Source organism: Amycolatopsis sp. NPDC052450 (genome assembly GCF_044547565.1).
Classification (GTDB): domain Bacteria; phylum Actinomycetota; class Actinomycetes; order Mycobacteriales; family Pseudonocardiaceae; genus Amycolatopsis.
Map to the genome: position 1 here is coordinate 56,324 of NZ_JBIUAQ010000011.1, position 55,859 is coordinate 112,182.

Here is a 55,859-nt window from a genome sequence, read left to right on the forward strand (position 1 = left end):
GCGAGGAGCACCCTTTCGAGCAGGGCCTGGGCGCGGACGAGGTCCCCGTTAGTCATCCGACGATGTTACGTACCCGTGCTTTGCTCTCCCCCGCCACCGTTGAGCCACCCCGCGGCCGCTACCAAACCGTTGCCGGTGACCTGATGCCCGCCGGGATGGCGGTGGGCGACGACGTCCGCGGAGCGCTCGCGCAGGTCGCGGACCAGCGCGTCGGCCGAAGCCAGCGGCGCCATCGGATCGTGCTCGCCGTTGGACAGGAACACCCGCGTGCCGGACAGGTCGTGAGGTGGCGGCGAAGGAAGCGGAGACATCGCCGCGAACAGCGCGGCCTCCCGGACGGCGTCCGAGCGGAGCAGGGTCACCGCGGCGGCGATGTTGGCGCCGTTGGAGAACCCGATCGCGACCAGCCGCCGATCACCGAGGCCGTACTCTTCGCGCGAGGCGAGCACGAAGTCGGCCAGCTGATTCGCGCGGAAGACGACGTCCTCGTGGTCGAAAACGCCCTCCGCCAGCCTGCGGAACCACCGGGCCGCGCCGTGTTCCGACACCGGCCCGGCCGGCGCGAGCAGCGCCGACGCAGGGCTCAGCTGCCGGGCGATCGGCACGAGGTCGTCCGGTCCGCCGCCGGTGCCGTGCAGGAGCAGCAGCACCGGCTCGTCGGGCGACCCTTCGACGTACTTGTGCGCCAAGTCCGTCATCGCGGGTTGTTCTCGCTCGGGAGGTCCAGCTTCGGGAGCATCGCCTCGATGTCTTCGCGCTTGGGCTCCAGCCACGGCGGCAGTTTCAGCGCGCGGCCGAGTTCGAGCAGCGGCTCGTCGATCGCGAAACCGGGTTCGTCGGTCGCGACCTCGAGCAGGGTGCCGCCCGGCTCGCGGAAGTAGATCGAGCGGAAGTACTGACGGTCCAAAATGGACGTCACGTTCACACCGTCGTCGATCAGCTCGTCACGCCAGGCGGCTTGGGTGGTCTCGTCCGGCGCGCGCCAGGCGACGTGGTGCACGGTGCCCGCCGCCACCAGCCCACGCGGGGCGTCCGGCGTCACGAGGACGTCGACGAGCGCGCCGGGGCCGCCTTCGCCGGCGGAGAACCGCAGGCGGTTGCCCTCCTGGTGTTCGAAGGTCAGGCCGAGCCCGTCGGTCAGCATCCCGGCGGTCGCGTCCTCTTTGGACACCGAAAGCGTGACGGAGTGCAGCCCGCGGATCGCGTGTTCGGCGGGCACGAGCTTCGTGTCCCACGGGTCACGCGGGTCGCCCTGCGGATGCGCGACGAGCGCGAGCTTCAGGCCGTCCGGGTCGGCGAAGGTGAGCGTCTCCTCGCCGTCGGAGTTGCGGATCTGGCTGGTCTCGACCCGGTTTTCGGCGAGGTGCCGCTTCCACCAGCCGAGCGACGACTCCGGCACGGAGAACGACGTCGTGGTCGCCTGGCCCGTGCCGTGACGGCCCTTCGGCGCGTCCCTCCACGGGAAGAACGTCATCAGCGAGCCGGGCTTGCCCGCGCCGTCGCCGTAGTAAAGGTGGAAGGTGCCGGGGTCATCGAAGTTGACCGTGGTCTTCACCAGCCGCAGGCCGAGGGCCCGGGTGTAGAAATCCACGTTGCGCTGGGGATCGCCACCGATGGCGGTGACGTGGTGCAGGCCCGAGGTCTTGATCGACATGGTGGCCCCTTCCTCCGGTAGCCGGTGAAATCAAGCTAACCCGATAACCTCTCGCGCGCAAGATATATTCCGGGAAGACTTCTTGGTGTACCCTCGCCCGCGTGACAGTGGTGAAACCGGAGGAACCGAACGACGACGAAGTGGTCACCTGGTGGGGCCTGGTGATCGAGGGCTACCTGGCCACGCAGAACAAGCTGATGGGCGAGATCGCCGAACGGTTCGGCCTGGCGCCGGCGTCGTTCGACATCCTGCTGCGGCTCGTCCGGTCACCCGAGCACCGGATGCCGATGACGCGGCTGGCCGTCGAGGCGGCGTTGTCCAGCGGCGGGTTCACCAAGGTCGCGGACAGGCTGGTGGCCGCGGACCTGATCTGCCGTGTGCCCAGCCCGGACGACCGCCGCGTCACCTTCGCGGTCCTCACCGAGCACGGCCTCGACGTCGCGGAGAAGGCGCGGAAGGCGTGCGCGGAAATCCTGCGGCGCATCGTCCTGACCCCGCTGGGTGACGACGCGCACGACCTGGCCGAGGCCATGCGAACCCTGCGCACCGTCAACGGCGCCTGACACCCCCGCAATTCGGCACCTGCTTGCGATGCTTGCACGCGCAAGTACCGCAAGCAGGTGCCGAATTGCGGGGGTCAGCCGGGCAGGGGCGACGTGGGGTCGGGCTGGTAGGCCCGGACCTCGTCCATGTCCCGCACCAGTTCCCGGATGACGTCGCGCCGGATCTTCCCGGTCGCCGTCTTGGGCAGTTCGCCCAGCTCGACGACGCTGCGCGGCCGTTTGAACGAAGCGAGCCCGGCCCGGCAGAACTCGATCAGCTCGTCCGCGTCCAGCCGGTGCCCCGGCACGCCGACCACACACGCGACCGGTTTCTCGATGCCGTCGGCGTCGAAGGCGGCCACGACCGCGACCTCGGCGACCGCCGGATGTTTCAGCAGCCTGTCCTCGACCTCGGCGGGCGACACCCAGATCCCGCCCGGTTTCAGCATGTCGTTGAACCGCCCGAGACAGGTGTAGCTGCCGTCGGCGTCGCGCACGAAACTGTCGCCCGTCCGCAGCCATTCGCCCTGGAAGACCTGCTTCGTCGTCTCGTACCGCGCCCAGTACCCGGTCGCGATCGACGGTCCGGCGACGAACAGCTCGCCCGGCTCCCCGTCCGGCACGGGCCGGCCGTGCTCGTCGCGCAGCGCGATCTCGTAGCCGGGCACGGGAATCCCGGTGCTGCCGGGGCGGACCTGACGCGGCCGGTTGGACAGGAAGATGTGCAACGCCTCCGTCGAGCCGATGCCGTCGAGGATTTCGACGCCGAACCGGTCACGGAATCGTTCGTACAGCACGGCGGGCAACGGTTCCCCCGCCGAAACCGCTTGGCGCACCGAGGAGAACGTGTCGTCGGGGATGTCGCTGGCGAGCAGCGCGGCGTAGAAGGTCGGGACGGCGAAGAACAACGTCGGCCGCTCCTTGCGGGCCCTGGCGGCGATCAGCCCCGGGGTCGGCCTCGCCGGTTCGAGCAGCGCCGTCCCGCCCGCCGCGAGCGGGAAAAACGCCGAATTCCCCAGGCCGTAGGCGAAGAACAGCTTCGGGACGGAGAGGAACCGGTCGTTCGGCCCGATGTCCAGCACGCCGCGCGCATACGTCTCACACACCGCGCGGATACCCGCGTGCCGGTGCATCGCGCCCTTCGGCTTGCCGGTCGTCCCCGAGGTGTACAACCAGAGCGCGGGCGAATCCTCCCAGGTCGGAGACGGCAGGAAACCGGCATCATCCACTGTGGACAGATCGTTCCACTGATGCGCGCGGACCCCGGACGGCAGTTCGGCCGCCTTCGCCCTGTCCAGCACGACGTCGGTGACCTCCGGCGCCAGCCCCAGCGCGATCGTCGCCTGCGCGGCGAACTCGCCGGAAACACACAGGACCCTCGCTCGCGAATCGACGAGCATCTTGCCGAGGTCGAGCCCGGTGACCATGGTGGACACCGGCACCGCGACCGCTCCGGCCAGCATCGCGCCGAGAATCCCGGTGAGCAGCTCGACGTCGTCGACCATGCAGAACAGGACCCGCTCCTCCGGGCGGACGCCGATCGCCTTCAGCCCGGCGGCGACCCGGCGGGTTTCCGCCGCGAGCTCCGCGTACGTGAGACTTCGCCGCGGGGAAACGACCGCTTGCTTGGCCGGTGGCCCTTCCGCCAGGTGCCGGTCGAGCAGGTAGCTCACCGCGTTGAACCCGGTAGCAGCAGCGGTCACGGGCGCACCTTCTATCGCTCAGCTCAGGTGAACGTATTCATAGTCGAACGGTTTCCCGTTGATGCCCTGGCGTGGCGGTGCCACCCAGCTCGCGATCTTTCCTCGCTCGTACACCGGGTGCATCAGCGATCGGACGAAAGTCAGGTCTTCGGGAGTGGGCAGCCACTTGCGTTTGCCGGCCAGCCAGGTCCGCTCGTCGACAACGGTGCCGTCGGGCGTCACATGGTGGCCGGAGTTTATGCCGACTTCGCGATTGAATCCAGGGTGCGGGAGGACGAATCGAAAGTCGATCCCGGCCTCGTCGAGGATCTTGTTCCAGCGGTTGACCCCGGTCTGGCAGTCGGCGCGGTACTCCTCCCGCAGGTCGAGGTTCAGCAGCAGGATGGCCGGGTGTTCGTCGGTCCCCCAGGTGCCGTCGGCCCGCGGCTTGGACAGCGTTCCGGCGTCGTCGGTGAGCTTGTGGTCGTCCTTGCGGCGAGCCTCCTGCCAGCGGCCCTTCAGCCCGGCGGTGTAATAGTTCGCCGCGTTGGTCGAGGTCTCGCCACCGAACAGGTCGAGCGACACGGTGTAGTGGAAGTTGAGGTAACGCTGGATGACTTCCAGCGGGATCCCGCCATGCCCGGCGATGTCGAAGGTGTCGTGCTCGCGGATCAGTTCGGCACTGCGGGTGACCACCCGGTCGACCCCGGTGGTGCCGACGAACATGTGGTGCGCCTCTTCCTTGAGCATGAATTCACATGTGCGGGAAAGCGGGTCGAAGCCGCTTTCCTTGAGGGTGCCGAGCTGGTATTTGCCATCGCGGTCGGTGAAATAGGTGAACATGTAGAACGCGAGCCAATCCGCGGTCTCCTCATTGAAGGCGCCGAGGATCCGCGGGGCGTCCGGACTTCCGGAATTCCGGAGCAGCAACCCTTCCGCCTCATCCCGGCCTTCGCGGCCGAAGTAGGCGTGCAGCAGATACACCATCGCCCACAGATGACGGCCTTCTTCGACATTGACCTGGAAGAGGTTCCGCAGGTCGTAGAGGCTCGGCGCGGTGAGCCCCAGCAGTTTCTGCTGCTCGACCGACGCGGGTTCGGTGTCCCCCTGGATGACGATCAGCCGCTGAAGGTCGGCGCGATACTCGCCGGGCACCTGCTGCCACGCTCGTTCACCCTGGTGCTCGCCGAAGGTGATGACGCGCTCCGGATCCGGCTCCGCGAGGAAGATCCCCCATCGGTAGTCGGGCACGTTGACGTGGTCGAAATGCGCCCAGCCGTCCCGGCCGACGCTGATCGCGGTGCGCAGGTACACGCCCTGTGTCCGCAGCGTGGGGCCCATTTCGCCCCACCAGTCCAGGAATTTCGGCTGCCAGCCCTCCAGCGCCCGCTGGAGCCGCCGATCACCGGAGAGGTCGACGTTGTTGGGGATCTTGGCGTCGTAATCGATCTTGGTGGGCATGAGCTGTTCAAACCCGCTTCCTGTCGAAGACGGCCTTCTGACCAGTACCGTAGCGACGCAACGCGCCCTCGGGACCGGATGCGTTCGGACGAGTGAAGATCCAGTTCTGCCAAGCGGCCAGGCGGCCGAAGATCTTGCTTTCCAGCGTCTCGGGGCCGACGAACCGGTGGTTCGCCTCCATTCCGGTCAAGGCGTCCGGGCTGAGCGAAGCCCGTCCTTCCAGCGCGATCCGGATCTCGTCCTCCCAATCGAGGTCGTCCGGGGCGTCGGTGACCAGGCCGAGTTCGTTCGCTTCTTCCGGGCTCAGCTGCTTTTCGCGTTCCTCCGCGAGCCTCTTGACGTGGTCCGGGTCGCCGAAGAACCGGGACTCCAAGCGGGTCAAGCCGTTGCCCATCGGCAGGCGGCCGAAGTTGGCTTCGGACAACGTGATCGACGCACGTTCTTCACTGTCTTCGTCGTCGATCGGCGGACCGTCCAAGATGTACTGGCGGTCCGCGGCGAGCGCGAGTTCCGTGAGAATCCCGGCGAAGCAGCTACCAGGCTCGATGAGCGCGATCAGGCTGCGGCTGGTGACGTCGAGGCGCTTCAGCGTCCGCTTGAAGTAGTGGACGATTTCGTTGCTCAGACAGTCTTTCGCGTCGAACACGGCCCGCTCGTGTTCGAGAACCTTCGCAGGATCGCCTTCGGTGCGGAGTATCCAGGTGCCGAGTTCGGGTTCGTTGGTACGCAAGCGAAGGATCGCGTCGTCCAGCTCGCGGGTGACGTCCAGTAGCCAGCCGTCATCGTCCTCGGGCCCCTTGACGGTGATCGTCGCTTCAGTCTTACTGCGGGCTATGTCGACGTAGCGATGCTTGAGTGGCTTCAGTTCGACGCCTTCGCCGTCGAGCCGTTCGCTCGTCCGCGCGAAGTCCTTCGCCCTGGCCAGCACGGCTTCGCGGAAACCCTGTCGCGGCACGAGTTCGTCGACCAGCCGCCAGTCGACGGCCGTCCGCCCCTTCACCCCGTCGGGGCGAGTGGCGAAGACGTCGGCGAGATCCCGCCGCACGCCGCGTTTGTCGACCACCCTGGTGAGCCCGCCGGTGCCGGGAAGAACGCCGAGAAGGGGCACTTCCGGCAGCGCCACGGTCGAGGAGTTGTCGTCGACCAGCAGGATCTTCTCGCAGGCGAGCGCGATTTCGTAGCCACCGCCGGCGCAGGTGCCGTTGACCGCCGCGACGTAGAGCTGCCCGGAGTGCGCGGCGGCGTCCTCCATCGCGTTGCGGGTCTCATTGGTGAACTTGCAGAAGTTCACCTTCCACTCGTGCGACGACGACGCCAGCATGCGGATGTTCGCGCCGGCACAGAAGACGTTGTCCTTCGCGCTGGTCACGATGACCACGCGGACCTCGGAATGTTCGAACCGCAGCCGCTGCGTCGCGTCGTACAACTCGATGTCGACGCCGAGGTCGTACGAGTTGAGTTTGAGCTCGTAACCCGGTACGAGACCCCCGTCGGCGTCGACATCGAGTTCGAGCCACGCGACGTCGCCGTCGGTGGACAGTTTCCAGTGCCGGTAGCCGCTGGGATGACGTTCGAACGTCACCGATGTGGTCCGCGTCACCCTTCTGATTGTCTACATGGCACTGACTACCGTCAACGTTATGTAGAAAGTTGGTCACGGAGCAGGTCGAGGAAACGAGCCCAGTCGCCACCCTTGCGGATGACCGACGACAGGGCGCCGACCAGCAGATAGACGTCGACGACCGTGCAATCCGAACGAAGGAGGCCGGCGGCCTGATCGTGGGCGATGACTTCGGCGACCACGGTTTCGAGGCGCTCGCGAGCGGTACCGCGCGGCTCACTCCCTGGCCGCCCGCGGGCCGAATCGATGGCGGCGGTGAGCCCGCGATCGCGGGACAACAGCTCGCCGACGTACCGGAAATAGCGCTGCAGGCCGGAATCCTCGCCGAAGCAGTGCGCCCGGGCGTACTGCTCGATCTCCGCGAACCGGTGCTCCGCCGCCGCCTCGACCAGCGCCTGACGATCCGGGAAATGCCGGTACACCGTCCCTACGCCCACGCCTGCCGCGCGCGCGATCTCCGGCATCTGCACGTCGTCCCCGCGTTCGGCGAACAACGCTCGCGCGGCGTCGACCACCCGAGCCCGATTGCGCTCCGCGTCCGCTCGCGGCTTGGTTGACAACCCGCCCTCCCTCACGATTAAGTGGAAACGGAATCCGCTTCCGAATGAAGGAGAGCATAACATGTCGAAGGACCGCTTCATCCTGCTCAAACCCGGCGAGGCTCGGTCCGGCCGCGTGCCGCTGCCACGCGCGTTCAGCGTCAAGGCGATGACCGAGGACACCGAGACGAGGTTTTCACTGCTCGAGGTCAGCCTCGCCATCGACATCCCGCGGCACGTGCATCACGAGGCCGACGAGTGCATCTACGTCCTCGAAGGCGAACTCGGCATCGATTTCGACGACGAGAGCCACATCGCGACCAAGGGCACGTTCGTCCTGCTGCCGCGCGGTGTCCCGCACGCCCTGCGACGCGTTTCCGAACCGCCTCGGGTGCTCCAGATCTCATCTCCCGGCGGCTGGGAGCACTACCTGGAGGACCTGTTCGAGGCGGGACCCGCCGTCTTTACCGACGGGGCGATCGATCCGGCGAAGATCAACCGGGTCGCCGCACCCCACCACATCACTTATGGCGACTAGGCCGTGCGCGCGGGCACCCGGTTGAGTTTCGTCGCCGCCCAGGTCACGAAGGCCCACAGCAGCAGCGCGGCCGCCGTGTCGGTGTAGATCGTGGCGAACCAGAAGGCCGGGATTTGCGGCACGGCGACCAGGAAGTGGCCGAGACTCGCCAGCCCGGACAGCGAAAAGACCATCAGGAACGCCAGTGCCCGCCAGTAACGCCCGCGCAGGTAGTCGCGGTAGCCGAGCACGCCGAACGTCGTGAGGAGAACGTAGGCGACGACGACCAAGGTGGCGGCGACGCCCACCGAGATCCCCTCGACCTGCGGATAGTCCGCGGCCCTGATCACGTTGTGCGCGTAGTGCAACGTGGTGGACAGCAGCGTGAAGGCCAGGATCAGCCGCAACGCGGTGAGTCCCTGGTTCCGAAGAGCTTCCATGTTCGCCCCCTTGCGATTTGATAGATCGCTCTAGCGAGAGCGTAACGCACGGTCCGGGGCGGGTGAAGGGGACTTTCGTCCCGTGCGATGGGGGACGCGAAGCGACCGTGTGGATTTTGGTGCGTTGGATGACCCGAAATCCATCCAGTCACCACCGCCGTCCAGCTACGCAGTGGGAGCAAGGGACCTTTGCTACCGCAGGCGACCACCGTGGCATGACCGGACCGGCATCGGGAAGGTGTGTGGGAATAGGGACATCGAGCGTCCCTATTCCCACACACCCCTCACCCCGCGTAGCGCCCCTTACCGACCGTGTGGATTTTGGGACGTCAGATGTCCCAAAATCCACACGGTCACCTGAGGGAGCAAGGGACCTTTGCTACCGCGAGCGACCGTCGACGGCCTCTCGGCGGTCGGAATTGTCGGTGGGTGCGCGTAGACAAGGACGAGTGCCCGAACCGACCGTGCCCCTGATCGGGGTCGAGAACCTGAAGATGCCCGAATGGGCCACGGTCGACGAGACCGTGGCCGAAGCGGGGATGGTCAAGGCCATCCGCACGCTCCCGTCCGCGGTGGCCATCGTGCTGCGGCTGGCCTGGCGGACGTCGCCGCGGCTGACCCTGCTCGCCGGCGTCGTCCACCTGCTTTCGGGCTGTGTCACGGCGTTCGGCCTGCTCGCCACCGCGAACGTGTTCATCGCGCTGCTGGAGAACGGGCCGACGCCGGACAGGGTGCTGGAATCGCTGCCCGCGCTGCTGGTCGTCGTCGGCACGTACGCCTTGCGTGCCCTGCTCGACACCGCGGTGGCCGCGGTCGAGGGGGCACTCCGGCCGCGGGTCGTGACTTCGGCGGGCGACGAGGTCACCGCCGCGATGGTCCGGGTCCGGCTGCTGGCCTTCGAGGACGCCGATTTCCGGGAGCTGGCCAGGCAGGGCGCGCGGTACGGGGTCCGGTCGATCGAGATGAGCCTGCGCTGGGTCGCGGATCTGACCTCGGCGCTGATCTCGCTGGTCGCCGCGCTGGTGGCGGCGGGTCTGCTCAATCCGTGGCTCGCGCCGGTGCTGCTGCTCGCCGCGGTGGCCGACGGCTGGGCGGCGGCGAAGGTCGCGCGGCTGAACTACCGGCATTATCTCGACACCGTCGGCCGGAACATCCGGAAGGACATCGTCGAGGAGGTGGCCACTTGGCGCACCTTCGCCCTCGAACGGCACGCCCTCACCTTGCAGGAGCCGTTGCTCCACGAGTACCGGCGGATCACCGAAAGCCTGATGCGCGAAGAGGTCCGGCTCGCGCATCGCAGCAACCTGGTCCGGCTGACCGGGCGCGCGGCGGCCGGAGTGGGCACCGCCATCGCGTATCTGGTGCTCGGCATCCTGCTCTACACCGGGCAGATGGAGCTCGCCCTCGCCGGGACGGCCGCGCTCGCCATGCGGTCGGCGTCGAATTCGCTGTCCATCACGATGCACGCGGTGAATTCCCTGTACGAGGAGTCGTTCTACATCGCCTTCTTCCAGCGGCTGCTCGTGGAATCCGAGAAACGCGGCCCGGTGAAGGACGGGGTCGCCGCTCCACCCGATCCGGCGGAGATCCGGCTGGAGAACGTCGGTTTCACCTATCCGGGCCAGGAAAATCCCGCGCTGCGCGAGGTTTCGCTGACCATCCGGCGCGGCGAGGTGATCGCCCTCGTCGGCGAGAACGGTTCCGGCAAGACCACCTTGGGCAAACTGCTCACCGGGCTGTATCCACCCTCGGAAGGGAAGGTGTTCTGGGACGACGTCGATCTCGCGGACGCCGATCACGAGTCGGTGCACGCCAACATCGCCGTGATCGCCCAGGATCCCGCCGAATGGCCGATGACGGCGGAGCACAACGTGACCGTCGGCAGGCTCGGCCGGGAGGACCCGGAACGCGCCGCGTGGCACGACGCGATCATCTCCTCCGGCGCCGACGAAGTGATCGAATCCCTGCCCGCCAAGGAGAGAACGGTGCTGTCCAAGAAGTTCAACGACGGGCAGGACCTCTCGGGCGGGCAGTGGCAGCGGATGGGCATCGCCCGCGGGATCTACCGCGACGCCGCCGTCCTGGTCGCCGACGAGCCGACGGCCGCGCTCGACGCGAAGGCCGAGGCGCGGGTCTTCGCCGGTCTGCGGCACGCGAGCGTGTCCGGGGCGGGCAGGCGCACGACCATCCTGGTCACCCACCGGCTGGCCAACATCCGCTCCGCCGACCGGATCCTGGTGCTGGAGAAAGGACGGCTGATCGAACAGGGCACGCACGCCGAACTCATCGAAGAAGGAGGCGTCTACCACGAGCTTTACGAAATCCAGGCCCGTGCGTATCGCGGCGAGTGAGCGGGTAACCGGTCGGCGAGAAAGCCCCGATCCAGCGGAGGAACCATGTCCGACCAGGAAGACCGCGAAGCAGCCGACGGCCCCAGCCCCGCCGACGCGTCCGAAGAGGCCGTCCAGCTCAGCAGGCCTGACGGCGGCGAGCCGGGCGACACCGAGCCGGAAGAGATCGCCCAAGACGAAGGCACGCAGCGAGCAGCCGGCCCGGAGAGTCAGGCTGTTCACATCGAAGACGCGTAGCCGTTTTCGCCGTCGCCGGTCACACTGTGTTGATGCCGGAGATGATCGCCGACGTGAACGGCGTCGAGCTGTGCCACGAGACGTTCGGTTCGCCGGACGGCAGGCCGTTGCTGATGATCATGGGCCTGGCCTCGCAGATGATCTGGTGGGACGACGAGCTCTGTGAGGGCCTCGCGGCCGAGGGGTTCTTCGTCATCCGCTACGACAACCGGGACGCCGGCCGGTCCAGCCGGATGACCGGGCGGGTGAGCCTGCCGCTCGCGTACGCCCTGCGCACGGCGCCGTACTCCCTGGCGGACATGGCGGGCGACGCCGCCGGACTGCTGACGAAACTCGGCGTCGAGAGCGCGCACGTCGTGGGCGCGTCGATGGGCGGGATGGTCGCGCAGACCCTGGCCATCGAGTATCCGTCGCGGGTGCGTTCGCTGACGTCGATCATGTCGACCACCGGCAACCGGTTCGTCGGGCGGCCGAGCGCCAAGGCGATGACGATGCTGCTTTCGGCACCTCCGCGCGATCGTGCGCAGTACGTCGATTCCCTGGTGCGCACCTTCCGCGTCATCGGCTCGCCCGGTTACCCGTTCGACGAAGCGCGGATGCGTGAACGCGCGGAGCGGTCGTTCGATCGCGGCGTCAATCCCGGCGGGACGGCGCGGCAGCTGGCCGCCGTCGTTTCGAGCCGGGATCGCTTCCGCGCGTTGCGGAAACTCGACGTGCCGGCGCTGGTCGTGCACGGTGCGAAGGATCCGCTCGTGCACGTTTCCGGCGGCCGGGCGACGGCCCGCGCGCTGCGGGAGTCCGAAGTGGACATCGTGCCCGGGATGGGGCACGACCTGCCGCGGGCGATCTGGCCGCGGTTGACGCGCGGACTGGTCCGCACGGCCGACCGCGCCGACGTCAAGACCCGGCGAGCGTGATCGAGCCCAGATGCGAGAAGTGCGCCGCCACCCGTGAACCCGGGCGAATGTCGACGGCGTCGGTCATCCCGCCGGTGAGCACGATCCAGCCCGGCTCCAGCGCGAGCCCCCTGGCGCCGAGGGTGTTGGCCGCCAGCGCCAGTGCTTCCGCCGGATGGCCCTGCACGGCCGCGCCGGTGGCGGTGTCGACGATGGCGCCGTCGACCTCCAGAAGCGCCGCCTCCAATGAAAGGTCCACTGTGGACGGATCGGCGCCGACCGGGCCCAGCGTGAAGTACGCGGAGAAACCGTTGTCCGCCACGGCGTCCGGCAGCTTGCCCCGGTAGTCACGGTAGCGGCTGTCGACGATCTCGATGCCGCCGTGGACCCGGCTCACCGCCGCCATCGCGGTCGCCGCGGTCACGCCGGGACCCGAAAGTCGTTCACCCAGCACGAAAACCAGCTCGGGCTCCGCACGCGGGTGGATCAGCGACGGCACCGGGACACCGGCGGGCAGGACCATGGCGTCGGTCAGCCAGGCGAGCAACGGCGAGTCGATCCCCATCCGCTGTCGCATCGCCCGCGAGGTCAAGCCCAGCTTGACGCCGATCAGCGTCTCGCCGCGCTCCAGCCTGAGCCGGAGCGCCTCGTCCTGGATCGCGTACGCGGTTTCGACGTCCAAAGCGGGCCACGAATCCGTCAGCGGCTCGCGTTCTTCCCCGGACAGCAGCGCTTCCGCCGCCTCCCGCACGTCAAGGCTCACGGCCGCTCCTCCCCGGAGAACTTCGCGGTGACACTGCCGAGCCCCGCCATCGTCGCGACCACGGTGTCGCCGGGACTCACCGGGATCGCGCGGGTCATCGAACCCGGCAGCACGACGTGCCCCGGTTCCAGCGCGACGCCGAGCGGTCCGATCGTGTTCGCGAGCCACACCAGCGCGTTCACCGGCGAGCCGAGCACCGCGCCGCCGGCGCCGGTGGCCGCGATCTCACCGTTCTGGTGCAGGACACAGCCCACCAGCCGCAGGTCGACGTCGCCGATCGCGGTCGGCCTGCTGCCGAGGACGACCCCGCCGGAGGACGCGTTGTCCGCGATGGTGTCGACGATGCTGATCTTCCAGTCCTGGATGCGGGAATCGACGATCTCCAGCGCCGGGACGACGAAGTCCACCGCCCGCAGCGCGTCCGCCACCGTGACCCCCGGCCCGCACAGCCGCGAGCCGAGCACGAACGCGATCTCCGGCTCGATCTTCGGCTGCAGGAACCCGCCGATCGGGATCGGCTGGTGTTCGAGGTGGAACATCGAACCGGTCAGATGGCCGTAGTCGGGCTGGTCGACACCCATCTGCCGCTGCATGGCGGCGGACGCGAGGCCGACCTTGTGCCCGCGCACACCGTCGCCGCGTTCGGCCCAATGGTGGACGAGCCGCTGCTGGATGCGGTACGCGTCCTCCAAGGTCGCGGCGGGATACGTCTCGATGAGGGGCGCGATCGGCTTGCCGGTCTCGTACGCGCTGAGCAGCGCGGCCGCGGCCTCCTGCAGCGTGCTGGCGTCCATGGGCTCCTTCCGACAGTCGGACTCTGCCCCGTCACCGGTGCCCGCACAAGACGCCCGTTCCACTGGCCGGTACGAACAGATTAGGCCGAAAGGGTCTCGCACGACCCCGATCATCACTTAGCCTGCTCCCATGTCCGATTGGGCGCTCTCACGGGCGAAGGCCAGGATCGACCGCCGCGAAGAGCTCGACGAGCTCACCGCGCGCATCCGTTACGAGGTGCGGGTGCACCTCAACGAGCCCACCGCGCACAACGCCTACGACGAGCTGACCGACATCTTCGCCATCGGGCACGCGGAGTGTTCGGCGCTGCTCAAGCACCGCCGTGTCCTGCCGTTGTGGGAGCGGCTGCTGCTCCAGCGCTACACCCGCCGTCTCTACGGCAAGGCCGTCTCCTCGACCATCGGTGACCTCCCCGCCGACGCGGGACCGGCGCCCGCGGCCGCGTTCGGCCAGGAGATCGCCTCCTTGGCCCCCGATTCCGGCGACACCGGCGCGAAGTTCGATCTGCAGGGCCGCGGCCTGGTCAACGTCTTCCGGATCGCCGCCGGGCGGCACGGCGAGAGCTGGCCGGACCGCCACGACGTCGCGACGACGTCCGCGCGCAGCGTCCTGACCTGTTCGACGGTGTTCCTGCGGCGCCGCGCCTGGCACGTCGTCTGGCCGGTGTACCGGGTGCGCGGCCTGCGGCTCTGGAAACTCTAGGAATGTGCGGCCGCCCGCCGTGGCTCAGGTATGTCCTGACCGGTGCGCGGGTGGCGGTTTCGCGTGACAGGGATGGACGACACGCGTGTTCGGATGGACGACACGCGTGTTCAGGCGGACGACTCGAGGCGGATCTCGGCAGGAATGTGCGGCCGCTTGCCGTCGTTGAACCCGGTATGACCGATCGCGCCACCGAGATCCTCGCCGGATCGAAGACGATCGCCGTCGTGGGGCTGAGCCGTGATCCGGCCAAGGCCTCGCACGGGGTCGCCGCCGTACTGCAGGCACACGGGTTCCGGATCATCCCCGTCCATCCTTCGGCCGACGAGTTGCTGGGCGAGAAGGTCTACCGCTCCCTCACCGACATCCCGGAGCCGGTCGACCTGGTCGACGTCTTCCGCCCGGCCGAAGACACCCCGCCGATCGCCGAACAGGCCGTCGCGATCGGCGCCAAGGCGCTCTGGTTGCAACAGGGCATCGTCTCCGCCGAGTCCCGCCGGATCGCCGAAGAAGGCGGTCTGGCCTATGTCGAAGACCGCTGCACGGCCGTCGTCCGCGCGGTCGCGAATCTGTCGGTGCGTTAGAAACGTACTCCGGGCCGAACCCTCGCCGCGATTTTCCGGCGAGGGTTCTTTCATATCCGTGAACAGAAAAATGACCCCTGAAGTCATACGCCGAATCGAAACCCGCCGAACGGATTGGGCCGAACCGGTGATCTTGACCGGACCGCCCCGAACAGGGAAAACTTGTCCGGTAGCCACTTTGTTAAGAAACCTTCCCAACCTTGGGCCGAACTGTTAACGTCCGAACCCGCTTAGCGGAAACAGGTGCCGATCATCGGTACCCCGGTCCAACGGAGGGGCGAAGTGGGCACACCACGAGGCCTGGATTCCAGTGGCACACTCGAGCGCGGCCTAGCGGTTCTCGAGCACGTCGGCAAGAACCAGGAGATTTCCACCAACGCGATCGCCCGGCAACTCGGTCTCTCCCGGAGCGCCGCGTACCGCATCGTCGGCACTCTCAAGAACCTCGAATACCTCGAAGCCGATCGCGCCACCGGCCGCGTGCGGCTCGGCACCCGGCTGGTCGAACTCGGCGCCCGCGCGATGGCGGCGACCGATCTCCACCGCTGCGCGCCGCGCTATCTCGCGTCGCTCGCCGAGCGGAGCGGCGAGACGACGTACCTCGCCGTCCCGGACAACGACACGATGGTCTACGTCGCCACCGAACGCAGCGCCAACGCCGTCACCCTGGCCTGCCGTCTCGGCACCCGCCGTCCGCAGCACGCGACGTCGCTGGGCAAGGCGTGGCTGGCGGCACTGCCCGAACAGGACCGCGTCGAACGCATCCGCCGGATGAAACTCGACAGTCTCACGCTCAAGACGATCAACGATCCGGTCCGGCTGCTCGACGACCTGGCGAGGACGAGCCGCCGAGGCTGGGCCGTGGACGACGTCGAAAACGAACCGGACGTCGGCTGCGTGGCCGCCGCCGTCCGCGACCACACCGGACGGCCGATCGCCGCGATCAGCATCGCGGGCCCGGCGGGCCGGGTGCTCCGCCGCACCGACGAACTGGGCGCGACCGTGGCCGGGACCGCCGCCGCGCTTTCACTCCGGCTGGGTTACGTCCGCGCGCAAAGGGGCTGAGTCCAGGACTACCGGCCGGCGGGCGGACTGTGGGTGTCCGCGGCGCTGGCGGCGTCGGCGATCATCGTGCTGCTGGTGACGCTGGGAGTCCTGCGCCGATCGGCGCGGCTCTCGGCGGCGCTGGCGCTGATCACCGCGCTGCTGGTCGCGGTACTCCTGTACCGCATGCCCGCCGGGCTCGCCTTCGATTCCGCGGCCATGGGCCTCGTGTTCGGGGTGTGGTCGGTGGCGTGGATCGCCTTCCACGCCGTGTACTTCCACAACGTCACCGTCGCGACCGGACGGTTCGACGACATCAAGGCGGTCCTCGCCGGGTTCAGTGAGGACCGCCGCCTCCAGGCGACGGGCGATCGCGTTCGGTTTCGGCGCGCTGCTGGAGGGGATCGCGGGCGGCGGCTCGCCGATCGCGATCACCGCGGCGATGATGGCCGCACTCGGTTTCCCGCCGGTGAAGGCGGTCGTGCTCGCGTTGCCGCCGAACACCGCGTTCGGTGGCCTCGGCAATCCGCTGATCATGCTGGGCAGGCTGACCGCGCCGATCCTTGACTTGAACTCCGAACAGGCGACGGAACTGTTCTCGTCGATGGTCGGCCGCCAGCTGCCCTTTCTGGCACTGATCGTTCCCGGGTTCCTGATCGTGGTCTTCCTCCCCGGATCGGACGCGTCGACGAACAGTCTCTTCGGGCCGATGCAGGTGATTTCCCCGCGGCAACCGCACGTCGACCCGATCCTCACCGGCGCCACGAACACCTCCGGCGGCGTGATGGGCAAGATGATCTCGCCACAGAACCTGTCCATCGGCGCCACCGCGATCGGGCAAGTCCGGGAAGGAAGGCGCGCTGCCGCAGGCGACCGTGCCGGAGTTCATGATCCCGCCGTGAACGAGAACACGGGAATGTCCACAATGGTCACCCTATCTTTACCGGCCATTGGGCTGGATGGATGAACACCAGGTTCGTTCACCGGAATGGGAACTACCGTTGTCCTCATGCCCATGACGCTGATCAAAGGTACGTTCCAGCTTGTCGGAGCCTCACCGGACGGCGATTCGGTGCGCTTCTATCCCGACGATCCCCAGGCGACCAAGAAGGCCGGCCTGAAGGTCCGGCTCAATTCGCGGGGCGGGATGCAGTTGCGGCTCGACGCGATCGACGCGCTCGAAACGCATTACCAGGCCAGGGGAACCGGCGGGATGTGGCATCAGCCCGCGGAATTCGCCGACGCCGCCGCGGCGAACCTGCTGAAGGTTCTCGGCTTCAAAACGGTCGAACGCGATGAACGGGGAAGGGTCACTTCGGCGACCCCGATCAAGGTACCGGGTCACATACTGACGCGATTCGCCGACAAATACGGACGAGCGGTGGCGTTCGCCTTTCCCGGGCAACGGCCGGGAAGGTCCGCAGACCTTTCCAAGGTCCATCTCGACGTCAAAACGCTGAAGAACTCGGCGAACTACCGGCAGGTCGCGGCCGGCCACGTCTACCCGACGTTCTATTCACTGCTGTACCCCGATCTCCGTGACGCCTTGGCCGAAGCAGCGGTCAAGGCCCGCGAGGACGGGCGCGGGCTGTGGCCGAAGGACGTCACGAACTCCGGGTTCAAGCTCTCGTCACGACGGCAACTGGCCGACGAACTGGTGATCCTGCCGAAACTGTTCCGCAGGCTCGTCGACTACCTCGCGCTCGACGAAAGCGGCGGGGTCTCGCTCACCGGCTTCTCCGGCTTCCTCGATTCCCGCAACGACCGCCTGTTCACCGTCCCGGACGGGCACGCCACGGAATTCGAGACCTTGGTGAGCGTGAAGCGGCAGACCGTGAACCTGACGACCGAGCCCGAGCGGATCGTCTTCATCGAGGCCTGAATCGGCCCGTGTCGGCAAAAAGACCGTACCTCCCTCCCCCTCAGCCGTGCTCATCTGAAAGGTGGGAGAGGGAGCCGATGCAAGGACACGGTTCGCGGCGGCCGCGGGAGGCCGGCGGGCGGACGGAGACAGCCTCGAAGCTGGTCGACGTCGTCCGCGTCTTGGTCGTGCGTTACTGCCGGGCGCGGATCGGACGTCGGTCCGGCACCTACGACATCGCCGACGCGATCGCGAAGGACAGCTGCCGCGAGATCGTCGCTGGAGCGGCCGGGGCGGCCGCGCTCCTCACGTTCGCCTACGACGTCACGCACGGCCTCGTCGACGACTTCCACCGGAGCACCGCCGAACTGCCGAATCCGCTTTCGGGATTGCCCTGCCAGCAGCGCGAGATCATGGTGCTGCGGTCGCTCGTCGGGCTTTCCGCCGAAGACACCGCGCTGGCGCTCGGCTGCACCGTCCAGGCCGTCCGGCTGGGCCAGCACCGGGCCTTGACCGCGCTGCGCCCCACCCCCGCCTGACGCACCCCTTCGCAATTCGTCACCTACTTGCGCCAGTTCGTGCGCGGCGTCGATCGCAAGTAGGTGACGAATTGCGGGGAGGTCAGGGGGTGCATTCGGCCGCGCGGTTCAGGAGCAGGGTGCGCTCACGATCGTTCCCGGTCATCTCCGCCGCGCGCTCGAACTCGGCGCGGGCCTCGGCCAGACGGCCGAGCTTCGCCAGGAAGTCGCCGCGCACGCTCGGCAGCAGGTGGTACGACTTCAGTGCGGGCTCCGACGTCAGCTTGTCGACCACCGCGAGGCCCGCTTCCGGCCCGACGGCCATCGACAGCGCCACCGCGCGGTTCAGTTCGATCACCGGCGACGGGTTCAGCTTCCCGAGCCCTTCGTACAAGATCGCGATGCGCGCCCAGTCGGTCTCCTCGCCCGTCCGCGCCCGCGCGTGGCAGGCGGCGATGGCGGCTTGCGCCGCGTAGACGCCGAAAGCGCCGTCCGCGAGCGACTCGGCGAGGTCCAGCGCGGCGAGGCCGCGGCCGATCAGGATCCGGTTCCATTTCGTCCGGTCCTGATCCAGCAGCAGCACGGGTTCGCCGTTCGGCCCGACGCGCGCGGCCGACCGCGACGCCTGGATCTCCATCAGCGAAACGAGCCCGTGCACCTCGGGTTCCTTCGGCATCAGCCCGGCCAGGATCCGGCCGAGCCGCAGTGCCTCCTCGCACAGCGCCGGCCGCATCCAGTCCTCGCCCGCCGTCGCGGAGTAGCCCTCGTTGAAGATCAGGTAGATCACTTCGAGCACCGACTCCAGGCGCGCGACGCGATCGGCGCCCTCCGGCACCTCGAACGGCACCTTGGCGTCGCCGAGCGTCTTCTTCGCGCGGACGATGCGCTGCGCGATGGCGGTCTCCTTGGCGAGGAACGCCCGCGCGATCTCGTGCGTCTGGAGCCCGCCGATCATCTTCAGCGTCAGCGCCACCCTGGCTTCAGTGGAAAGCACCGGGTGGCAGGCGGTGAACACCAGCCGCAGCAGATCGTCCTCGATGTGGTCGTCGAGGCCCGCGGTGAAGTCGGGTTCCTCCTCGAACTCCTGCTCGCGGCCGATCTCGCCGAGCTTCCGTTCGTAGCGCTCGTTACGCCGGAAGGTGTCGACGGCCCGGCGTTTGGCCGTGGTCATGAGCCAGGCGCCCGGATTCCTCGGGACACCCGACTCCGGCCACTGTTCGAGCGCGGCGACCAGCGCGTCCTGCGCGAGTTCCTCCGCGAGGCCGACGTCGCGTGTCATCCGCGCGAGGCCGGCGATGAGGCGGGCCGACTCGATCCGCCACACCGCGTCGATCGCCGACCGGGGGTCTGCTGTTGCCGTCACGCCGACCAATCAACATCGTCGGCGTGACGACCGCAACCACTACTTCGCCTCTGCCTGCTCCCGCAGCTTCTGCTCGTGCTCGACGATCTCGGGCGTGGCGTTGTCGAAGTCCTCCATCTCGGCGACCCGCCGGATCTCGATCTCGCCCTCGCGGAACGGCGCGCGCTTCATCCATTCGATGACCTCGGCCTTGTCCTTGACCTGCAGGATCCAGAAACCCGCGATGAGTTCCTTGCTCTCGGCGAAAGGTCCGTCGACGACCCTGGCCTCGGTGGTGCCGGAGTACTGGATGCGGACACCTTCGGCGCTGGGGAGCAGTCCTTCACCCGCGAGCATGACGCCCGCCTTCACCAGCTCCTCGTTGAACTTCCCCATCTCCTGCAACTCCTCGGCACTCGGCTGAGCACCGGCCACGTCGGTCTTCTCGTCGCTCTTGACAATCACCATGAACCGCATCTGAGTCTCCGTTCCCGGCGGGGCTCGTCCCCTGCCACATCAACGCGTCGATCGGGCGACCCCGGTTTCGACACGGTCCCCGAACTTTTTTCCGCGAGTATTCGAGCAGCCGGAAAACCGCAGGTCAACCGCACATGGTGCCACCTCATCCCCACCACCCACCCTTGAAGGACGCGCTCCGCGCGACTGGATCTATCCTGACCCGTCGTGGCCGCTCTCCCCTCAGACCTCAGCTCAGCCCTCGACGCAGAGTTGGGCAAGTACCCGCAGACCAGGCTGACGCAGTCCGTCGAGCGGCTCAGCACGCGCTACCGCGAGAACAACCCCGCGAGCGCGCCCATCCTCTCGTCCGAGGTCGACATCGCGGCGTACGCGGGTTACCGGATGCCGGCCACCTACGCGGCCGTACACGCTGTTCTCGCCGAAGCCGCCCTCCGTGCTCCCGGGTTCGCTCCGCGCACGCAGATCGACGTCGGCGGCGGGACCGGTGCGGCGATCTGGGCGGCGGCCGACGTGTGGCCGTCGCTGGAGGAGAGCACCGTCGTCGAACAGGTCCCCGGCGCGATCGCGCTGGGGAGGCGGCTCGCGGGGAACGCCGGGGGCAAGGCCGTCCGCGGCTCGACCTGGCAGCGCGGCCTGATCGACCCGGCCGCACCCGCGCCGGACGCCGATCTGGTGACCCTTTCCTACGTCCTCGGAGAGCTGCCCGAAGCCCGCCGGGCCGACACCGTCCGCTGGCTGTCGGCGAAGGCCGGGATGCTGGTGCTGATCGAACCCGGCACGCCCGCGGGCTACGACCGGATCGTCGAAGCGCGGGATCAGCTCGTCGAACTCGGGCTTTCCCTCGTCGCGCCCTGCCCGCACGAGGGCGCGTGCCCGATCCCGCGCGGCAAGGACTGGTGCCATTTCTCCGCGCGCCTCCCGCGCACCGGCCTGCACCGTCAGCTCAAGTCCGGGACGCTCGGTTTCGAAGACGAGAAGTTCTCCTACGTCGTCGCCTCACGCACGGCGCCGGAACGCGCCGAAGGCCGGATCCTGCGGCATCCGGCCAAACGCAAGGGCATGGTCAGCCTGACCCTGTGCGCCGAAACCGGGCTCACCGAAACGATCGTCACCAAGCGGCACGGTGACGCCTACCGCGAGGCCCGCGACGCCGAATGGGGCGACGCCTGGCCCGCCCACTGACCCCAGGTGGGTGCTCTCCCAGGTGGGTGCCCTCAGGTGGGTGCCCCCAATGTGGCATTGGAGGCGTTGAGCGTCCCCAATGCCACATTGGGGGCACCGGGAACCGCTTCGACCGCTGGTTCCGTGAGTCCTGCCGTCGACCCGGATCTCGCGTGTCTGGAGCCGGATCTCGCGTGATTGGAGCCGTAACTCGCGTGTCTGGAGCCGTAACTCGCGTGACTGGAGCTGTTCCGGCTCCGATCACGCGAGTTACGTCTCCGGTCACATCCCGGCCTCTTCCCGCGACACCGCGCCGGTCCCGGAGTCCTCACGGACCTCGTCGCGCCGGATTGCCGATGACGGCGAGCAACGCGCCCAGCGCCGGATTGTCGTTGCCCCGCCGCCACATCAGTTCGAGTTCCACCGGACGGCCTTCGACCCCGCCCACCGGGCGGAGCACGACACCCTCGAAGCGCAGCGCGGCGGCCGCGGCAGGCACCAGCGCGACCCCGAGGGCCGCCTTCACCAGTGCGAGCACCGTATGGACCTGACAGGGGTATTGCGTGTAGTCCGGCAGCACCCGGGCGGCGCGGAACACCGCCACGAGCAGATCGTGGAAGTACCGGCCCTCCGACGGCGAATACATGATGAACGGCTCACCGTCGAAATCGCGGACGTCGGGATTCTTCTTACGCCGCGCCAACGGGTGTGCGGACGGCAGCGCGGCCAGCAGCGGCTCCCGCCACAGCGGCAGGGTCACGACGTCGGCACCGGTCACCGGCGGCCGGACCATGCCGAGATCGATCCCGCCCGCCAGCAATTCCTCCACCTGTACCGCCGTCACCATTTCCCGCAGCACGAGACCGACGCCGGGCACCTCGGCGTTCGCCGCGGCGATGACGCGGTCCAAATACGAATAGGCGGCGGTGGCGGTGAACCCGAGCGTGACGACGCCGACTTCACCTTTCTTCGCCCGGCGGGCATACAGCGTCGCCTCCTGCGCCGAGCGCAGTATCTTCCTTGCCTCGGCGAGAAAAACCCGTCCGGCGGGTGTCAGCCGGACCATGCGGTGCGTACGGTCGAAAAGCTCGACTCCCAGTTCGCGCTCCAGCAACTGGATCCGCCTGCTCAACGGCGGCTGGGTCATCGAGAGCCGCTCCGCCGCCCGGCCGTAGTGCAGTTCCTCGGCCACCGCGACGAAACTCACCAGCTGTTCCAGGGAGAACACCCATCCAGTCTAGGTATCACCGGCGGGCGGACAAGCGCCGAATCGGTATCGTTCAGCGCGGGATTTCCACGGTGCGGTCGATGATCCCGGTCGCCACGGAATGGATCTTGCGATTGTTGCTCCGCGCGTAGGCGCGCAATACGCCGAACGCGTCGTCGACCGAAACCCGCAGCCGTTCGGCGAGCACCCCTTTCGCCTGTTCGATGATCACCCGGCTGTTCAACGCCGTTTGCAGCTGCGCGGTGATGGTTTCCTGCCGCTGCAACAACCGGTGGTGCAGGATGCCGATCGTGGCGATGTCCGCGAGCGCTTGCCCCAGCCTCAATCCGGCGTCGTCCAGCGAAGCGGGACGGGTGCCGAACAGGTTCAGCGCGCCGATCACCTCGTCGCGGCGGCGCATCGGCAACGCGTACACGGAGCGGAATTCCGCGTCTTCCGCCGCACGGGAGAACTTCGGCCAGCTTTCGCCCGCGCGCGTCAGATCCGGGCAGACCACCGGCTCGGCGTGCCGGTAGCAGTCCAGGGACGGCCCCTCGGAGTTCCGCAATTGGAACAGTTCGAGGGTGCGGGTCTGTTCGTCGGACGCGGCCACCATGGTGAGCGTGCCGTGCGTGTCGGCGAGCAGCAGTCCGGCGGTGCAGACGCCGAGCAGTTCGACACATCTGAGCGCGAGCAGGTCCAGGAACTCGATGAGATCGAAGTCTTCGACAAGGGTGTCCGCCAACTGCACGAAGGTTTCCCGCAAGCCTGCCGCGAGGTGGGTCATCGTTTCTGATATCTCCTTAGGCACGCGTCCGTCATGACTCGGACCGGAAGGTGATCCGGCGCCGCAGCACGTCCATGGCGACCTCGTCGAGGTTCCGGTCATCGGCGTAGGCGTGGGCACGCAAGCGGGCGAGCGCGTCCACCGGCCCGATGCCGAGCTGGGCCGACACCATTCCCGCGGCCTGATGCACCCGGTCGTGATGTCCGGCGAATTCGCGATCGATCACTTCGGCCAGACCGGGCCCGCCGGTGCCGCCGGTACCGACATCGGCGACGGCGAGGGCGATCACCGCGTCGGCGCAAACGAGTGCCTCCGCTTGTCCTTCCCTCGACGGAAACCCGGCGAGTTCGCGATAACAGTCGACGACACCCAATCTGATCGCACCGGCCCGGATCGGCACCGCGATGATCGATTTCACGCCTCTGTCGATCGCTTCCGGCGCGAACATCGGCCATCGGAGTGACGTCTCCGAACTGGTCATATCGGTTACGACGAGGAGCATACCGCCGCGCACCACCTCCCATGCCGGGCCTTCACCCAAGGTGAACTGCAGATCTTCCAATTCGCGGCTGCGTTCGTCGGTGGCGAAGAAAGGCTCGGCGACTCCTCCTCCGACGGCGAGGGTCAGTCCGGCACCGGCCGCTTCGAGGACGTTTCCACAAACGACACAGGCGTGTTCCACGGAAACCGCCGAATCTGTTTCCGAAGCGAGAAAGCTCATCTTCGCCCAGACCAGCGCCGCGCGATCACGCCGTCGAAACCCCATGATGCCTCCCGGCATTGTCCGGTGTCGGACGAGCCCGCCGGGACCGGGGCGAACAGCGCGGACCGTTCGCCGGCGCCATGCCGATTCTCCCACGTTTTCGTCCTTTTGCCGCGCCCGCCACCTCGTCTCCGGCACCAACGCGGTGGTCCGAAGAGACGAATGGACGACCAGGACGGCGGCAATCGTCCGTTCAGCCGGTTTCGGTCCACCGGTCCGCCCCTAGGGTGGAACGCGAGACCGCTCGTCCCGGCCCCCGGCGAACGGCGCTCATCGGCGAGCTCTGGAGGGGCAATGTGCGTTCGCATTCTCGAAACCCGGGCCAAACGGGGGAATCCCATTCTCCGGCTACTGGTCCGTATTCAGCTCAAGGCGTCCCGGCGCTGAGCGCAGGCGCGCAGCCTGCTGATCGCCCGGTGTTTGGTCACCCGCACGCGTGACGACGTCGTACCGAGCGCCGCGGCGGTCTCGTTCGACGTCAATTCGCCGATCACCCGCATCCCCAGCACTTCCCGGTGGGAGACGGGCAGTATCCGCATGAGCCTGCCGAGCCGGACGCCGAGATCGGTCCGCAGGGCACGCTGCTCCGGTTCGTCGGCGGCCACCGCCGGACGCTCGGGGAGCTCACCGGTCAGCACCTGTTTGCTCCGCGACGCCTTCCGGAACGCGTCGGCGACCTTGTTCGCCGCGATGGCGCGCAGGAGGAACAGGAAGGAGCCGCCGCGCAGGCCGTGCCCGGGGACCGCGACGAAGACCGCGAGACAGATCTCCTGCGCCACGTCGGCCGGTTCGAGGTAGGTCAGGTCGCGGCCACCGAGGCGGATCTCGGCGTACTTCCGCGCCCACGCGTTGACGGCGGCCATGAGGTCGTCCATCGCGTGCGGCCCGCCGTCCGCCGCCGCCCTGGCGAGGCCGTCCCAGCAGGCGGGGGAAATCCACGTCTCACCGCCGCCGGTTCCTCGCATCGGAAAATCGTCGTTCATGTCCCGCTCCCACGGATGAGAAAACCCGGCCGCCAAGGTCCAGGACGGAACGCGCACAACGGTAGTCGAGAGGACCGGTCACCTCAATCGACGAAGGTCCGCGACCAATTGTCCACCCCGGCGCGAAACCGGACAGATTCCCACCAGTGGTCTGGACATCTCCCGGCCCGGCGCCGTAACTTCCCGTGCTGAGACCCCTCGCCAAGGTCACACCCAGGCCGGGAACGCGCCCCCGGCCGACATCCGCAAGCACCGCCGCGGCGCGTTCGCGTTCCGCGGCGGGATCCCGCCGAGGAGTGAACTGTGCGCATCCGCAAGAAGATCCGGCGCGTCTTGACCGCGTTGGCGGTCGTCCTGCCCCTGGCCACCGGGGTTTCGGCGCCCACCGCGGCCGCCGCGGGCCCCGATCCGCTGCCGTTGACCGTCACCAACAATTCAAACCGCTCGGACGCGGTTCACCTCTACGTGCTCGGCACGAACCTCAACACCGGCAAACTCGGCTACGTCAACGCCGCCGGTGCCTTCACCCCATGGCCGGCGGGCGCGAATCCGCCGAGCCCCGCGCCGGACGTCGCGATCGCGGGCCCCGGCAACGGCGGCTCGACCACGCTGCGGATCCCGCGGATGCTGTCGGGCCGCGTGTACATGTCGTTCGGGCAGAAGATCAAGTTCTTCCTGACCCCGGACGGGCTGGTACAGCCGGCGCCGTGGGCCGACGGCGACCCGAACCGCGACATCCTGTTCGACTGGAGCGAATTCACCTACGACAACGGCGGGCTGTTCATCAACAGCTCGCAGGTCGACATGTTCAGCGTGCCGCACGCCGTCGGGCTCACCAACGGGGCCGGGACGAACAAGGAGGCCGGACGTCTCAAGGCGGGCGGCCGCGAGGCGATCTTCAACGCCGTCCAAGGACAGTCCGGTTTCTCGAACCTGGTGTACAACCGGCTGCGGGTCCTCGCGCCGGGCAAGGGGCTCGACACCGGCAAATTCGGCGCGAACTACCTCGACGGCTACGTCACGAGCGCCTGGAACACCTACAAGTCGACCCCGCTGACCGTGGTCCCGTTCGAGGCCGAACCCGGCAAGAAGTTCACCGGCCGGACCGGCGGGGACGACGTCCTGCGCTTCACCGACACCTCGGGCGCGACGGTGGCGTCGTTCAGCAAGCCGAGCACCCGCGACGTCTTCAACTGCGACGGACGGCTGCACGCGCCGAACGACCAGGTCGTCGGCCCGATCGCGCGGACACTGTGCGCGGCACTGCACCGCTCGACCCTCGGCTCCCTGCACACGCAGCCGACCTACGACGCGGGCCAGTTCTACAAGCAGCCCGTGACCGACCACTACTCGCGGATCGTGCACGAGCAGATGGTCGACGGGAAGGCGTACGGATTCGCCTTCGACGACGTCGGGCACTTCGAGTCGCTGGTGCACGACGGCGACCCGCGTACCGCACGGATCATCCTGACCGCGTTCTGAGCTGAACGCGCGGTTGCCGAATGGGCCGTGAGTGGCGATTCGGGTTCTGGTGAGGCCGCTCTTGGGTACCTACTGCGTGACCTGTGGCGCTTCTTGCGTGATGCCAGGTTGAAGTACGTGAAGGGCCCCTTCCCTACCTAGGCGTCCCGAGTCGGAAGTTCGTGTGGTAATTCGGCGTGGTGCCGGAGGGTTCGCTCGCGGGCCGTGGGGCGACCGTGCCGCGAAAGCCACTTTCGCGACCCCAGGCGTCGCGAAAGTGGCTTTCGCGACGCACCTCATGCCCCCGGGCCAGGCGCGAAACGGCCGGCTATCGATACGGATTAACGGCGCGAACTTCCGGCGCAGGACACTAGGCGCAAGGATGGGGGCCTTCATGTACTGGGTTTTGCGCGTGAAGGCTCACGGTGGCGTTCCTGCCCGCTCGCGGCAGCAGGGTCGTCTCGGCCCGGGCTGACGCGGCTCGGGCTGAGGTGAAGGGCCCCTTCCCTACTCTTAGGGGTAGGGAAGGAGTCCCTCACGGACCTGCGAACCCGGCTCACCCGCCGTAGGCATCTGGAACACGACCGGCCCTGACCCGAATCGCCACTCACGAGACGCGACGATGAGCGCGCGGCTCCTTCAGCGCTTCCGACGGCCCGGCGTCGAACTCTCATGTCGTGAAGGGCACCTTTGAGACCTTCACCGTCTCAAAGGGACCCTTCACGACATCCCCACCCCCGCGAAACCCACACGAGGGCCCGACTGGAGTCCTTCACGCGCAGCCGCTGTGACACCTGGTGCCTGTGGGGCGAACGTGGCGATGACCGAGTCCGTGAAGGACTCCTCAGCGCGCCCCGCTCCCGATCCGCCAGGCCGACATGCCGATCCCGCTCGGCGCGAGCGTGAACTTCGGCGGCTCGGGAGTGCTGAGGCGCTCCAGTTCCTCCGCCGTGTACCGCACGCATTTCCGGTGCCATTCCAGGATTCCGGCCATCCAGTCCTTCATGTTGTCCGCGTACCTGGTCAGCACCGCGCGGACGTCGTCGTCGAGCCCGAGGTCGTCGCACATCCGCGGCAGGTCCTCGTCGGCGAGCTGCTCGAACTGGTCCATCCGCGCGTTCATCAGCCGGGCCGCGATGTCGCGGGCCTCGATCCGGTCGACCTCCAGGAAACGCTCGACGACGTAGACGAGGTTGTGCACCTCGCCCTCGTATTCGATCTCCTTCTGATAGGAGAAGAGGTCGTTGGCGAAGGTCGCGTAGTCCTGGGCGGCGGTGTCGAGTTCGAACAGCACCCGGTTCTGGTAGATCTCCGGCGGTACGACGTCGCCGAGCCGGAGCCGGGCGAGGCTCTTCGTCAGGTCCGAACCGAACGTCCGCCGCCGCATCTCCACGTAGTCGACCGGGTCGGGGACGCGGTTCTGCGCCTGGTTCGCCACCTCCCAGACCCAGCTCGCGGTCATCCTCTCGATCGCCTGCCGGAACTCCGCCCGCGCGGGTGGGGTCAGCGGCCCGGCGGTGCGGTTCCACAGGTCCTCGAGGCCGCGCTCGACCGGGTTCGACGGCTTCGGCACCGGCTCGCCGTCGAGCGGCATGAAGAGGGAAAGGCGGTCGTTGCACAGTTTCGCGGCGACGGGGTCCCTTCTCATCCCGAAGACGACCGGGAAGTAGTCGTCGCCGTAGGTGCCCCAGGTCAGCCAGTCCGACGACAGCTTGAGCTGGTCGAGATCCGCGTCCGCGTGGATCATCGCGGCGCAGTGCGGCAGGTCGATGCCGCGCATCCGGCGCTCGTCCCAGATCCCGCCTTCCTCGAACATCCCCATCTCCCGTGCCCAGCCCGGCGCGTACTCGCGGGCGGCGGCCAGGTGCGGGCTGGTGCGCACGGGGTACGGCATGCGGAATTCCGGCAGCGGCAGATGCCCGACCTTCGCGAACGGCGGGGGCGCCTGCTGCCGCACCCGCTGAACCAGCCCCAGCCTGCCCGGCGAGAGCCGGAGCGATCCGGTGCCGAGCCCGCTCGGCCCGTTGGCGCCGGACACCGGGCCCTCGTTCATGTACCGGCTCGACCGCGCGTGCCATTCGTGACCGCCGGACTGCCAGTCCTGCAGTCCTTTGACGTACAGGCCGACCCCGATCTGTTCGGCCAGCGAGACGTCGCGTTCGGCCAGCAGCGCGGGCACTTCGACGAGAGCGGTGTTCTCGAACTGCTGCAGCCGCGAGGTCAGCAGGTCGTTGGTGAGTTCGGCGGCCTCCTGCGTCGGGCAGTCGAGGAACTTCTCGAAGACGAGGACGGCGTTGGAGTTCTCCCCCTCTTCACGTACTTCTCGTTGGTAGGAAAAGAGATCGTTGCGAAGGTGGACGGCGTCGGCGAAGGTGTCGCGCAGGACCTCCATCGGCCTGGTCGCCGCGATCCCGTCCGGCACTTCGGCGCCGACGGCGTACTCGATCAGGTTCGCCGACCACGGCGCCCCGCCGACGCGACGGCGCATCTGGATGTACTCGATGGGGTTCGCGATCCGGCCGCGGTCGATGTTGTCCAGTTCCCAGAGCGATTCGACCATGAGGTTGTGCGTGCTGGTGACGAAACGCCGCCGCCAGGCTTCCGACATCGAGGGAATGGTGCGCGCCCAAAGGTCCTTGAGCCCGGCTTCGGCGGGATTTTCGGGTTCCGGGGAGGTTTCCCCCGGTCCGGTCATGAACAGTTCCAGCCGGTCCAAATAGGCTTTCGCGCCCTCGGTGTTCCGGGTGTACTTGAATTGCGCGAGGAAATCGTCGTCGAAGAAGAACACCCAGACGTACCAGTCCGTGACCAGATCGAGGGACGGCCCGTCACAGTCCGGATGGGTGTGCGCGCAGAGCAACGCGTAATCCATCTTCGCCAGCGCCTGCTCGGTCCAGACGACGTCACCGGACGGGGCTGGTGAATCGAGCATGCCCATTTGCCCGGCCCAGGCCATACTGTGCGTTCGCGCCGCTTCGAGGTGCGGATTCATCCTGGCCGGATGCGGCACGTAGAACTCGGGCAAGGTGAAAGCCTGCATCGGCGACTGCCTCCCGCGGGTGTCGGATATGCCCCGACGTTTCCAGCCCGCGGCGGTTCCGGGCAACGGCCACCCGAGGGATTCGGTGTGCCATGGAGTGAATCAGTCCCAGATGGACGCCGAATCGACATACGGCGCGAGCAATCCGCTCAATACCCGGTCACCGTTCCCGTTCAATTCGTCCTCGGCGATCCGGCGGGCGACGCCGACCAGGAAATCGGCGGCCTGCACCCGCGGATCGGTCCGCGAATCCACGAACCTCACCCCGGCCGAACCCGGGGTCGACTCGATGCGGGCGAGCCGTTCACCCTTGAGCGACGGTTGTTCGTCGTGGACGAGGAAGACCCGCTCCCCGCCCGCGCTCCAGTACTCGACGGCGCGGAGGATCGCGGGCACCAGCGGGTCGAGGGGCTTGGCATCGCGCGCCTCGGCGACCTTCGCCCGCAGTTCCGCGGTGTCCCCGACCATCGCGAAGAACGATCCCGTCGCCGGATCCCGGCGGTTCCTGGTCCGCAGCACGTCGTTGAACGCGGCGAGGAGTTCGTCGTCCGGCCGGACCTCCGGGCCGGCGAGCGCGCGGAGTTCGTTCGCCAGCAGCAGTTTCTTGTCCACGAGGTACACGTGCGCACGCCCGTGGACCGGGCCGCGCGGGCCGAGGAACCATTCGAGGAGCCGCCGGTGCTTCGTGCGGAGGAGGTGGTTGGCCTTGTACTCGACCGCCGGCGAGCGGATCCTGCACCGCAGTTCGGCCAGGCAGTCCGCGGCCTCTTCGGGACTCAGCCGGACTCCCGCGTGCGCGAAGACGTCGGTCTGCCCGCCGATCAGCTTCTCGCCCTCGGACCCGGACTCGTCGCAGGCGATCTCCAGGGGCACGCTGCGCATCGTGCCCGATCACGGCGGTTCCGTCGAACGGGTTACGCGGGCTCGGGCAGCGGCGCACCGGTCTCGAGCAGCGTCTTGAGGCTCGAAAGGATCGACGGCCAGCCGCCCTTGACCATCTCCAGCGCGGTGCTGCCGTGGTCGAAACCGTCGTGCACGACCGTCAGCTTCACCGTGTCGCCGACGGGTTCGAGGTCGAACGTGACCTTCGACCGCGACTCGGCCTGGAGCTTCGCCGACACGTCGTCGTCGAGGCCGACCGACTTGGCGAACTCCGGGGTGAACGTGTGCCACGTGTACGACAGCCGCCGGTACGGGTCGGACTCGAGGATGACCTGTTCGGGGTCTTCCAGCTTCACTCCGAGCTGATCCCAGGCCATCGTCGACCCGGGCTCCCAGTCCGAAGTGAACTCACAGCCCCAGTACTGCTTGGTGAAGGCCGGGTCGGTGAGCGCCCGCCAAAGCCGCTCCGGCGTCGTCCTGATGTAGCTGGTGTACACGAATTCGTCGGTGCTCATGGGTTGCTGCTCCAATGCCTTCTTGAGGTCGGCGAGCGCGTCGACCCGGCCCTGGTGGTACCGGTCGATCCAGCGTTCGGCGATCGCGTTGATCGGCTCCGCGTTCACGTAGTGCAACTTCTCGCGGCCGCGGCGGACCGTGGTCACCAGGTTGGCCGCTTCCAGCACGGCCAGATGCTTGCTGACCGACTGCCGCGCCATGTCCAGCCCCGCGCACAGCTCGCGCAGGGTCTGCCCGTTGCGCGCGTTCAGGTCGTCGAGCAGCCGGCGACGGCTGGCGTCCGCCAGCGCCTTGAAGACCTCGTCCATGCCGCTCCCTGATATGCAGCCGCGCGGCTGCCTGTTCAGCTTAGGCAGCCGTGCGGGTGCATGTCAAGGACTCCGGATCAGAAGCGGCCGCAGTTCCCGTTGCCCGCCTGTCCGTTGAACACACTCTTGAGCCACTCGGTGGCGTCACCGGGAGCGGTCATCATGCCCAGGGCGTGGGAGAGGAACGGAGTGAAGGTCGCGAGGTCCTTCCACTGGACGTTGGCGCCCTTGCCGCACCAGTCCTTCGCCATCTGCTTGCCGACGGCGGCGGGGATGACGTCGTCCATCGGGCTCTGCTCGACCATGACCGGCATGGCGGGCTTGACGGTCCCGATCCTGTTCTCCGCGACGATCGCGTCGAACGGCGGCTGGGAAAGGAACGAAGAGACCGGCTGGCCGCTCTTGGTCAGCGAACTCGTCTGCTTGCCCATGAACTTGAAGACCGAGTCCATCGTGCAGGTCTGCCGGGCCTCCAGGAACAGCTGGGCGCCCGCCGGGTTGGCCAGATCCATCATCCTGGCTTCGGGGTACGCCTGGTTGATGCCGATCAGCGCGTAGCCGAGGAACCCGACGTACATGCCGCCGTCCAGCGACTTGGCGAGCGCGGCCTTGTCTGCGGGCGGCGCACCGGAGTAGACGCCCTTGACGTTCAACTCGGGCGCGTAGGTGGCGGCGAGTTCGGCCGCGGCCGCGGCAGCACTGCCGCCTTCGGAATAGCCGGCGATGCCCACCGGGCCGTCGGCAGGCAGACCGGTACCGGAAAGTCGTTGCGCCGCGCGGATCACGTCCAGCACGGTGTGCGCTTCGGACAGCCGGTTCACGTACGGATGCTCACCACTGCCTTCGACCCACGGTCCGATGTAGTCGGTCTGCGCCACCGCGAACCCGGCGCCGAGCAACGCGTTGACGAAGCTGCCCTGGAAACCGGACACCATGTCCTGCGAGCCCTCGCCCGCCAGCGTTTTCGAGGGCGCGCACTGCGGGCCCATGCCGAAGGTGAACGGCGCGTAGGCCACGATCGGCCGTTCCCCCGGCCCGCTCCACGCGGCGTTGGGCACCAGGACCGTTCCGCTGACCGCGACCTGTTTGTTCTTGTTGTCCCGCGACAGATATTGGACGCGGGTGGCTTTCGCGCCGTTGTAGTTCGAGGGCTGCGACTTCAGCACGTCACCGTTCTGCCCCGCGGGCAACGGTGAAACCGGGCTGTAGACCGAAGTCGTGTCGGCGACGGCCGACGGCGCGTTGAGCGCCACCGCGACCAGCATCGCGGCGACGGTGGCGATCAGGCCACGGCGAAAGGGAACTGACATACGGCGGCTCCACGGTGAGTCGGGACCGGGCAGGTGCCCAAGAGGAACCGATCGGCCGCGGACTTTCAAGAGATCAAGACCGATCGGTCTTCACGTTGTCAACCGCTGCCGACCGGCCGTTCTCCGCTTTGTCACCGGGAAACGATCGTTCGAGACGTGCCGTGATCCGGCCGACGACGGTCAGCCGCGCCGTCGCACTCCGCCGGAGCGCCGCGAGCTGGCGATCGGACGGTTGATCGACGCGACGATCGCCGCCATCGCCGAAGCCGGGTACGCCAGCGCCTCCCTCGGCGAGATCTGCGAACGCTCCGGAGTGTCCCGGGGCGGGCCCTTCGTTCTCACCCGCCGTCTCAGCGCGGAGTGACACTCTGATCGTGGGCGCCGTCAAGGGTCCGCTTGACGGCATCCAGGCCGCGGGACATCACCTCGGCCATCGGCGCGGCCAGCTCGTCGGGGAGCACGTCGCGCGTCCACACCAACCGGCATCGCCGCTCGCCGTCGGCGAAGACCTGCATGGCGGCGCTGTCGTGCTCCGGTCGAACGCTGCCGCCGACGACCGAGTAGACGATCCGGCGTGTGTCGTGATCGACGGTGATCCGCCTTTCCCGGACCACCGTGCCGTCGGCGAAAGTGACGTCCCGGTGGTCGCTCTCGGCCTTGGTGTCCGACACGAACCCCGGTGCCATCCGCGAGGGACCCGCGCCGAAGTCGCCGATCACCTCCCACACGTCGTCGGCACCGGACTCGATCACGATTTCCTTGCTGATGGACGCCATGTCCGTTCTCCCTTGTCTTCCCTGCCGGATGCGTTCAAGCCTCCCCCGAACCAGGCCGCGGGTCTTGAAGATCCTTGCGGAAACTGTCGGACCCTCCGTCTAACGTCGGCGAGTGCTCTCCTTCGCCGATCTCGCCACCCGTCCGGAGTTCGCCGTCGCGGCGGTGGACTGCCGGGACGATCACCGCGGCTGGTCGGTCGAGCGGCCGCGCGACGACGTGCGGCTCGTGCTCGTGCGCCACGGCGGGTTCCGCCGCCGGGTCCGCGGTGTCGGCACGGACCTCGACCACACCGTCGGCTACCTCGGGATGCCCGGCGAGGAGGAGTACTTCTCCCATCCCGCGGGCGGTGACCGGTGCACTTCGATCAGCCTGAAACCCGCGCTCTGGCGCACCTTGGCCGGCGACGCGCCAGTGCTGGAGCGCTCGTCGCTGTACGTGGACGGCACGCTCGACCTCGCCCATCGACGGCTACTGGCCGCCACCCGCGCCGCCGACACCGGCTACGCGGCGGCCGAGGGCCTGATCGGCCTGGTGGCCACGATCGTCAGCCAGGTCGTGGCCACGACCATCCCGGCCGTCGACCGGGCAAGCGCCGGCGACCGGGCGCTGGTGGCCCAAGCCCGCGGCGTCATCGGCGACGGCCATCCCGCCGCGGCGGGCCTGATCCCGCTCGCCGCTCTGCTGGGTGTCTCGCCGTATCGGTTGAGCCGGGCCTTCACCCGCGAGCTGGGAGTGTCGCTGACCCATTACCGCAACCGGGTCCGCGTAGCCCGAGCGCTGGACCGGCTGGAGAACGGCGACACCAGTCTCGCGGTCCTCGCCGCCGACCTCGGCTTCGCCGACCAAGCCCACCTGTGCCGAACCGTGCGCGCACACCTGGGACACACGCCGACCGCCTTACGCGGCCTGCTCGCCTGAGGTTGGGGCACCATCACCGCATACAAGATCTTCGCACCTGCGGGCGGCTGAGTCAGGATAGGGGCGGAACGGCCATCCCGCGCACGTTGTACCGGAGGCCGAACCGTTCCGCTATGCCCGGCACGGCGATTTCGGTGATCAGCTTCCCGGTGGCGCGATCGAACCGCTTGATCCGGACGGGCGCCTTGCCGTCGAACGTCTCGTTGACGAGGTTGACCGACCGCTCGGTGAAGACCACCTGGCTGGCCGAGCCGGAGTTCGAAGCGAATCCGGTGTCGAAGCGCGGTTTCGTGACCCCGGACGCTGTTTCGGTGCTCATGATCCTGCCGTCGGCGGCGAGCCATTCGAGGTGGCCATCCCGCACGGCCTTGGCGTCGTACGACTTCTGGGAGAACGTCTCGCGGTCCACCAGTTCGTCGGCGATGGGGCGTCCCTGGACGTCGACGAGGGGTCGTTCGGTGTACGCACCGTTGCCGGTGTTCCACGAAACGATGGTCATATGGGGTTCGCCGTCGGCGTCGGAGTAGTCGGAAAGGAACGTGATGACACCGTCGCGACACGGCACGTGACGGTTGTGGTCTCCCGCATCGAAGACTCCTCGCCAGGCGAGGACCTTTTCCTTCCCTTCGGTCGCCGGATAAAGCTGGGAAAGCAGTTCCGGCTGCGCGCCGGGGTCGGCCTTCGAGCGCATACCGGGGATCGTGGCCGATTCCGCGAAATGAGCTCCCCCGTCGGTGGCGATTCCATTGAGGACGCCGCCGCACAGCGCGTTCATGAAGTAGTTTCCTTCGACCGGGTAGAGCCGGGAACCGGTCGAGGTGGTGATGGCGACCTGGTTGGCGTAGCCGGCTCCGGAGAAGCCTTCGTTGTAGACCGCGACGAAACCCTTGTTGTCCGGCAACGCGAAAGCCGACTGCTGATGCCCGGCCTTCTTGTTCGCGAAGCTGACCAGACGGTCCTTGCCCAGAATGTAGTCGCGTTCGTCGTCGCTGAAGAACAGCCCGGCGTCCGACCACGCCACATGCGGCTCGGTCATGCCGCTGGTCTCGATCAGCTGTTTGCTTCCGTCCGCCCGCACCAGGACCAGATAAGCGGGCTGCTTTTCCGCCGGCTTGTCGGCGGAGGTGTCCGGACTGAGGTAGAACGTGGCGACGGTTTCACCGAGCTTCACCGCATCGGGATCGGCGATGTCCAGGTCCGCTCCGCCGTCCGGCGACGTGCAGGCCGTCAGTGCCAGGATCGCGCAGGCGGCGAGCGCGACGAGCCGGGGAAGGCGCACCGGGCCGAATCCTCTCAGGCGATGGGTGGTGCGGCCCGCACCCGGCAGGCCGCACCGCTCGACGACGGTCGCTACTTGATGGTCGCGTAAACCTTGGTGCGGTCGTGATCCTTGATGTTGTCGGGGTACACGCCCGGCCCGCCGTTGCTGTCCAAGTCGACCTTGGCGCCGTGCTTGTACGCCTTCCACACCAGCTCGGAACAGTTCAGCTTCCCGTTGCTGTTGTCCTTGTTGTCGGCGAAGTTCGTGTCGTAGGGCATGTCACGGAACTTGTTGTAGGCGTGGTCGGCCGCCTTGTTGCGGGTGGACTGTGTGACGTCGACGTACATCTTGTAGATGGGGCCGCACTTCTTCAGTGTGGACGCCGTGACGGACCGGCTCTTCTGGCCCGAGCCGGGCGCCTCCACGATCGTCTTCGTCGTGTGGTAGATGCCGACGTGGTTGTGCTTGAAAACGGTGGTCTTGGCGTAGGAGTGGAAGATGTCCCCCTTGTTCCGCGCGTTTCCGACCGTCTTCTTCGCGTTGCAGGCGCCATCGTCGGACGAAGCGATGCCGATCTGGCTCGACGCGTCCGCCTCCGCGGCCTGAGCCGGTGCGGCGAACAGGCCGAACATCGCCGTTCCCGCCAGCACGGCGGATGCCGCGGACGAGACCACGGTTTTCCCGATTTTGGACATGGATATCCCCTCTTCACGCTGTGGACAGACGAATTGTGTGCGTGCACACAAGACTTCCGATGGACAGAAGTCATCGGAATCCCTTTGCCAGAGGGCCCCCGTCCGTTGACAGACATGAACCTAACCGCTCGGGAGAGCCTTGGGAGTCCAGCGAACACCTGACAGCGCCGGTCGGTCCGCGACGCCAAGGTCGGAGTCCGCGCTTTGGAGGTGCCGGATTTCTCCGGCTCAGCGCTCCGCCGGTGCGATGCCGATGGCGACGGCGGCCGGCGCGCGCACGACGGTTGAGCTCACCCGGCCGGCGATCCTCGACGAGCGATCGCCGGCCGGGCGCTCAGGTCAGCGCCCTCGGGGAGCTATAGCGTCGCCTCCCACGCGGTCACCGCGCCACCGGTGACCTGGTTGATCCAGGCCCGATACCCGGGAACGCTGTTGTAGATTCCGGGACCGTTGAGGCAGTTGCTGCTGTTGTTACCGGATCGGCTGGTAGCGCCGGTCAGCTCACCGCCCAAAATGGACGGTCCGCCGGAGTCGCCGTAGCAGGCACTGGTTCCGGGTGCGCCCTGGAAACAGATCTCCTTGCCCGGCTTGAAATTGGCGGTACACCTCGAGTCCGAGACGGTGGTGGTGTCCACCTCGCGAAGCTGTGGCGACGCACCGCCGCAACCGGGCGTACCGCAGGTCTGCCCGTGACCGATCAGCTTGTTGACGGTGCCGACGGCCGGGCTGGTGGCCGCGATCTTGATCGGCGTGGCAGTGGCCGCTCTCGACAGCTTCACCACGGCGATGTCGTTCGCGCCGAGGGTCGCGCTCGCCGCGGCGATGACCTCGCCGCCGGAGCCGGTGTTGACCGCGCCTATCCGAGCGGAGAAACCGCCGCCGGTGGAGCCTTGGACGCAGTGCCTCGCCGTGACGAGCCATTGCGGTGCGATCAGCGACGCTCCGCAGAAATGACGGCCATTGCGTTGCAGCGACGCGAAGAAGGAGTAAGGAGTGGTGACGACCTTGCCGCCGATGATGAAGGTTTCGATCGGCGGCCCGGCCGGCGGCTCGGCCACTGCCGCGGGCCCGGCGAAGAGCGACCCGGCGACAACGGCGGCGGCGATCATGGAAATACGTCGGATCCACATGGTTTTTCGGCCTCCTGCAAGGAAAGGGGAGTCCAGCATGGGACGGGATTCAGCAGTGTCACGTCTATCAACACTCGACCGTAGTGCGCCGTAAAGTATCCGGTACCCCCGATGGTTCTGAATCGGACATACCATCTATGAGCGCTTCCCCGATGATCACGTGACATGAGCCAAGGACCGGCGCAGGGCCGCGACCGCTTCGGCGAACGCGCAGGGACCCGGGCGCACATCACCGAACGTCGTCGACCGCGCCACGCGCGGCCCGATGGGCAGGATCATCGGGCGGGGCAGCCGGAAAAGGCTGTGTGGAAATAGGGACACTCGACGTCCCTATTTCCACACACCCCACCCCGCCCACGCCACGTTCGCCTTCCTCTCGACAACCAGGAGATCCAGCTGAAGATCGGCTCATCCGCGACATGACCAAAGGCATGCGTCACCCGGTCTGGAAGTGATCACCCGCGCAGGACGTACCCGACGCCACGCACGGTGTGGATAACGGGCGGCGGTCCGAGCTTGTGCCGCAACTGCGCGATCAGCACCTCGAGCGCGTTGGGCGACGGGGGCACCAGTTCGTCCCAGCCCGCGTCGGTCAGGTCGCGGCGCCGGACCGGCTCGCCCGCCGAGACCACCAGCCGGTGCAGGACCGCGAACTCCTTACCGGTCAACGTCAAGGTGACGCCACCACGTCGCGCCTCGTGCCTGCCGATGTCCAGTTCGAGGTCGAGGAAATCCAGCACCGGCGCCGCTCCTGAGTCGCCACGGCGGCACAGGCTTCGCACTCGCGCGACCAGTTCGGCCATCGCGAAGGGCTTGACCAGGTAGTCGTCGGCCAGGGCCAGTCCGGCGATCCGGTCGGCGATGGTGTCGCGCGCGGTCAGGAACAGCACCGGGACCTCCCAGCCATCCCGGCGGCGTTCGCCGACGTAGCCGAGGGAGTCCCCGGCGGGAAGCATCCGGTCGAGCACGACGCAGTCGTAGGCATTGACACTCAGCGCTTCGTCGGCGTCAGGGAGGTCCTTGGCGACATCGACGGCGAACCCGGAGCCGCGAAGTGAAGCCTCGACGGCTAACCGGAGATCCTCGTCGTCCTCGGTGACCAGTACACGCACCCGACGACCGTAGCGTGATCACCCGGCGAGCTCTATCAACCAACCTCGGTCCGCGGCCTTCGCGCCGGCCTGGAAACGGCTGCGCGCGCTGAGCCGGTGCATCAGATCGGACACCATCCTCCGGACGGTCCGCTCGGAGATGCCGAGACGGGCCGCGGCCGACTCGTCGGTGTAGCCGTTCATGAGCAGCGTCAGCAGGTCCACTTCGCGCCGGGTCGGCCCCGATCCGGTACACGGCGCGGCGCTGAACGGCCTTTCGGAGGGCCGCCACAATCGTTCGAACAGCTCGGCCACGACCCTCACCACGCTGGGCACGCGGGACTCGGTGAGCTCACCGCGCTGGTCCCCCGGCAGCAACGCGAGCGTCCCGTCGACGACCATCGCGGTCATCGGTACGGCGGGCACGGTGCGGATTTCGGCGCCGTGGGAGGCGAAAGTGTCCAGCCGCCTGGCCGCCTCCGGGTTGTTCCCCGCCTCGACCGGCACGAGTACCCGGTAGCGCACGCCGCGCCGCAGGTTGTCGCGGTCCGCGGTACGGAACATCGGCAGCGGTCCGGCCATCGCCATCAGGACGAGTACCTCACGGGTCGCCGTGGGAAGCGTCATGCCACCCGTTCCAGCTGTCCGGACGACGCCCGGCCGGATTCCAGGCGGACGGTCCTGGCCCCGGCGAGCGAGAAGTCCCTCGCGCGCGTCGTGACGATGGCGGCGCTGCGGCCGGTCGCGGGCAGTAGCGCCGCGACCTGGCTTCGGGCCGCGGCGTCGTCGAACACCAGCAGCACGCGCCGCCCGGCCAGCTCCGAGCGCCACAGCGCGGCGCGTTCGTCCACATCGGACGGGATCAGCGTGGGCGGGAACCCGAGACCGCGTAACAGCCGCTCCAGTACAGCCGCGGTCGTCAGAGGCCGGGACCCGCCGTGCAGATCGACGAAGAACTGGCCGTCGGGAAAGCGTTCGCTGACCCGATGGGCCGCGGCCACCGCGAGCGCTGTCTTTCCCACCCCGGCCGCACCGGTGACGACGATCGCGGGCGCGCACCCGGTCAGTGCCCGGCCAAGGACCAGGAGCTCCCGCTCCCGGCCGATCAGCGGCTCGACCGCCCGCGGCAGCTCCCGTCGCGGCCGGTCCGGTGCCCCGGGGCCGTGCACCGCTTGGAACGCCTTCATCAGCTCGGGCCCCGGGCGCACCCCCAGTTCGGCGGCCAGGAGCCGCCGCGCCCGGTGGAACGTGGCCAGTGCCTGCGCCGGGCGTCCCCTCTCGTGCTGTGCCCGGATCAGCCGCGCCCAGACGTCCTCGCGCAGCGGGTCGTCCGCGGTCAGCGACTGAAGCGTGGCCACCGCGTCGGCCGTCCGCCCGAGCCCGAGCTGGGCCGCGGCGAGCGACTCCCGCAGCTGCCGATGCAATTCGTCGAGCCGCTCGACAGCGTCGTCGGCGAGGACGTCCAATCCTTCGAACGGCCGCCCCCGCCACAGCCGCAAAGCCTGCCCTACGAGAGTCAACGCGGTTCCCGGCGCTCCTGCGGCCAGGGCCTGCGCGGCGTCGTCGGCGAGAGTCGCGGCACAGTCGGCGTCCAGTTCACCGGGGCCGACGTGCAGCCGATAGGCCCCGGCCCGCCCTTCGATGCGGGGGCCGGCGTCGTGTTCCGGCAGCAGCCGTCGCAGTTGCCACATGTACGTCTTCAAGTTCGCTTCGGCCGAAGCCGGCGCGGCCTGTTCCGGCCAGGTGTTCTCGATCAGCCGATCCACCGCGACCCACGCGTTAGGCTGCACCAGGAGCGCGGCCAGCACCGTGGCGGGTTTCCCGCCGGCCGGCCTGCTCGTGACACCGTCGCGGCCACGCACCTCGAGTGGCCCCAGGACCTGGAAGAGCACCATGCTCGCACCCCCTTGCTTCGTGTCTCCCTACGATCGCGCCATGTACCTGAGGTTCCGATGACAGGGCCGACGGCGCGCGTGCTGGTCGTGGAGGACGACGAAGACCTCCGTGTGGCGATCACCGCCGAGCTGCACGGGAGCGGCCTGCCCGTCCGCGAGGCCGGTGACCTGGCACAGGCCGACGCCGAGCTGGCCGCGGGCGGGTTCGCGTGTGCGGTATTCGATCGGATGCTGCCCGACGGCGATTCGATCGATTACGTTCACCGCCGCCGTCAGGAGGGCTGGGCGGTACCGGTGCTGTTCCTGACCGCGCGCGACAGCCTCGCCGACCGGGTCGCCGGATTCGAGCACGGCGGCGACGACTATCTGGTGAAGCCGTTCGCGGTGGCCGAGATGAGCGCCCGCGTCCACGCGCTCTATCGCCGCGCGGGCGCCGGACGGCCGTCGGTGCTGCGCCACGAGGACCTCGAAATGGACTGCGCGCGGCGGCAGGTGCGCCGCGGCGGCGCGCTACTCACCTTGAGCGACAAGGAGTTCGCGGTGCTGGAGTACCTGCTTTCGCGGCCGGATCAGGCTGTCGGGCGCGACGAGCTGATCGAGCACTGCTGGGACATGAGCACCGACCCGATGTCCAATGTGGTCGACGTGGTGATCCGGCGCCTGCGGGTGAGGCTCGGCGATCCCGAGGTCATCCACACCGTCCGCGGCCGCGGCTACCGGATCGCGGACCGGTGAAGGGTTCCGCGGCCGATCGCCTCCGCCGCCTGCGGTGGCTGCTCACCTGGCTGTTCACCGGGCTGAACGCCGCCGGGCTGGTCGTGCTCGCCTGGCTGGCCGTGAGCGCCGACCTGCAGCAGCGCGAAGTCCAGCTTGACGCTGAGCTCGCCCGTGTCACCGCACCGGTCAAACGGCTGATCATGGGCGAAGGCGACGCCATCACCACCACCTACGTCGGCCAGGACGAAGTGAACCGGCAATGCCCGCAGTTCGTGATCCTGCCCAGCGGCGCGGGCGGGTTCCCGCCCTACACGAGCGGCCGGACCTGCGTGCCGGTCGATGCCAAGCGGTTGCAGACCTTCGCCGACCTGTCGGTGCGGAACGGGGCCGTGCTCAACGGCTACAGCAGCGGAACCGCGGGCGAGATGGTCCGCGTCGGCGTCGAGCCCTTCCGCAACCGCAACAACCAGGAGTCGGGCGCCATCGTCGCGGTCGCCGACGCGCGGGACGCACTCGCCGCGCATGACCAGCTGAAGTTGCTGGTCATCGGCGGCTGCCTGATCCTGCTGGGTGCCGTCGGCGTGACCGGGCACGTGCTGTCCGGACGCGCGATCCGGCCCGCGGCCGCCGCGCTCCACCAGCAGGAAATCCTGCTCGCCGAGACCGCACACGACCTGCGCACGCCGGTCGCGGCGCTGCGCGCGCTGGCCGAAGCGGCGCTGCGCAACCCCGCGGAGAGCGACGAACTGCTGCCACGGACGGTCCGGCTCGCCGCGCGGATGGGCGGCATCATCGACGGCCTGCTCGTACGCGCGCGGCTGGCGGCCGGGGTCGAATCGCTGGCCATCCAGCCGGTGCGGCTGGACCAGCTCGTCGCGAGCGTCGTGGCGGAGACGCCTGCCGAGGGCGCGCAAGTGACGCTGGTGGCGGCGCCGTCGGAAATCTCCGCCGACCCCACGCTGGTCCAGCGCGCGGTGGCCAACCTGCTCGACAACGCGCTGCGCCACGGACGGCGTCCCGGTTACGAAGCCATCGTGCACGTCACGGTCGCCGGCGGTCAGGTGACCGTCGCCGACAGCGGGCCGGGGATCGATTCGTCCGTTGCGGAGGAGAATTTCGACCGGTTCACCAGCGGCGGCGGGTCGAGCGGGCTCGGCCTGTCGATCGTGCGATGGGTCGCGCTCGCGCACGGCGGCAGGCTGCGCGTCTACAACGCCGAAGAAGGCGGCGCGATCTTCGAACTGAAGCTGCCGGAAGCGCCCTGACCGCGAAATGTATCCGAGCGGCTCCATTCTGTACCTCGTTCTTCTATGATCGGACGGTGCCGGAGAGGGGATTGAAGCGGCGGTTGCCGCTCACTGTGCTGGCTGCGACCTGCGTAGCCCTCGTGGTCGCCGTCGCCACCGGCGCGGTGAAACCCGTCCCCGGTCTGGGGCTCACGCAAGCCGGGCATTGGGTCGCCAGCCCCGCTCTCGGTTTGGTCTTCCTCGTCAACGGTGCCAACCGGAGCGTGGATGCCCAGGCCGCCATGCCGGGTCTCGAACCCGGCTCCGACGTGGTCCAGGGCGACACGAGCGCGTACGTGGTCGGCCAGCGGCGGATCATCGAATTCGGCAAGTCCGATCTCACGGTGAGCCGCACGGTGGACCAGCCGGTGACCGGGGAACGGCCGGTCCTGCTCGAAACCGCGGGCGGACCCTACCTCGTCTTCCGCGAGGCCGGGCGCGTCGTCCGGCTCGGCGACGAGTTCGCGTCGATCGACACGGGCGGTTCCCTCGGCGATCCGGTCGCCACCTCGGACGGCACGGTCTGGCTGCAGCGCACGGGCGACGGGAAGCTGTGCCGGCTGGCAAAGGGTGCCCACGCCGTCGGATGCGCTGTACAGGCCGCCCGCGGGCATACCGGTGCGCTGACCGTCGTCGGCGACACCCCGGCGTTCGTCGACACCACGGCGAGCACCCTGCAGACCGTCACCGACGCCGGGCTCGGAAAGCCGCTGTCGCTGAAGGCGTCGTTCAGCCCGGCCGCGCAAATCGCCTCGGCCGACGCGGCCGGACGGATCGCGGTCCTCGAGCCGGGCTTGCGCAAGCTGTACCTCCTCGACGCGAGCGGCCTGAGCGCCGGACGCGACCCCGGCCCTCCCAAGACCATCGACCTGTCCGACGGCCAGTACTCGCGGCCGACCGCTTCGTCGTCGGCGGTCGTCCTGCTCGATCTGACCCGCAACACCGTGGTCACCTACTCCCCCGACGGCTTGCCGCGGCACACGATGCCGATCCCGCCGGAGAACGGGTCGCCGAAGCTCTCGCGCGGCGAGGACAAACGGGTCTACATCGAAGGTGCGCAAGGCAACCACGTCCTCGTGGTCGATCCCGAGGGCACGGTCGCGCAGGTCGCGGTGACCGCCGACAAGCCGCCGGTCTCCCAGCCGACGACGGTGCCCCCGTCCTCGACGACCCAACTGCCCCCGCAACGCGGAAATGGAGGCGACCGGCCGAAGCCGCAGCCACAGACGAAGCCGCGACCGCCTTCGACTCCCGTCAAGGCGCTGGCGGCGAGCCCGCCCGGCCTTCCCAGCGGTCTCCGCGCCACCTTGGCGGGCACGACGGCGAGCGTCACCTGGGGCGCGGCGACACCGAACGGCGCCGCGGTGACCGGATACCGCGTGTCGTGGACGCCGTCGTCCGGATCGGGCGCGGGTTCGGCCGCGCTCGGCGGTGGCGCTCGGTCGACGTCGATCCCGAATCTGCGCGACGGCGTGACGTACACGATCGCGGTCACGGCGGAGAACCGCGCGGGACGGGGCGCCCCGGCGACGACGAGGGTTTCCCCGCCCGCGGGACCGAAGCCGACGATCACCATCAGCCGCGGCAAGACCGGGACCTACGACGAGACGTGCGAGGCGCCGGCGTGCGCCAAGATCCGTGTGGTGATGAAGGGCTTCACCCCGGGAACCCGCGTCAAGGTCAGGCCGTGGTCGAGCGACCCGGACTACAGCAACGAGGGCCGCTCGTGCGACATCCCGGCCAGTGGGAACCTCACCTTCGAGGCGTTCGACTTCGGCCAGGTCGGCAACCAGGTGTGGGTGGTCACCAACACCGGCGTGAAGTCCAACGTCATCACCTGGCAGTCGGGCTAGGGAACGCAGCGGGCACCGCGAATGCCCTTGCTCTCGCTTTCGTAGGAGCGCACGCTGTCGGTCGCCTGGACGACGAAGCAGTACTGCCGGCCGGGCTCGACATCCACCCGGTAGGCCGTGCCGCTCTCGACGTAGTGAGTCTTCCGCGGCAGGTCCACGCCCGCGACGATGACGGCGTAGTGCAGCGTGGATCCGGTGCTGTTCCAGGAGAGTTGGACGTACTTGCCGTGGTCGACCGGATCGGCGAGGTCGAGTCGCACGGGGTCGGCGGTCATGGTGGGCGCGGTGGTCACCGGTTCGGCGCTCGCGGGCGGCACGTTCAGCTCACGTGGCCGGTTCTGCAGTACGAAAGCCACCGCTGCGGCGAGGACGACGGCCCCGGCCGCGACGCCGGCGATCAACCGGCTTTTCCCTTTACGGCGGGACTTCGCGTGCTCCGGGCCGTAGTCAAGGATCGGCGCGCCAAGGGGGCGCGGGGTGGCCGCGGTGCCGGGCGTCGCGCCGAGCCGGGTGGCGACCAGGGTGGCGTCGATCGGGCGGGCGCCGGGGTCACGTGCCAGCAGTGAGGCCACGAGCGGACCGAGGCCCGCCGGGAGGCCGGGCCGGTCGATCGGGGCCACCGGTCCGCTGAGCACGCGCAGCGTCAACTCGTCCGCGGTCTCGCCCGGCTCTTCCCGCGCCGGGGAACGGCCGGTGAGCGCGAAGTACAGCAGGGCGCCGAGACCGTAGAGATCGGTACGTTCGTCGCGGATGCCGTCGGTGATCGTTTCCGGCGCGAGGAATCCGACATCGGAATCGCCGGGGAACGACTGACGCAGCGCGAGCCCGAAGTCCGCCAGCACCGGTGCGCCGGACGCGCGGAAGAGGACGTTGCCTGGCGTCATCCCACCGTGGACGACGCCCGCCTGGTGCGCCGCGGCCAGCGTCGTCGCGAGGGCTTCGCCCAGGGAAAGCACATCCTGGACGGAAAGCGGCCCGAAGGTCCCGACGAGTTCGGCCAGCGATTGCGTGCAGAGTTCCATCCGGACGGCGAACCGCCCGTCGGGCAATTCCTTCGCCTCGGCGGGAACAAGGACCGTGTCGAGCTCGCTCAGCGAGTTCAACGCGGAGAGTTCCTTCTCCAGCTCACCGCGGGTGCGACGATCGACGCGACCGGGGTACACCTTGAGCGCGAAGGCCTCGCCGGTCACATGGTCCATCCCGGCCAGCACGGTGGCGGACGGGCCCTCGCCCAGCGGCACCAGCTCGTCGTCTTCCATCGTTCCCAGTCTGTCATCCACGGGCCGTCAACGGCGAGCAAGTCCGGTTATTGCCGTCTCCGCCGATGTACCGCGGATGTATCCGCCATGGACCCCCGCGGGTCACTCTTGCCGCCACGGCGGTGGTTTCTCCACGCCCCATGACCAAGGAGGCGAACATGAAGCGGAATCTGCGGCGCGCGGCCGTCTACGGAGTGGCCGGGCTGGCGACCGCCGCGCTCGGCGCGACGACGGCGAACGCGTTGGTGGACAACACGGACGACAGCGCGGCCCCGGCACCCGTACAGGCCCAGGCGCCGGCTCCCGCGCCGGCGCCGGCGCATGTGCCCGGAGCCGCGCCGGTCGCGCCGAAGCAGGCGACCGCCTTGCCGAAGGCACACACGGCGCCCGCACAGCCGGCCGCACCCAAGCCCGTGCACCATGTCAAGCCCGCCGCGGCCCATCGCGCGGCCGTACCGGTCGCGTTGTCGAAGCCGCAGGTGAAGAAGGTGCGACAGGCGCCTCAGCAGAAGCGGTTCGTGGTGCAGGCGGCGGCCAAGGCGCCGACGGTGTCTCCGTTGCGCATGGCGATCGCTCCGGCCACCCCGAAACTGGACACCGCGATCAAGGCCGTCGACGACGCGCGCAAGACCGTCAAGACCGCCGAAAAGACGTTGCGTAACGCCAAGAACAAGCTCGCACAGTCCGAAAAGGACTTGAAGGACCTCCGCGAGTCGATGAAGCCGGGGCCCGGCAAGAAGCCCTGCCACGACCACAAGGACAGGCACGACCGGATCAAGAAGGCCAACCTCCCCGACGACCTGGCGAAGCGACTTGCCGCCCTTCGCACGGAAGGCAAGACGATTTCGAAGTCCACCCACAAGTCGGGCAACACGGTCACGAAGACGGCGAGCTCGTCGGGCAACGGCGCTTCCTCGTGGTCCAGCGCGACTTCGACCAACGGCATCGTCTCCGCCAACGCCTGGTGACGCCATGACCGCGACGCTTGAACCCACCCAGTACATCGTGATCCCACAGGACGTCTGGGAGCGCGAAGACGCGCCGCCACCGCCCGTCGGCGAATTCGAGCCGTATCCGGAGGACGAAGCGGAATACCCAGCGTACGAACGCGAACCACTGAGCGTCGGCGCTTACACGGGTCTCGGCGGCGCGACGGGATCGCTGGCCTTCGGCATCGCGGCGGGCGCGCTGGCGGCTTCGCCGCTGGGGCTGGCGATCGGCGTGGTGGCGGGCGTCTTCGGCGGCCTGATGGGCCATTCCTTGGCCGAGGAAGTCTACGAGCGAACGCATTGAGCCGATGGTGCAGGTCCGAACGGAAACGAGGACAGTGGTGAACAACAAAGCAGACCCGACGAGGGCCATCCTCTACTCGGTGGCCGGCGGCGTCCTGACCGCGGTGTTCGGCGTGCTCGGGGCAACGGACGCGCACGCGGAGCCGAGGGACACCGCCGGTCAGCCACCTGCCAAAGATCCGAGCCCGAAGAAGGCGGAGGCACCGGCGGGCCGGCTGACCGGACCGACCCCGGAACGGGCGCGACAGCAGGCGGCGGACGTCCGGAAGGCCCGGGAGGACCGATCAGCGAAGGAGAAAGAGAAGACCACGACAAAGGAGGTCAAGGCCGAGACACCGCAAAGGAAAACCGCCAGAGACGCCGGGCGATCGTCGGAACAGGAGAAGAAAAAAGAGGAAAAGAAGGACGATGGGAGGAGCCGGTTGACCGGACCGACTCCGGAGCGAGCACGGCAGCAGGCGGCAGACGTCCGGAAAGCTCGGGAGGACCGGTCAACAAAGGAAGAAAAGAAGACCAAAGAAGATAAAAGGGCGTCGAATTCGCGCGACCTTGTCGACGACGGCGGGCGCGGAGCAGGGGGCGGCACCCGCGAGATCATCCAGGATCTGACGTCGGCGGGATCCCGGCCTGAACCAACGGAACGCTTTCCCATGGATTTGTCCCGTCCCGCGGACAAGAAGAAGGAGGAGACACTAGAGGAGAAAGTTGCCAGGACGTCACCGTCTCCGGAGCGAGCGCGGCGGCAGTCGGCGGATGTCCGGCAGGCGCGGAAAGACCAGTCGCGGGCTCAGAAGACGAAGGGTGGCGCTGAGGAGAAAAACTCTTCCGGGCAGGCGCGGGTGCCGGATCACCTACGCGAGGTACTCACCGACAAGCCGAAGTCGGACAGCGTTGACCGGCTTCCGGGAATGCTGCCGAACACCGTGGTCACCGATCGCGGCAAAAGCGCGGGAGCACGCGGAGGGCAGCGCGAAAACCTCGATGACGTGCTGACCTCCGGTCCCACGCGTAAGCAGGCCGATGAATTCCCCGGGATGGCCAAGAATACCCCCGCCCGGGCCGGAAAAGTCACCGTCAAGGACCCGGACGACCACTTGGTCGGCAACGTGCTTGACGAGGCCCGGGAAACCATCGTGGAGGGTTTGGAGTCGATTCCGCCCGCCATCAAGGGCTTCGTGGACGCGAACCAGGACGCCACGACATGGTCCGAGGCCGATCCGAACAGTGCCGAGTGGCGCGCGGCCAACCAACGCATCAAGGAACGCGGCAAGGCGATCGAGGGCGTCGTTCGAAACCCGGGCAAAGTCGTGGAAGAAGTCATCCGTCCGTACAAGGAGGACTGGAACAGCGACAAGCCGGAGCGTGTCGTCGGCCGGGCGGCGGTCGACATCGGCACGATGTTCATCCCCGGTGCCGGCATCAGCAAGAGGGTGCTCAACGCGACCGAGGCGCTGTCCGGAGAGCGGGGACCCGATCTCGGCGCCGTCGCCCAGGCGCGACCGGACAGTGAATCCGGCAAAGGATCAACGACGGGAACTCCCGCGCCCGGCGACCACCCTTCCCGCCCGGACGGTGTCGCTGGAACACCGAACCAGCAGAATCCGCCTGATCGAACTGACAGTGCACCAACGGCCGGCACTCAAGGCTCCAAGGCGGGCACGACCACCGCACCAGGGGCGTCCCGTTCACCGAAAGATGGCGATCGACGCGGCCGCAGGGTGCTCCCGAACCCAGTGACGCGACTACCCACGTTGCCCCGGGCCGACTCCCCCGCCCGCCGCCCGGCCGACACATCCCGGCGGGACACCGACACCCCGTCTTCGCGGACGCCTGACAGCGGCGAGTCCAGGCAGCGGCCGAACGACCGCACGCCGGAAGCCGGCCCGAACCCTTCCCCGGAAGGACGGGACCCGGCTGACTCGGCGAACCGGTGCAGGACGAACAGCTTCGTGCCTGGCACTCTGGTGTTGATGGCCGACGGAAGCCGCGAACGCATCGAGAACATCAAGCCCGGTGAACTGGTGGCAGCCAGGAACCCGGAGACGGGAGCGTCGGGGGCGCGCCCCGTCGCCGCAGTGATCACCGGTTCGGGGCACAAGGAACTCGTCGAGATCACCCTCGACATCAACGGCATGGCAGGTGACCGAACCGGCGTGCTCGTCGCCACCGACGAGCATCCGTTCTGGATCGAGAGCGAGCGGCGCTGGGTCGACGCCGAGGACCTGGCGCCCGGACAGCGTGTGCAGACGCCCGATGGACGCGCGTTGGCGATCACCGCAACCCGCCTGAGCACGGCGCAGCGGACGGTGCACAACCTCAGCGTCACCGACATCAACACCTACTACGTCATCGCCGGTGATGCACCCGTTCTCGTCCACAACGCCAACCGGCCCTGCGGCGTTACATCCATGATCGACCAAGACCCACTGCTGGTGAAAGCAGCCGAGTCGGCAGGCAAGAACCAGCGAATTCAGAAGGAAATGGATGACTTGGTACAGCAGTTCCGCGAGGGAAACACGAATCCCGGCCTGGGGAACAAGGCCCTCGAAGGCACGGACATCCAGTACCTCAGGGGGCGGAACGGCGGCCGTGTCTTCTTCCGGAATACTGATGAGGGGATGCAGATCGTCGGCAAGGCCGACAAGGCGAATGAGTCGCGGGTCATCAAACGCCTCAAGGAACTCTACGGTGGCTGAGCATGTATGAGCGCACAGAGAACGGCTTGAAGCTGGAGCTGGAGTTGGGCGGTGACCCACCGGAGGCGTGCGAAAACGCCGACGGCTGGGTTACCTTGCCTGACGGCTCCAGGTGGACGGCGACCTTTCTGAGCTACGCCGAACTAGGACGGATCCTGGACCGGTGGAAGGTGTCGGGTGAATGCCTCAACGGCACTTACTTCACTTGTCCCGACTTGGTCCTGATCCGCGAGCCGGGGGTTCGGAACATGTTTTCGGCCGTTCGGGATTTGGTCGCGGACGGTGGCCATGCCTTGGCGTTGGGCAGGATCAGCTGAGGCGGCCGCGCGGCCGGCGGATGTATCACGGATGACCCGTTCCTGTACCTGGCCGATTACGCTGAGCCGGTGGCATGATGGGCCGAACGGTCCAGCGGGATCGACTTCGCAGGGGGCAAGGTGAGCAAGTCCAGGGCTGGGGAGGCCTTCGAACTGATCGCGGCGAACATCCAGGGCGTGATCCGCGGCAAGCCGGAGATCGTCCGGCTCGCCGTGGCCGCGCTCTTCGCCGAGGGGCACCTGCTCATCGAGGACGTCCCCGGCCTCGGCAAGACCACCTTGGCCCGCTGTCTCGCCCGCAGTATCGGCGGAAGCTGGAGCCGGATCCAGTTCACCCCGGACCTGCTTCCCGGCGACATCACCGGCGTCACCGTCTATCACCAGAAGGACGAGCGGTTCGCGTTCCACCCCGGCGGGGTCTTCTCCAATATCGTGGTCGCCGACGAAATCAACCGTGGTACCCCGAAAACGCAGTCCGCGCTGCTCGAGGTGATGGCCGAGCGACGGGTCACGGTCGACGCCGTCGGGCACGAGGTGCCACGGCCGTTCCTCGTCATCGCCACCCAGAACCCGATCGAGATGGAGGGCACCTACCGGCTGCCCGAAGCCCAGCTCGACCGGTTCCTGATGCGGATTTCGGTCGGCTACCCGGATCTGCAGTCCGAGGTCATGGTGATCATGGGCGACTGCGCCGGTGTCTCGGCCGACGACCTGCCCGCCGTGGTCGACATCCCGATGCTGCTGGCCGCCATCGCCGAGGTCCGCGCCGGTCATCTCGATCAGGCTGTCTGCGAGTACGCCGCCCGTATCGCCGCGGCCACCCGAGTGCATCCCGCCGTGCGGTTCGGCGCGAGCCCGCGCGGCAGCATCGCGCTCGTCCGGGCCGCGCAGGCGATCGCCTCGACCGGAAGCCGCCAGTTCGTCACCCCCGACGACATCAAGGAAGTCGCCGTCCCGGTCCTCGCGCACCGGCTCGTGCTCACCGCGGAGGCCGAGCTCAACCAGCGCGGCCCCGCGGACATCGTGGCCGAAGTGCTCGCGTCCGTCCCGGCGCCGGCGATGAACCACGCGGGCCGCTGACCATGCGGCTGACCGCCCGCGGCGTGCTCCTGCTCGTGGTGTCGGTACTGCTGCTCGCGATCGCCGAGTGGGCGGGCTACCCGTTGTTCCGCGTGCTGGGCGCGGTCGGGCTCGCCGCGGTGGCCGCCGCGGTCGTCGTCACGGCACGCGGCCTGCGCGTCGACGTCACCCGCGAGATCTATCCGGAACGTGTCGAACGCGGACGTCCGGCGCTGGCGAAGCTGACGATCCGCAATCTCGCCGGGCGTCGTCAGCGCGGGTTCGACGCCAGGGACAAGGCGGGCGTCGCCGTCCAGACCGTCCGGGTCCGGTCGCTCGCCCAGGACGCCGAGGCCACCTATCGCTACGAACTGCCGACCGGGCACCGAGGCAGGCTCCCGGTCGGGCCACTGGCGCTGCACCGCGTCGACCCGTTCGGCCTTGCCAGGAACCGGCTTTCCGCCGGGGAGACCGCGGAGCTCTGGGTGCATCCGCGTCGGCATCCCGCGCGTGCGCTGACCGGCGGGTATCCGCGCCATCACCACGACGGCAGCACGACCGACTCGCTGCGGGGCTCGCTCGACATACGCGACGTCCGTGAATACCAGCCGGGCGACGAAGTCCGGCACCTGCACTGGAAGGCCACCGCGCGCACCGGCCGGATGATGGTCCGTGACTACGCCGATCCGCAGCAGCCGCGGTTCACGCTCCTGCTCGACACCCGCCGCTCGTCCTTCACGCCCGAAGTTTTCGAGGAAGCCGTCGACGTCGCCGCGTCACTGTTGCACGCGTCCGCGATGGCCGGGCACCACACCCGGCTCGTCGCTTCCGGCGGTCTCGACCTCACCACCGCCGGCGGCCCGCTCGGTTCGCGGCTTCTGCTCGACGAGCTGTGCCAGATCGCCCAGGACACCGGGGAGACGCTCGTGACGCGCGAACTGGCCGCCGCGCGCGACCAGGGCGGCTGCCTGATGGCCGTCACCACCGGCAGGCTGGACGGACTGACCGCCCTGCGGCCTCGCTATTCCTCGCTGTTCCTCGTCGATCTCGCCGCGACCGAACCGATCGCCGTTCCGGGCGTCCGCGTGCTCAACGCCGACGACGCCGCGCACGCGGTCCGCAAGTGGAACGAGGTGGCTGGATGAACCGGCTCACCGTCGCGCTGATCCTGCTGGCCGCCATGGTCGCGGGACTGTTCTTCGCCCCGGTGTTCGGCGTGACGGCGCTGCTCATCCCCATCGGCGTTCCGTTGATACTGGCCTTCGGCGTCACCGAGCTGTGCGCGCGCTGGGAATCCCTGGTGCCGTGGCGGGCATTGCTGCTGCTGATCGCCGGGCTGGCCGGTGTCGTGGAGACCGTGCTCTACTCGACGACAGCTTCCGGTTTTCCCACCGGGGCGACGTTTTCCGCGCTCGCTGACGGCGTCACCGAATCCTGGCGGCTCGCGCTGCAGTCGACGTGGCCTGCCCGGCCGGAGCCGTCCACAGTGCTGTTCGTCCCCCTGCTGGTGCTGCTGGCCGGGGTGCTCGGGGTGGAGCTGCTGAAGCTGCGGCGGCCGATCCTGGCCCTTCTCCCGAGCTTCGGAGTCGTGGTCGTGAGCCAGCTTTTCCAGGCGATGTCCGGATTCCCTGCCCTGTTCTGCGGGCTCGGGTACGCGGCCGTCGCCGGCGGGGTGTTCGTCCTGATGCCGCAGGCGGACGCCGAAGGGCACCGAAGCAAGGTCCCCGCTTTGGCGCTGGCCGCGCCCGCGGTCGTGCTCGGCGTCGGCGGCGCGCTCGTCGCGAACCTGCTCGTACCCGCGCCCGGTCCGGCGTATTCGCTCAAGCAGGACCAGCTCGCCGAGCTCGACGCGCGGGTCGCGAGTCCGCTCGACGACCTGGCCTATCGGCTGGAACATCCGGGCACGCCGGTGTTCTCCTTCCGCGGCGACGCCGGCACCGACCGCTGGCCGCTGGTCGTGCTCGAAGACTTCGACGGCGTCAACTGGACCCCCGGCAGCCGCTATCGGCGGCTCGGCACCGAACTCGCGCCCGGTCCGGCGGTGGCCGTGCCCACGCACCGGCGCTCGGCGACGGTCACCACGAGCGGCCTGACCGGACCGTGGCTGCCCAGCCAGACCTGGCCCGCCGCGGTGGGCGGGATCGCGCCGCTGGTCGATGAAGCGCAGGGCACCCTCTGGCTGCCGCGCCCCGGTGACGGCCCACAGCAGTACGCCCTGAGCTGGTGGTCGCCGGAGATCCACTCTGCCGATCTGCTCGACGCGGCGCTCGACTCTTCCGCGCCCGGCGGTCTCGCCGGTATCGGAGACGTCCCACCGGAGGTCGGCCAGCTGGCTCGTGAAGCCGTCGGCGGGCTGCGCCCCAGCTTCCGAACCGCGCTCGCGCTGGAGCGTTTCCTGCGCGAGCGCTACCAGCTGGCCACCGGAACCGACCTGCCGTCCGGGCACAGCTGGCCACAGCTGCGGAAGTTCCTCTTCGAGTCCAAGCTCGGCACGAGTGAGCAGTTCGCGAGCGCGTATGTCGCCCTCGCGCGGACGCTCGCCATCCCGTCCCGGTTGGTCGTCGGCTTCCGGACGCCGGACAAAGCGGATGCCGACGGCGGCTACACCGTCCGCAACGGCGATGTCGTGGCCTGGCCCGAGGTCGCGGTCTCCGGCGTCGGCTGGGTGGCGCTGGATCCGATGGGCGCGGCGCGCACCGGAACCGGCGGTGCGAACAGCCTCGCGGCGGTGACAGCGGAGGCTCGCACGCAGCTCCCACCGGCCGGGCAGGTCCAGGACCGGCCGCTGCCCGGGGGCGATACCGGGCCCGGCGACGGCGGCACCGGAGACGGCGGCTGGACGTTCCCGTCGGGCCTGGTTCTGATCGCGCTCGCGGCGCTGCTGGTGGCATGGTTCGCCGGGGTCCCGCTGGTCAAGGGCGCCCGAGCGTGGCGACGGAGACGTCAGCCTGGCATCGGCGCGGTGCTCGGTGCCTGCCGGGAGGTCAAAGACCGGCTGCGCGAACACCGCGTCCCGTGTACCGCCGGCATGACGGTCCGCGACCTGGCGGCGGCCGCGCACGGCATCGGCGACCAGTCCACAGTAGACGGTCTACTCCTGTTGGCCTCCACGGTGGACGTCGCACTGTGGTCGGGCGTGGGCACCGGTCCACACTCCGGCCCGCAGGCGTGGGCAGCGGTGCGGGAAGTCCGGCGCGGGCTTGCCCGGCGCGGCCTGCGCGCGCGGCTGCATGCCGCCGTGAACCCCCGCACGTTGCTTCCCACCCGCTCATGAACGCGGGGCGGTCCGCCGAATAGCGAACGGCCATCGGTGAGGCGGCTACAGGGGAAAGCCCGCGCGCCGCTCGCATCGAGCGCTACTCCCGGGGTGACGTCATCAGGCGCGTCAGGCGTCACTTCTGCTCCCGCAGCGGCCGACTCACGTAGTGCCGTGACCAGCACCACCTCGAGCCCAGCCTCGGCGAGATGCCGCGCGGCGGTGCATCCGGCCGGGCCCGCCCCTCTCACGAGAACGGGCTCGTTCGGTCTTGCGGGTAGTGCCGAGGTTGGCCGCCCTGCGCCAGGAAGTTGTCGGCGGCGCGTAGATCACCGGCCGATTTCACACAACCGGCGGCCACGCAGAGATAGGCGACCGCGAGGACGGCCGACCAGGTCGCCCTTGTTTCGACGGCCAGATAGAGATGCACCAACGCGAGGACGCCATAGGTCACAGCGAGTCCTCGCAAGGCTTCGGAGCTACCCAAAGACCACGCACCGCCCCGTCTCACGCGGGAATTCCCCTGTCCCGCGGTATCGACCACGACGTGAGCCGAGCGGACCGGCCGCGCGGGTTCGGCGATCTTCCGCCACAAACGCCGATGTGCCCGGTACGCCGCCGTCGAGCGGCGGGCACCGGGCACATCGAACGAACGCGAATCGTCAAGAGTCCACCCGAGTCCTGTTCCCGCACACCAACGGGAACCGGCACTCAGTTGTGCTGGCTCGTCCCGCCGTCGAGCACGCCGCCCGCGGCACAGTTGTAGGGGGACTCACCGCTGGCTTCGTGGGCACCCGGCGAGAGGATCGGCACCCCGATGCCGTTGAGCGAGTCACGGATCGGCACCTGCACGCCGAGCACGTTCACGTTGTTGTCGCAGGCGCCCACCACGGCGTTGACGTTGTGCAGCACGTCGATGTTGTTCAGGTTGGCCAAGCCGACCTGCTCGCTGATGTCGTGGCCGTGGTGATCGTGGCCTTCGTCGGCCGGCGTTCCGGCGGACGCGATTCCGCCGGTCAGGAAGGCTCCGGCCGCCATCGCGGCGGTGACGAAACCGATCTTCTTCAGCATGAACTCTCCTCGAATAGGAATGGGGCGACGTGCGTGAAAGGCACCGCCCTGCCGCAGCGCAAAAGCTACCGACCCGGTGAACGGATCTCCATCCGATGCCATCATCGTGTGGTTCGAAACCACGTCTGACCGAGGTTCTTGTACCTCGAAAGGGGGGCGCGAGCCGGGCTGTGCCTCGTTCACGAATTCTGCCGACGCCGGCCTCATGAGCCTGATCCCCCTGCTGCGCAAGCTTTTTCGAGGTACGCGAGCGAAGATCTGTTACATACAGTGCCTGAGGAGTCGTTTCGAGTATCGTCATCCTCCCCTTCCGAACCACAAACGCTGACACGAATCTTTTCTTTGGGTGACGAAAGCTCCACACAGGTCCTTCGAACGTGGCGACTCCGCCGTATCTCTACGCTTCCTGCCATCTCAGCGAAGTGGCCGAATGCCGGCCCGGTTCGTGACGTGGCGAGAAGGAGCCGTTGGTGGTCGCTTACGGGATACTCGTCGTTTCGGCCGCGCTGTACGCGATAGGGATCGTCGCCCAGAGCGTCGCCGCCCGGCGAGCCGTGCGGGAGCGCGGAACAGGTCTGGGACTGCTCGCCCGGCTGGCCACCGACCGGCTCTATCTGGTGGGTTTCGCCGGACAGGCAGGCGGTTTCGCGTTCGCGTTCTTCGCACGCGAATCACTGCCGCTGTACTTGGTCCAAACCGCTTCGGCGTCGGCGATCGGACTCGCGACCCTTTTCGGTGTCGTCGTCTTGAAGTGGCGGGTGCGGATCGGTGAGGCGCTGATGCTGGCGCTGATGGCGTGCGGACTGATCGTCCTCGCCGGCTCGTCGAAACCCTCCGTC

55 protein-coding genes and 1 pseudogene (2 of these 56 running past the window's edge) are annotated in these 55,859 nt (G+C 68.4%); 25 read left to right on the top strand and 31 right to left on the bottom strand.

Annotated features, from left to right (window positions below):
• The 3 genes in view from ACIHAO_RS19930 to ACIHAO_RS19940 are tightly spaced (at most 9 nt apart) and all read right to left on the bottom strand, a layout consistent with a single transcriptional unit that may run on beyond the window.
• Window positions 1-56 carry the start of a dipeptidase gene (locus ACIHAO_RS19930; protein WP_125782226.1) on the bottom strand. It extends 1,093 nt beyond the left edge of the window, so the window shows 56 of its 1,149 coding nt (coding positions 1-56); it begins with the start codon at window positions 54-56; the stop codon falls past the left edge of the window.
• Between the two features lie 9 nt (window positions 57-65).
• Window positions 66-698, bottom strand: a complete 633-nt coding sequence (locus tag ACIHAO_RS19935) for an alpha/beta hydrolase (protein ID WP_396559833.1) — start codon at window positions 696-698, stop codon at window positions 66-68.
• Window positions 695-1,654 (bottom strand): ring-cleaving dioxygenase, encoded by a 960-nt coding sequence (locus tag ACIHAO_RS19940; RefSeq protein ID WP_396559835.1) that lies wholly within the window; start codon window positions 1,652-1,654, stop codon window positions 695-697. The genes ACIHAO_RS19935 and ACIHAO_RS19940 overlap by 4 nt, the downstream gene beginning before the upstream one ends.
• A 101-nt stretch (window positions 1,655-1,755) precedes the next feature.
• Between ACIHAO_RS19940 and ACIHAO_RS19945 the strand changes: the two genes are divergently transcribed.
• The gene (locus tag ACIHAO_RS19945) at window positions 1,756-2,217 is read left to right on the top strand and encodes a MarR family winged helix-turn-helix transcriptional regulator (protein WP_396559837.1); all 462 of its coding nucleotides are present in this window, start codon (window positions 1,756-1,758) and stop codon (window positions 2,215-2,217) included.
• Window positions 2,218-2,291: 74 nt separating this feature from the next.
• Here the strand turns inward: ACIHAO_RS19945 and ACIHAO_RS19950 are convergent, their stop codons facing one another.
• Genes ACIHAO_RS19950 through ACIHAO_RS19965 form a run of 4 tightly spaced genes read right to left on the bottom strand, consistent with a single transcriptional unit; the run spans window position 2,292 to window position 7,520 of the window.
• Window positions 2,292-3,899, bottom strand: coding sequence for a benzoate-CoA ligase family protein (locus ACIHAO_RS19950; RefSeq protein ID WP_396559839.1), 1,608 nt, complete (start codon window positions 3,897-3,899; stop codon window positions 2,292-2,294).
• Window positions 3,900-3,917: 18 nt separating this feature from the next.
• Entirely contained in the window at window positions 3,918-5,339 is a 1,422-nt protein-coding gene (boxB, locus tag ACIHAO_RS19955) for a benzoyl-CoA 2,3-epoxidase subunit BoxB (protein ID WP_396559841.1), read from the bottom strand.
• 7 nt (window positions 5,340-5,346) lie between these two features.
• Window positions 5,347-6,939, bottom strand: a complete 1,593-nt coding sequence (gene boxC / locus ACIHAO_RS19960) for a 2,3-epoxybenzoyl-CoA dihydrolase (protein ID WP_396559843.1) — start codon at window positions 6,937-6,939, stop codon at window positions 5,347-5,349.
• Between the two features lie 38 nt (window positions 6,940-6,977).
• Window positions 6,978-7,520, bottom strand: a complete 543-nt coding sequence (locus ACIHAO_RS19965; RefSeq protein WP_396559845.1) for a TetR/AcrR family transcriptional regulator — start codon at window positions 7,518-7,520, stop codon at window positions 6,978-6,980.
• A gap of 61 nt (window positions 7,521-7,581) precedes the next feature.
• Between ACIHAO_RS19965 and ACIHAO_RS19970 the strand changes: the two genes are divergently transcribed.
• The gene (locus ACIHAO_RS19970; protein ID WP_396559847.1) at window positions 7,582-8,037 is read left to right on the top strand and encodes a cupin domain-containing protein; all 456 of its coding nucleotides are present in this window, start codon (window positions 7,582-7,584) and stop codon (window positions 8,035-8,037) included.
• Here the strand turns inward: ACIHAO_RS19970 and ACIHAO_RS19975 are convergent.
• Window positions 8,034-8,456 carry a hypothetical protein gene (locus ACIHAO_RS19975; protein ID WP_396559849.1) on the bottom strand — a complete coding sequence of 141 codons (423 nt, stop codon included), beginning with the start codon at window positions 8,454-8,456 and terminating at the stop codon, window positions 8,034-8,036. The genes ACIHAO_RS19970 and ACIHAO_RS19975 overlap by 4 nt on opposite strands.
• Window positions 8,457-8,905: 449 nt before the next feature.
• Here ACIHAO_RS19975 and ACIHAO_RS19980 point away from each other — a divergent pair, with 449 nt between their 5' ends.
• Genes ACIHAO_RS19980 through ACIHAO_RS19990 form a run of 3 tightly spaced genes read left to right on the top strand, consistent with a single transcriptional unit; the run spans window position 8,906 to window position 11,961 of the window.
• The gene (locus ACIHAO_RS19980) at window positions 8,906-10,807 is read left to right on the top strand and encodes an ABC transporter ATP-binding protein (RefSeq protein ID WP_396559851.1); all 1,902 of its coding nucleotides are present in this window, start codon (window positions 8,906-8,908) and stop codon (window positions 10,805-10,807) included.
• A 45-nt stretch (window positions 10,808-10,852) separates the two neighbouring features.
• The gene (locus ACIHAO_RS19985) at window positions 10,853-11,044 is read left to right on the top strand and encodes a hypothetical protein (protein ID WP_396559853.1); all 192 of its coding nucleotides are present in this window, start codon (window positions 10,853-10,855) and stop codon (window positions 11,042-11,044) included.
• A 32-nt stretch (window positions 11,045-11,076) separates the two neighbouring features.
• Window positions 11,077-11,961, top strand: a complete 885-nt coding sequence (locus tag ACIHAO_RS19990) for an alpha/beta fold hydrolase (protein WP_396559855.1) — start codon at window positions 11,077-11,079, stop codon at window positions 11,959-11,961.
• Here ACIHAO_RS19990 and ACIHAO_RS19995 read toward each other — a convergent pair.
• Window positions 11,942-12,703: a 2-keto-4-pentenoate hydratase gene (locus ACIHAO_RS19995; RefSeq protein WP_396559857.1), complete on the bottom strand. Its 762-nt coding sequence runs from the start codon at window positions 12,701-12,703 to the stop codon at window positions 11,942-11,944. The two genes, ACIHAO_RS19990 and ACIHAO_RS19995, sit on opposite strands and share 20 nt — an antisense overlap.
• A complete protein-coding gene (locus tag ACIHAO_RS20000) occupies window positions 12,700-13,497 on the bottom strand; it encodes a 2-keto-4-pentenoate hydratase (protein ID WP_396559859.1) in 798 nt (265 codons plus the stop codon). The genes ACIHAO_RS19995 and ACIHAO_RS20000 overlap by 4 nt, the downstream gene beginning before the upstream one ends.
• Before the next feature lie 130 nt (window positions 13,498-13,627).
• On the opposite strand from ACIHAO_RS20000, the gene ACIHAO_RS20005 reads away from it, so the two are divergent.
• The 6 genes and pseudogenes from ACIHAO_RS20005 to ACIHAO_RS20030 all read left to right on the top strand — a co-directional run bounded on the left by ACIHAO_RS20005 (window position 13,628) and on the right by ACIHAO_RS20030 (window position 18,228).
• Window positions 13,628-14,200, top strand: a complete 573-nt coding sequence (locus ACIHAO_RS20005; RefSeq protein WP_396559861.1) for a hypothetical protein — start codon at window positions 13,628-13,630, stop codon at window positions 14,198-14,200.
• 176 nt (window positions 14,201-14,376) lie between these two features.
• Window positions 14,377-14,784, top strand: a complete 408-nt coding sequence (locus ACIHAO_RS20010; protein ID WP_219147777.1) for a CoA-binding protein — start codon at window positions 14,377-14,379, stop codon at window positions 14,782-14,784.
• Between the two features lie 282 nt (window positions 14,785-15,066).
• Window positions 15,067-15,849 (top strand): IclR family transcriptional regulator, encoded by a 783-nt coding sequence (locus ACIHAO_RS20015; RefSeq protein WP_125782250.1) that lies wholly within the window; start codon window positions 15,067-15,069, stop codon window positions 15,847-15,849.
• A gap of 27 nt (window positions 15,850-15,876) precedes the next feature.
• Window positions 15,877-16,730: pseudogene (locus ACIHAO_RS20020) on the top strand (L-lactate permease).
• A 107-nt stretch (window positions 16,731-16,837) separates the two neighbouring features.
• A complete protein-coding gene (locus tag ACIHAO_RS20025; protein ID WP_396559863.1) occupies window positions 16,838-17,710 on the top strand; it encodes a nuclease in 873 nt (290 codons plus the stop codon).
• Window positions 17,711-17,787: 77 nt separating this feature from the next.
• Entirely contained in the window at window positions 17,788-18,228 is a 441-nt protein-coding gene (locus ACIHAO_RS20030; RefSeq protein WP_396559865.1) for a sigma factor-like helix-turn-helix DNA-binding protein, read from the top strand.
• Window positions 18,229-18,310: 82 nt separating this feature from the next.
• Here the strand turns inward: ACIHAO_RS20030 and ACIHAO_RS20035 are convergent, their stop codons facing one another.
• Both ACIHAO_RS20035 and ACIHAO_RS20040 read right to left on the bottom strand, forming a co-directional pair.
• The gene (locus ACIHAO_RS20035) at window positions 18,311-19,579 is read right to left on the bottom strand and encodes an RNA polymerase sigma factor (protein WP_396559867.1); all 1,269 of its coding nucleotides are present in this window, start codon (window positions 19,577-19,579) and stop codon (window positions 18,311-18,313) included.
• Between the two features lie 30 nt (window positions 19,580-19,609).
• Window positions 19,610-20,026: a YciI family protein gene (locus ACIHAO_RS20040; protein ID WP_125791289.1), complete on the bottom strand. Its 417-nt coding sequence runs from the start codon at window positions 20,024-20,026 to the stop codon at window positions 19,610-19,612.
• 207 nt (window positions 20,027-20,233) lie between these two features.
• On the opposite strand from ACIHAO_RS20040, the gene ACIHAO_RS20045 reads away from it, so the two are divergent.
• The gene (locus ACIHAO_RS20045) at window positions 20,234-21,211 is read left to right on the top strand and encodes a small ribosomal subunit Rsm22 family protein (RefSeq protein ID WP_396559870.1); all 978 of its coding nucleotides are present in this window, start codon (window positions 20,234-20,236) and stop codon (window positions 21,209-21,211) included.
• 307 nt (window positions 21,212-21,518) lie between these two features.
• Here ACIHAO_RS20045 and ACIHAO_RS20050 read toward each other — a convergent pair whose 3' ends face one another.
• The 4 genes from ACIHAO_RS20050 to ACIHAO_RS20065 form a co-directional block, all read right to left on the bottom strand.
• Window positions 21,519-22,418 (bottom strand): LysR family transcriptional regulator, encoded by a 900-nt coding sequence (locus ACIHAO_RS20050; protein ID WP_396559872.1) that lies wholly within the window; start codon window positions 22,416-22,418, stop codon window positions 21,519-21,521.
• A 52-nt stretch (window positions 22,419-22,470) separates the two neighbouring features.
• On the bottom strand, window positions 22,471-23,184 hold the full coding sequence (locus ACIHAO_RS20055) for a GAF and ANTAR domain-containing protein (protein ID WP_396559874.1): 714 nt from the start codon (window positions 23,182-23,184) through the stop codon (window positions 22,471-22,473).
• 31 nt (window positions 23,185-23,215) lie between these two features.
• Window positions 23,216-23,950 (bottom strand): GAF and ANTAR domain-containing protein, encoded by a 735-nt coding sequence (locus ACIHAO_RS20060; protein WP_396559876.1) that lies wholly within the window; start codon window positions 23,948-23,950, stop codon window positions 23,216-23,218.
• A gap of 359 nt (window positions 23,951-24,309) precedes the next feature.
• The gene (locus ACIHAO_RS20065; RefSeq protein ID WP_125791284.1) at window positions 24,310-24,930 is read right to left on the bottom strand and encodes a sigma-70 family RNA polymerase sigma factor; all 621 of its coding nucleotides are present in this window, start codon (window positions 24,928-24,930) and stop codon (window positions 24,310-24,312) included.
• A 303-nt stretch (window positions 24,931-25,233) separates the two neighbouring features.
• On the opposite strand from ACIHAO_RS20065, the gene ACIHAO_RS20070 reads away from it, so the two are divergent.
• The gene (locus tag ACIHAO_RS20070) at window positions 25,234-26,412 is read left to right on the top strand and encodes a beta-1,3-glucanase family protein (RefSeq protein WP_396559878.1); all 1,179 of its coding nucleotides are present in this window, start codon (window positions 25,234-25,236) and stop codon (window positions 26,410-26,412) included.
• 823 nt (window positions 26,413-27,235) lie between these two features.
• On the opposite strand, the gene ACIHAO_RS20075 is transcribed toward ACIHAO_RS20070, so the two are convergent.
• The 6 genes from ACIHAO_RS20075 to ACIHAO_RS20100 all read right to left on the bottom strand — a co-directional run bounded on the left by ACIHAO_RS20075 (window position 27,236) and on the right by ACIHAO_RS20100 (window position 33,223).
• Window positions 27,236-29,431, bottom strand: coding sequence for a germacradienol/geosmin synthase (locus ACIHAO_RS20075; protein ID WP_396559880.1), 2,196 nt, complete (start codon window positions 29,429-29,431; stop codon window positions 27,236-27,238).
• Between the two features lie 102 nt (window positions 29,432-29,533).
• Entirely contained in the window at window positions 29,534-30,313 is a 780-nt protein-coding gene (locus tag ACIHAO_RS20080; protein WP_396559882.1) for a DUF3800 domain-containing protein, read from the bottom strand.
• A gap of 32 nt (window positions 30,314-30,345) precedes the next feature.
• Window positions 30,346-31,137 carry an ArsR/SmtB family transcription factor gene (locus ACIHAO_RS20085; RefSeq protein ID WP_396559884.1) on the bottom strand — a complete coding sequence of 264 codons (792 nt, stop codon included), beginning with the start codon at window positions 31,135-31,137 and terminating at the stop codon, window positions 30,346-30,348.
• A 77-nt stretch (window positions 31,138-31,214) separates the two neighbouring features.
• Entirely contained in the window at window positions 31,215-32,447 is a 1,233-nt protein-coding gene (locus ACIHAO_RS20090; protein WP_396559886.1) for a lipase family protein, read from the bottom strand.
• Window positions 32,448-32,627: 180 nt separating this feature from the next.
• The gene (locus tag ACIHAO_RS20095) at window positions 32,628-32,789 is read right to left on the bottom strand and encodes a hypothetical protein (RefSeq protein ID WP_396559888.1); all 162 of its coding nucleotides are present in this window, start codon (window positions 32,787-32,789) and stop codon (window positions 32,628-32,630) included.
• A gap of 8 nt (window positions 32,790-32,797) precedes the next feature.
• Window positions 32,798-33,223 (bottom strand): SRPBCC family protein, encoded by a 426-nt coding sequence (locus ACIHAO_RS20100; RefSeq protein WP_396559890.1) that lies wholly within the window; start codon window positions 33,221-33,223, stop codon window positions 32,798-32,800.
• Window positions 33,224-33,335: 112 nt separating this feature from the next.
• On the opposite strand from ACIHAO_RS20100, the gene ACIHAO_RS20105 reads away from it, so the two are divergent.
• Window positions 33,336-34,142, top strand: a complete 807-nt coding sequence (locus ACIHAO_RS20105) for a helix-turn-helix transcriptional regulator (protein ID WP_396559892.1) — start codon at window positions 33,336-33,338, stop codon at window positions 34,140-34,142.
• A gap of 52 nt (window positions 34,143-34,194) precedes the next feature.
• On the opposite strand, the gene ACIHAO_RS20110 is transcribed toward ACIHAO_RS20105, so the two are convergent.
• From ACIHAO_RS20110 to ACIHAO_RS20135, 6 genes are all read right to left on the bottom strand, one after another.
• Entirely contained in the window at window positions 34,195-35,421 is a 1,227-nt protein-coding gene (locus tag ACIHAO_RS20110) for a hypothetical protein (RefSeq protein WP_396559894.1), read from the bottom strand.
• 71 nt (window positions 35,422-35,492) lie between these two features.
• Window positions 35,493-36,098: a YiiX/YebB-like N1pC/P60 family cysteine hydrolase gene (locus tag ACIHAO_RS20115; protein ID WP_396559896.1), complete on the bottom strand. Its 606-nt coding sequence runs from the start codon at window positions 36,096-36,098 to the stop codon at window positions 35,493-35,495.
• 356 nt (window positions 36,099-36,454) lie between these two features.
• Window positions 36,455-37,228 (bottom strand): S1 family peptidase, encoded by a 774-nt coding sequence (locus tag ACIHAO_RS20120; protein WP_396559898.1) that lies wholly within the window; start codon window positions 37,226-37,228, stop codon window positions 36,455-36,457.
• Between the two features lie 455 nt (window positions 37,229-37,683).
• The gene (locus ACIHAO_RS20125; RefSeq protein ID WP_396559900.1) at window positions 37,684-38,340 is read right to left on the bottom strand and encodes a winged helix-turn-helix domain-containing protein; all 657 of its coding nucleotides are present in this window, start codon (window positions 38,338-38,340) and stop codon (window positions 37,684-37,686) included.
• A gap of 18 nt (window positions 38,341-38,358) precedes the next feature.
• Window positions 38,359-38,946, bottom strand: coding sequence for a LuxR C-terminal-related transcriptional regulator (locus tag ACIHAO_RS20130; protein ID WP_396559902.1), 588 nt, complete (start codon window positions 38,944-38,946; stop codon window positions 38,359-38,361).
• Window positions 38,943-40,214, bottom strand: a complete 1,272-nt coding sequence (locus tag ACIHAO_RS20135; RefSeq protein ID WP_396559904.1) for a BTAD domain-containing putative transcriptional regulator — start codon at window positions 40,212-40,214, stop codon at window positions 38,943-38,945. Before ACIHAO_RS20135 ends, ACIHAO_RS20130 begins: the two co-directional genes overlap by 4 nt.
• A gap of 57 nt (window positions 40,215-40,271) precedes the next feature.
• On the opposite strand from ACIHAO_RS20135, the gene ACIHAO_RS20140 reads away from it, so the two are divergent.
• The 3 genes from ACIHAO_RS20140 to ACIHAO_RS20150 are packed head-to-tail and all read left to right on the top strand — an operon-like array spanning window position 40,272 to window position 44,070.
• Window positions 40,272-40,949 (top strand): response regulator transcription factor, encoded by a 678-nt coding sequence (locus ACIHAO_RS20140; protein WP_396559906.1) that lies wholly within the window; start codon window positions 40,272-40,274, stop codon window positions 40,947-40,949.
• Window positions 40,946-42,196, top strand: a complete 1,251-nt coding sequence (locus ACIHAO_RS20145) for a sensor histidine kinase (RefSeq protein ID WP_396559908.1) — start codon at window positions 40,946-40,948, stop codon at window positions 42,194-42,196. Before ACIHAO_RS20140 ends, ACIHAO_RS20145 begins: the two co-directional genes overlap by 4 nt.
• 56 nt (window positions 42,197-42,252) lie before the next feature.
• Entirely contained in the window at window positions 42,253-44,070 is a 1,818-nt protein-coding gene (locus ACIHAO_RS20150) for a fibronectin type III domain-containing protein (RefSeq protein WP_396559910.1), read from the top strand.
• Here ACIHAO_RS20150 and ACIHAO_RS20155 read toward each other — a convergent pair.
• Window positions 44,067-45,329, bottom strand: coding sequence for a serine/threonine protein kinase (locus ACIHAO_RS20155; protein WP_396559911.1), 1,263 nt, complete (start codon window positions 45,327-45,329; stop codon window positions 44,067-44,069). The genes ACIHAO_RS20150 and ACIHAO_RS20155 overlap by 4 nt on opposite strands.
• 158 nt (window positions 45,330-45,487) lie before the next feature.
• Here ACIHAO_RS20155 and ACIHAO_RS20160 point away from each other — a divergent pair, with 158 nt between their 5' ends.
• From ACIHAO_RS20160 to ACIHAO_RS20190, 7 genes are all read left to right on the top strand, one after another.
• Window positions 45,488-46,297: a hypothetical protein gene (locus ACIHAO_RS20160; RefSeq protein ID WP_396559912.1), complete on the top strand. Its 810-nt coding sequence runs from the start codon at window positions 45,488-45,490 to the stop codon at window positions 46,295-46,297.
• Window positions 46,298-46,301: 4 nt separating this feature from the next.
• Window positions 46,302-46,622, top strand: coding sequence for a hypothetical protein (locus ACIHAO_RS20165; RefSeq protein ID WP_396559913.1), 321 nt, complete (start codon window positions 46,302-46,304; stop codon window positions 46,620-46,622).
• A gap of 37 nt (window positions 46,623-46,659) precedes the next feature.
• Complete coding sequence (locus tag ACIHAO_RS20170) at window positions 46,660-49,317, top strand: polymorphic toxin-type HINT domain-containing protein (RefSeq protein WP_396559915.1); 2,658 nt, start codon at window positions 46,660-46,662, stop codon at window positions 49,315-49,317.
• A gap of 2 nt (window positions 49,318-49,319) precedes the next feature.
• Window positions 49,320-49,634: a hypothetical protein gene (locus ACIHAO_RS20175; RefSeq protein ID WP_396559916.1), complete on the top strand. Its 315-nt coding sequence runs from the start codon at window positions 49,320-49,322 to the stop codon at window positions 49,632-49,634.
• A gap of 120 nt (window positions 49,635-49,754) precedes the next feature.
• Complete coding sequence (locus ACIHAO_RS20180; protein ID WP_396559917.1) at window positions 49,755-50,714, top strand: AAA family ATPase; 960 nt, start codon at window positions 49,755-49,757, stop codon at window positions 50,712-50,714.
• A 2-nt stretch (window positions 50,715-50,716) separates the two neighbouring features.
• The gene (locus ACIHAO_RS20185) at window positions 50,717-51,838 is read left to right on the top strand and encodes a DUF58 domain-containing protein (protein WP_396559919.1); all 1,122 of its coding nucleotides are present in this window, start codon (window positions 50,717-50,719) and stop codon (window positions 51,836-51,838) included.
• Window positions 51,835-53,967: a DUF3488 and transglutaminase-like domain-containing protein gene (locus tag ACIHAO_RS20190; RefSeq protein WP_396559921.1), complete on the top strand. Its 2,133-nt coding sequence runs from the start codon at window positions 51,835-51,837 to the stop codon at window positions 53,965-53,967. The genes ACIHAO_RS20185 and ACIHAO_RS20190 overlap by 4 nt, the downstream gene beginning before the upstream one ends.
• Before the next feature lie 229 nt (window positions 53,968-54,196).
• Here ACIHAO_RS20190 and ACIHAO_RS20195 read toward each other — a convergent pair whose 3' ends face one another.
• Both ACIHAO_RS20195 and ACIHAO_RS20200 read right to left on the bottom strand, forming a co-directional pair.
• Entirely contained in the window at window positions 54,197-54,403 is a 207-nt protein-coding gene (locus ACIHAO_RS20195; RefSeq protein WP_396559923.1) for a hypothetical protein, read from the bottom strand.
• A 257-nt stretch (window positions 54,404-54,660) separates the two neighbouring features.
• A complete protein-coding gene (locus ACIHAO_RS20200) occupies window positions 54,661-55,020 on the bottom strand; it encodes a hypothetical protein (protein WP_396559925.1) in 360 nt (119 codons plus the stop codon).
• A 470-nt stretch (window positions 55,021-55,490) separates the two neighbouring features.
• Between ACIHAO_RS20200 and ACIHAO_RS20205 the strand changes: the two genes are divergently transcribed.
• A protein-coding gene (locus ACIHAO_RS20205) for a hypothetical protein (protein WP_396559927.1) crosses the window boundary here: on the top strand, window positions 55,491-55,859 show its 5' portion. Its footprint extends 474 nt past the window's final position; 369 of the gene's 843 nt are visible here — the first part of the coding sequence; its start codon is at window positions 55,491-55,493; the stop codon falls past the right edge of the window.

Excerpts from the sequence above, each read along its gene's own strand:
- ACIHAO_RS20185 (WP_396559919.1), top strand. The coding sequence starts at position 50,717 with ATGCGGCTGACCGCCCGCGGCGTGCTCCTGCTCGTGGTGTCGGTACTG.
- ACIHAO_RS20040 (WP_125791289.1), bottom strand. The coding sequence starts at position 20,026 with ATGCGGTTCATGGTGATTGTCAAGAGCGACGAGAAGACCGACGTGGCC.
- ACIHAO_RS20140 (WP_396559906.1), top strand. The coding sequence starts at position 40,272 with ATGACAGGGCCGACGGCGCGCGTGCTGGTCGTGGAGGACGACGAAGAC.
- ACIHAO_RS20055 (WP_396559874.1), bottom strand. The coding sequence starts at position 23,184 with ATGACCCACCTCGCGGCAGGCTTGCGGGAAACCTTCGTGCAGTTGGCG.
- ACIHAO_RS19985 (WP_396559853.1), top strand. The coding sequence starts at position 10,853 with ATGTCCGACCAGGAAGACCGCGAAGCAGCCGACGGCCCCAGCCCCGCC.
- ACIHAO_RS20010 (WP_219147777.1), top strand. The coding sequence starts at position 14,377 with ATGACCGATCGCGCCACCGAGATCCTCGCCGGATCGAAGACGATCGCC.
- ACIHAO_RS19935 (WP_396559833.1), bottom strand. The coding sequence starts at position 698 with ATGACGGACTTGGCGCACAAGTACGTCGAAGGGTCGCCCGACGAGCCG.
- ACIHAO_RS20175 (WP_396559916.1), top strand. The coding sequence starts at position 49,320 with ATGTATGAGCGCACAGAGAACGGCTTGAAGCTGGAGCTGGAGTTGGGC.
- ACIHAO_RS19990 (WP_396559855.1), top strand. The coding sequence starts at position 11,077 with ATGCCGGAGATGATCGCCGACGTGAACGGCGTCGAGCTGTGCCACGAG.
- ACIHAO_RS20090 (WP_396559886.1), bottom strand. The coding sequence starts at position 32,447 with ATGTCAGTTCCCTTTCGCCGTGGCCTGATCGCCACCGTCGCCGCGATG.
- ACIHAO_RS20060 (WP_396559876.1), bottom strand. The coding sequence starts at position 23,950 with ATGGGGTTTCGACGGCGTGATCGCGCGGCGCTGGTCTGGGCGAAGATG.
- ACIHAO_RS20120 (WP_396559898.1), bottom strand. The coding sequence starts at position 37,228 with ATGTGGATCCGACGTATTTCCATGATCGCCGCCGCCGTTGTCGCCGGG.
- boxB (WP_396559841.1), bottom strand. The coding sequence starts at position 5,339 with ATGCCCACCAAGATCGATTACGACGCCAAGATCCCCAACAACGTCGAC.
- ACIHAO_RS20075 (WP_396559880.1), bottom strand. The coding sequence starts at position 29,431 with ATGCAGGCTTTCACCTTGCCCGAGTTCTACGTGCCGCATCCGGCCAGG.
- ACIHAO_RS19940 (WP_396559835.1), bottom strand. The coding sequence starts at position 1,654 with ATGTCGATCAAGACCTCGGGCCTGCACCACGTCACCGCCATCGGTGGC.
- ACIHAO_RS20000 (WP_396559859.1), bottom strand. The coding sequence starts at position 13,497 with ATGGACGCCAGCACGCTGCAGGAGGCCGCGGCCGCGCTGCTCAGCGCG.
- ACIHAO_RS20135 (WP_396559904.1), bottom strand. The coding sequence starts at position 40,214 with ATGGTGCTCTTCCAGGTCCTGGGGCCACTCGAGGTGCGTGGCCGCGAC.
- ACIHAO_RS20065 (WP_125791284.1), bottom strand. The coding sequence starts at position 24,930 with ATGAACGACGATTTTCCGATGCGAGGAACCGGCGGCGGTGAGACGTGG.
- ACIHAO_RS19975 (WP_396559849.1), bottom strand. The coding sequence starts at position 8,456 with ATGGAAGCTCTTCGGAACCAGGGACTCACCGCGTTGCGGCTGATCCTG.
- ACIHAO_RS20025 (WP_396559863.1), top strand. The coding sequence starts at position 16,838 with ATGCCCATGACGCTGATCAAAGGTACGTTCCAGCTTGTCGGAGCCTCA.
- ACIHAO_RS20085 (WP_396559884.1), bottom strand. The coding sequence starts at position 31,137 with ATGGACGAGGTCTTCAAGGCGCTGGCGGACGCCAGCCGTCGCCGGCTG.
- ACIHAO_RS20160 (WP_396559912.1), top strand. The coding sequence starts at position 45,488 with ATGAAGCGGAATCTGCGGCGCGCGGCCGTCTACGGAGTGGCCGGGCTG.
- ACIHAO_RS20155 (WP_396559911.1), bottom strand. The coding sequence starts at position 45,329 with ATGGAAGACGACGAGCTGGTGCCGCTGGGCGAGGGCCCGTCCGCCACC.
- ACIHAO_RS20030 (WP_396559865.1), top strand. The coding sequence starts at position 17,788 with ATGCAAGGACACGGTTCGCGGCGGCCGCGGGAGGCCGGCGGGCGGACG.
- ACIHAO_RS20080 (WP_396559882.1), bottom strand. The coding sequence starts at position 30,313 with ATGCGCAGCGTGCCCCTGGAGATCGCCTGCGACGAGTCCGGGTCCGAG.
- ACIHAO_RS19970 (WP_396559847.1), top strand. The coding sequence starts at position 7,582 with ATGTCGAAGGACCGCTTCATCCTGCTCAAACCCGGCGAGGCTCGGTCC.
- ACIHAO_RS20165 (WP_396559913.1), top strand. The coding sequence starts at position 46,302 with ATGACCGCGACGCTTGAACCCACCCAGTACATCGTGATCCCACAGGAC.
- ACIHAO_RS20115 (WP_396559896.1), bottom strand. The coding sequence starts at position 36,098 with ATGTCCAAAATCGGGAAAACCGTGGTCTCGTCCGCGGCATCCGCCGTG.
- ACIHAO_RS20190 (WP_396559921.1), top strand. The coding sequence starts at position 51,835 with ATGAACCGGCTCACCGTCGCGCTGATCCTGCTGGCCGCCATGGTCGCG.
- ACIHAO_RS20200 (WP_396559925.1), bottom strand. The coding sequence starts at position 55,020 with ATGCTGAAGAAGATCGGTTTCGTCACCGCCGCGATGGCGGCCGGAGCC.
- ACIHAO_RS20100 (WP_396559890.1), bottom strand. The coding sequence starts at position 33,223 with ATGGCGTCCATCAGCAAGGAAATCGTGATCGAGTCCGGTGCCGACGAC.
- ACIHAO_RS20005 (WP_396559861.1), top strand. The coding sequence starts at position 13,628 with ATGTCCGATTGGGCGCTCTCACGGGCGAAGGCCAGGATCGACCGCCGC.
- ACIHAO_RS20130 (WP_396559902.1), bottom strand. The coding sequence starts at position 38,946 with ATGACGCTTCCCACGGCGACCCGTGAGGTACTCGTCCTGATGGCGATG.